Here is a 57671-nt window from a genome sequence, read left to right on the forward strand (position 1 = left end):
TGCTATGGAAGATGTGCTTCGCACAGCGTCCTAATCGCCTTGTCCGTTGCTATATCATTAATTAGAAATAAGAAAAGGCAATTTACAGCAATTTTCAGGTAAATAGACCACAGTGATTGAACCAAGCGAAGGCATCATCTTCAGTAATGTAATTGACAGCAAAAGCCATTGCTTGGTTGAGTGATTCGGTGGTGCGTGCCTCACAGGAACGGAGAAATTGCTTCAGTTTAGACCAACACAGTTCTATAGGAGATAAATCTGGAGAGTAGGGGGGCAAAAACTTGACTTTTGCACCGACGGACTCAATTGCAACTTTTACTCGTTCGGGGTGATGAATTTTCAGATTATCCATGACCACGATAGCCCCTTTCCACAACTGAGGTGCTAAGACTTGAGTCACATAAGTGAGAAAAGCTTCAGTATTTATACTTCCTGGCACAGTCATTGCTGCAATCAGTCCATCAAGGTTCAAAGCACCAACCAAAGAAACGTTTCCTCCCTTGTGTCCAGGGATACTATCAACTGCTCTTTCGCCATCAAAGGCTCTGGCAAACAACCCGCGCAGCGATTGATAAATTCAACCCCGCTTCATCCTCCAAATTAGGTTAACTGGTAAAGTTTTTCTTTCATTTGGGATGAAACTTGAGGATTGGGAACTCTGATGATTGAATATTGGCTACTGCTGCGATCGCTATTCGTAATATTATCTAGTTAGCTAGCTACGGTAGCCAAGATGTCGCAGCGAATCAAAGTGTACTCCTACTCGATATACCACTCGTCAAATTCATATATTGGTATTGCTCTTGCCGAAAAAGCTTTGCAGGGTTTACCTGTTAATATTGAACGACGACCAGTCTACATACCGAAGGAACGCGGGATAAAGGTAGCTGACCTGCAAGGACGAAGTGAAAAAACTTACTTGCTACTGAAGATGTAATAAACATTAGGGGCGCACAGCTAGCTATGCACCCCTATGAATCACCTAATATTTCACCTTGCGAAAGTTTTGGGTTCCGAAATCCACATTGCTTAGTAATGATTCAGGTTAATGCCAGCTTTTTTTGCCATTGCTTCTAACCCATTAATTTGTAGGGTTTTAATTGCTTTGGTAGACAGCTTTAATCTTACCCAGCGATTTCCACCTTCCCACCAAACCCGCTTGTCTTGAAGATTAGCGTGCTGAAGGCGTTTAGTACGGCGGTGGGAGTGGGAAACAGAAAAAGCGTTGTTTGCCTTCTTACCAGTTAGTTCACAGCGACGGGACATAGCTACTATCTCCAGATTGTTATTTTAATACAACCTTTCCATTTTAGGTCTAAGGCAGCAGAAGTGGGGAGATGAGGGAGATAGGGGAGCAGGGGGAGCAGGGGGAGCAGGGGGAGCAGGGGGAGCAGGGGAAGCAGGGGAAGCAGGGGAGAAAAAACTCCTAACTCCTAATTCCTAACTTCCCACTCAGCACTCAGCACTACTTACTTGCTTGTTCCGTCAGCTTGGTGAGTACCTCATTTGAACGCTCGACGAAGGATTTCATTCCCTCAGCGTCAAATCCTTTCTGAGACATCAGGGCCAAATCGTAGACGTGTTGGCAAATCAAGTTGACTAACTGAGCTGTAGGCGATTCACCGTCACCTTGAATGATACTACCTTGGTTCAGATTTGACAGATTTTGAATCAACGGATGAGCAGTATTCACCAGCAAAATGTGATCTTCAGGAAACTCTGCTGACTGCTGCTGCATCATGGCGTTCATTTCCCGCAGGCGGCGGAGAATTTCTGGTAAAAGCACGATCGCAGGCGGTGTACCTTGAGGATCGTCTGATTTTAAAGCTTCGGTACGGATGTTGAGTTTGGGTTTGTTGAGGGATTTCTCAAATAACTCTTTGATCGTCTCACTGCGAGTTTTGTTCGTCTTCGGATCGACAATTTCCGTAGCTTTGTCTTGTTCTAGCAGGGTATTATCTAAATCTGAGTCTACCCGCGTAAACTTGACATCCTGATATTCCCGCTCTAGGAAGTTGATAAAGTGGGTGTCGATGAAGGAGTCCATAAACAGGACTTCCAAGCCTTGATTTTTGTGCAATTCTATGTATGTAGATTGAGTTGCTTCATCGGTACTGTAGAAAACCCGGTTTTCGTGGCGTTCTTTGTTGCGTTCTAAATACTCTTTGAGCGTGGTATAGGGAGCGCCGGGTGCTGAATTCTCAGAACTGGGTGAAGGAGTGATATCTTGCCAAGCATCCCCCTCTGAAGACTGAACTTCAACCACTGGCGTTTCAGCCGCAACTTTTTCTGTCAGCTTGGCGGTGGTGCGGAAGACGATGATATCTTCGATTTGTTTTTTGAATTTCTCATCGTTGAGAGCGCCAAATTTTACAAAAGTACCGAGGTCTTTCCAGGCGCTAATGTATTGTTCACGATTATCGCGGAAAAGTTCTTTGAGGCGATCGCCTACTTTTTTGGCGATGTAGTCACCAATTCGCCGCACGGTGCGATCGCCTTGCAAGGCACTACGCGAAACGTTTAGGGGAATATCGGTACTATCAATCACACCCCGCATCGGCATCAGAAATTGCGGGATAATTTCTTCGCAGTTGTCGCTGACAAAAACTTGATTACAAAATAGCTTGATCTGCCCTTTGGTAACATCTACATCCGGTCTCATTTTCGGGAAATATAAAATCCCATTGATGATAAAGGGATAGTCGGTATTTAGATGTACCCACAATAGTGGTTCTTCTTGAAAAGGATACAGGTAGCGGTAAAACTCTAAATAATCTTCTTTAGTCAGATTACTCGGAGATTCTCGCCACGGTGCTTTTTGCTTATTTACTACTTCACCGTCCAGTTTAATTGGGACTGGCAAAAAGTCGCAATAGGTCTTGACAAGATTTTTAATCCGTGCTGATTCGAGAAATTCCTCTTCTTCTCCTTGCAGGCTGAGAGTAATAGTAGTACCGCGAGTTGTTCGCAGCGAGTCTTCTATGGTGAATGCTGGGGAACCATCGCAAGACCAGTGAACCGCCTGTGCCCCTTCTTGATAAGATAGGGTATCAATTTCTACCTTTTGCGCCACCATAAAGGAGGAGTAGAAACCAAGACCAAAGTGACCGATGATCGGTTGATCTGATTTGCCTTCATACTTATGAATAAATTCTTCAGCACTAGAGAAGGCAACCTGATTGATATATTTCTTAACTTCATCTGCGGTCATTCCGATACCGTTATCGGAGATGGATAGAGTTTTCTTATCTTTGTCAATGGCAAGTTCAATTTCTGGTTCGCCGATGTCTCCAGCATAATCTCCAGCGCGGGATACCATTTTCAGCTTTTGGATGGCGTCTACAGCGTTGGATACCAGTTCCCGCAAGAAGATTTGGTGATCTGAGTAAAGCGACTTCTTGATGATCGGGAAAATATTCTCAGTATGAATACTGATAGTGCCTTGTTCTAGCATAATTGGTAATTTTCGATGTTAGTATCTGAAATGATGATAGGGGCTAATATAGCCTATCCCTCTGTTTTCCAGGATAAACCCGGAGAAGATAGAAGGGTATGATACCAATTAGGATTTTAAAAGCATAACTTAGGCAATCGCACCTTTTTTGAGCATTGTTTGCCGCCATTTTCTGATTCGGATTCCCCTACTTCCAACTCCCCACTCCCCACAGATTGCTGTTTAAGTATTACTAAAATTCTTCTCCAACACCAAAAAATAGTGGTATGGATAACTAGGATCGATAAATTCTTGCTTAACAGTTAATCCAGCTTTGGCAACAGAGTTTAAAATCCGCTTTTTGGGATAACCTTTCAAACCCATTTCCCAGTAGTGTTCGTCACAGACGGGCGTTGTACTCCAGAATTTTGGGACATTGAATAGTAAATACCTTGGTCTACCTGAGAAAGAAGTTTTCACCTGAAACGAGAGGTATTGAGTGCAATAAGGAATTGAAATCACCAAAAATTTCTTAGTTGCTTCGGCAAGTTTTCTCAATGCTTTTTCTGACTGTTCATAGGGGAAATGTTCCAGCACTTGAAACAGAACAATCGCATCAAATTTATCTTTTGGTAATGAAAAATCTGTAGTCAAATCCAAAATTATTTCTGGTTTGAGGCTAGGGTCAACATCAGCAGTAGAGACGTTGTATCCATTATTCTTCAGAATGTCTGTTAACAGAGAATTAAAAATCCCAATTTCCAGAACGTTTTTTACCTGATTACCCAGCGAAAAAATTAGACGCAACTGATGATGGTAACTGATGAGGCGATTTTTGGATAAATATTCTGAATTTCTAATATCTAACGAGGTGATGAGTTGCATAAATAAGCCTACCTAAGCTGAGAGATTAACAAATTTGGTGGGTATACAACTACAGGATTCCCGGAAAAATCATGAAAGTAACAGTACCTTGTTTCGTTTGTATATAATACATCTCCTAGAAGGCAATACGCTTGGGTTTGTGAAAAATTGCTTTGTTGGGTTTCGTTCCTCAAACACCACTTGCTTCTCCCAAGGGGAGACGCTGCGCGAACAAGCCGGGGAACCCGTCCAACGCAGTGGCTCCCCAACCTACACTAACACCAAGCGTATTGGGTTACAGCAGTTTTCATGTATTTGAACCACATTTGTTGTAGGGGCGCAAGGGCTTGCGCCCCTACCGCGTGGTCTATTTACCTGAAAATAGGTGTAAGACGTAGGATTCTACGCGCTAAAGTATTTTGCTACCGGGTGATAGGTAATAATCGCAGTAGTAGACTGTTCTGGATAAAGTTGTTCGCTTTCATCCATATACAAGTTAATTCTGTCAGTCTGCAATAACTCCAGTTGTTTGTACTGATCCTGAATATTTGGACAAGCTGGATACCCAAAACTATACCGTGAGCCACGATAGCGTTGTGCTAATATATCCCGAATATTATCGGGTTCCTCAGCAGCAAAACCTAACTCTCGGCGAATTCTGGTGTGTGTCCATTCAGCTATAGCTTCTGCAACCTGCACCGCCATACCGTGGAAATATAGGTAATCAGTGTATTGGTTATCAGCAAACAGCTTTTGGGCGAACTCTGTGGCAATTTCCCCTACAGTCACCGCCTGCATCGGGAAGACATCAATAATTCCCGACTCCTTTGGTGCAAAGAAATCTGCTATGCACAGCCGTCTTAAAGATTTCTGTCTGGGAAACTCGAAAGTTGCAACCTGTTGTGATTGATTCTCTGAGTTATATATATGTAGAGAATTCCCCTCGGCTTGACAAGGGAAATACCCATAAATCACCTGGGGATGCAACAGATTCTCTTCAATAATTCGCTGTTTCCAAGTTTCTAAAACTGGGTAAACTTTCTCAGCTAAGAAAGCCTGATATTCTTCTTTAGATTGTTCCTTTGGTTTGCGGAATTGCCACTGTCCAGCAATCAAAGCTTGTAAATCCAAGTGCCAGAATATTTCCTGGATGGGAATATCACTAGGCTGCAACAACTTCGTTCCCCAGAAAGGTGGTGTGGGACGTTCAATATCTATCGCTACAGCATCAGAACGTCGCGTATCTACTTGTTTTGGTTCAGTAGATACTGTTTCTTTAGCAGCTGTAGTTACTGATTCTTTGTGACCATTAGTCGAAACTTCAGTCGTTTCTATTTCATTCAAAAATCCCTGCAAATCTTGCCAGTTACCAGCGGCTTTTGCTGGCATTAACTTATCCATGAAGTGCAAGTCAGAAAAGGCATCTTTGCCATAAACTACTTTGCCTTTGTAGGTGTTTTGGCAATCATCATGCACAAATTTGGGAGTTAGCGCCGCACCACCTAAAATCACAGGGACACTAATTCCCTTTTCGTTGAATACCTCCAAGTTCTCTTTCATGAAGGCAGTGGATTTTACCAGCAAACCACTCATGGCAATACAATCAGCTTTGTGCTGTTCGTAAGCGTTGATGATGTTTTCTACCGGCTGTTTAATTCCCAGGTTAATCACCTTATAGCCGTTGTTGGACAAGATGATATCCACCAAGTTTTTACCAATGTCGTGGACATCGCCTTTGACTGTGGCAATGATAAAGGTTCCCTTGGCATTATTACCTGATTCTGATTTTTCCATGAACGGTTCTAAAAACGCCACCGCCGCTTTCATGGTTTCCGCAGATTGCAAGACAAAAGGTAGCTGCATTTGTCCAGAACCGAATAATTCCCCGACAACTTTCATGCCATCTAGCAGAAAGGTGTTGATAATTTCCAAGGGGGGATATTCTTCTAAGGCTTTTTTGAGATGTTCTTCTAAGCCTATGCGTTCGCCGTCGATGATATGGCGTTTGAGACGTTCTGGGATAGGGAGACTTTCATCTAAGGAGCGATCGCGTTTTGTTGTCACCCCGGCAAACACTGTGGTAAGCTCTCCCAAGGGATCGTAAACGCAAGCATTACCCTCAAACTTCCGTTCGTCATAAATCAACTGCCGACAAATTTCTTGATGGCGTGACTCAATCTTCGAGAGCGGTAAAATCTTGTTAGCGCTGACAATGGCTGCATCCATTCCCGCCGTCGTCGCTTCGTGCAAAAACACTGAGTTCAACACCATCCGCGAGGCTGGACTCAAACCAAAGGAAATATTGGAAACACCCAAAATTACATGACATCCAGGCAATTCTTGACGAATGCGGCGGATGGATTCAATTGTGGCTTTACCGTTTTCTCGGTCTTCTTCAATCCCGGTGGAAATGGGTAACGCTAGGGTATCAAAGAATATTTCTGTGGGTGGTATGCCGTATTCTACAGCTTGACGGTATGCACGCTCTGCGATCGCAAACTTTTTGTCTGCTGTCCGCGCCATCCCATCTTCATCAATAGTACCAATGACTACACCAGCACCGTACTTTTTCGCCAACTCCAGCACTTTCAAAAAGCGCGGTTCCCCATCTTCGTAGTTGGTGGAGTTCAGCAAACACTTACCACCAGCAACCTTTAAACCCGCCTCCATCTTTTCCCATTCGGTGGAGTCAAGCATTAAAGGTAATGTCACATTATTAACAATGCGCGAAACTAGTTCGTGCATATCTCGCACGCCGTCACGTCCCACATAATCGACATTGACATCGAGGATGTGTGCGCCTTCTTTGACTTGCGCCCTCGCCATTGAAACGAGTCCATCCCAATCTTCAGCATTTAGTAAATCGCGGCACTTTTTGGAACCACTGGCGTTAAGACGTTCGCCAACAATCAAGAAAGAATTATCTTGGTCGTAAGGCTGAGTGGTGTAAATTGATGCTGCTGCTGGTTCTAAACTAGGTTGTCTAACTTTTGGCTTCAGACCTTTAGCAAGTTCTGCCAATTGTTGAATGTGTTCTGGACGTGTCCCACAGCAACCCCCGATCACTTGGACACCCAAATCTTCAACAAAATGCATTAGTGACATCCGTAATTCTAACGGTGTCAGGCGGTAGTGCGCTTGACCGCCGACGTTCTCAGGTAAACCCGCGTTGGGTATACAGGAAACGATGAAAGGTGAATGTTCTGCCAGATACTTGATATGTGGTTTCATCAAGTCTGGGCCTGTGGCACAGTTTAGACCGAGAATATCTATTGGGTAATGTTCCAGAATTGTCAGCACAGCACTGATTTCGGAACCAACCAACATTGTGCCCATGCTTTCCATTGTCACAGACACCATTAACGGCCGGCGATCGCCTTTTTTGGCAAACACTTCTTCAATGGCATTCAGCGCCGCCTTAATTTGCAGCACATCTTGGCAAGTTTCCACCAAAAATAAATCAACACCACCATCCCACAGCGCCTCTGCTTGTTCAGCAAAAGTAGCTTTCATGGTGTCAAAGTCAATATGTCCCAAGGTAGGGAGTTTCGTTGTCGGGCCGATGGAACCTGCCACAAACCGGGGTTTTTCTGGCGTGGAAAATTCCGCAGCGACACGCTTCGCCAATTCTGCGGCTGTCTTGCTGAGGTAATAGGCTTGGTCTGCCAAGTCATATTCTGCCAGCACCAGGGACGTACTGCCAAAGGTATCAGTTTCAATGACATCAGCACCAGCAGCGAGAAAGTCGCGGTGAACCTTAGCGACAGCTTCGGGGTTCGTGTGGACTAAGTATTCGTTACAACCTTCATACTGTGGGCCGCCGAAGTCTTCAGCAGTCAGGTTTTGGGTTTGTAAGTTGGTTCCCATCGCCCCGTCGAAGACGAGGACTGGGCTATTTGGACTACGCAGGCGTTCAAGGAAAGGATGAGTCATATTTTCCTAGAAGAAATGAGCAAATCAAGTGAGTCTTGTGATACTCTACTTACTTTAATTATTTTCCAAAATTTTGGGAGTTTCGGCAGTATTTAATCAAAATTTTTTGATTAAATACTGGAATTACTTATGTGTCTATAATATCACTGGATAGTGAGCTAGTTCATATAGAGGTTCTTCTATGGAAAAAAGGAAAATTTTGATTGCAACTAAAACATACCCTTCAATTAGCACCAAATATCAAGAAACAGTCTGTACAGCACGAGTTTTATTAGATGATGAGGAGAAACCAGTTCAGTGGATTCGCATTTATCCGATTCGTTTTCGTCAATTAGATTTTGATCAGCGTTATCCAAGATGGTCAATTATAAGTGCTAAAATAGAAAGAAATGACAAAGATTATAGAGAAGAAAGTTTTCGTATAGATGATTCTTCGATAGAAGTAATACGAAAAATTGATACCCGCAAGAATTGGGAAGAGCGAAAAGCCTTGGTTCTGCCACTAGAATTCAAATCTATTCGGGAGATTAAAGAGCAAGGTAAGTCTCTCGGTATTATTAAACCACAAATTATAAAAAAATACTTCTGTAAGAAGGAAATAGAACGGGAGTGGAAACCAAAACAGCAAGCAATATTAGCTCAAATGGACTTGTTTGAGCCTTCAGTACAATTAGATAAAATTCCTTACAAGTTTGGTTACGAATTTATTTCTCCAGATGGAGATAAGCATCGTTGTACAATAAATGATTGGGAAATTCAACAACTTTATAGAAATTGTAGAGATAGATCAAATGAGATAAGTATGGACAATAAAGAAAAGGAGGCTTTAGAAAAAGTACGCCAAAAACTAGAAGACGAATTTTTAAGCAAAAAAGATTTATACTTTATTATGGGAAACCTAAAAAACCACAAAAATAGCTTTATGATTATTGGGATATTTTACCCACCAATAATAAAAATATAATATTTAAACTTTATTGTTCCAGGAATGAAAAATGAAGATTAAAGATATTGCCAAAACAAGATGCATACTTACCTTCGGATATGGCAATCGCAAAGACTACGATGCCTTCTTGGAATATCTGCAAAAGTTTGATGTGGGATATGTTGTTGATGTGAGGATGGTTCCTCGTGCTTGGAGCCGGAAATGGTACGGCGACAAAATTAAAATATTCTGTGAATTAAATAATATTGAGTATATTTCTAAAACTGCTTTAGGTAACACATCTGGTAAAGAAAATTGGATTCCAGTAAATCAAGAAGAAGCAGATAAAGCTCTACATGAAATTGCACAAGTTGCTCAAACGGGTAATGTTTTACTCTTGTGTGCTGAAATGAACCCGAATCGCTGTCATCGGAAAGAAGTGGCTGATTGCTTGGGAAACTTAGTATCAATGCCTGTTAAGCATTTAGAGTAGTAAACTAAAATTTTATCGATACTTAGGGAAGAGTGTTTAGTAATCTCATTTCACAAGAAACGCTCGATCGCCTTTAACGTTGGTGGTGCCGCAGCTACGCCCGTCGTAGACATCGCTATTATCAGGTGGGCAATATTATAGATTTCTCGTAGAGGTATGGCATTGCCCATTGACAGAGGTAAGGTTTCACTGATTCTACACATAGTCAGATGAAATGTTTTCGCCAAGTTTCTTATCTTGGGATCACAGCTTAGAGTTGTTACTTTGTTCAGCTCAAAGATGGAAAAAACACCAGGAGTATAACTTGAGTCCTACTATGGATTTAAATTCTTTGTTTAATCTAAATACATTTATTGAATTATTACTGGGGATTAGTTTGAGCGCGGCGGCTGGCTTTCGAGTATTTGTACCCCTGCTAGCATTGAGTGTGGCTTCAGTTTTTGGACATTTAGATTTGCCGACTGACTTTGATTGGCTGGAAACACCTCAAGCTGTAATTGTATTTGCAGTCGCTTGTTTGCTAGAAATTATCGGTTATTACATTCCTTGGTTAGATCATCTGCTGGATATTGTTGCCACTCCTGCGGCATTTATCGCTGGTACAATTGTAACAGCATCTGTTGCTCCAGAGATGAATCCACTGGTGCAATGGACGTTAGCTTTAGTTGCAGGTGGTGGAACCGCAGGATTAACTCAGGGATTAACAAATTTATTGCGGATAAGTTCTACTGGCGTTTCAGGTGGATTAACCAATCCTGTTGTGTCAACCATTGAATTGGTCATCGCAATCGGACTGTCTGTGCTGGCGCTAGCTTTACCAGTGGTAGCAGGAACGATGGTGATTGGTTTTCTAATAATAGCTATTCAAAGAATCTGGAGTTTCTTCTTCAATAAACCATCTTCTCAAACTAACGAAACCGTCTCTCCATCAAGAGAATTGGGATAAGTACTTATGGATTTGTTTCTTGAAGGAGGCAGGAGGCAGGAAGAACCCCACTCAACCGAGAACTGCTATATTGTGACTAGGCGAAATCTGCTGCATGGTGGAGATATTATGCCAATAGAGTGCGATCGCTTTATCGATGGCTTGCTCGATCTGATTATTCATCCCAGCAAGAGCGTGAGATGCTGACTTCAGCACTCCTGAATGTTTGGTCATTTGATAGGGTATTGCGTTAAAATAAGCGATCGCTATCCTAGTTAAGTAATGCCCGGAAATTCCCGGAGGTGTGATTGACCAAGTTTATTTTAAAAATTCTCTGGTTAGACGAAAACGTTGCTCTAGCAGTAGACCAAGTTGTAGGCAAAGGCACCAGTCCTTTGACTAAGTACTTTTTTTGGCCCAGAAATGATGCCTGGGAAGAGTTAAAAAAGGAATTAGAGTCCAAACATTGGATTACTGACGTGGATCGTGTTGAGTTGCTTAACAAAGCGACAGAAGTGATTAACTACTGGCAAGAGGAAGGCAGAAACCGTCCAATGGCAGAAGCTCAGTTGAAATTTCCAGAAGTTGCCTTCACAGGTAGCGCCTGATATTACAAAATTAGCTGTTGTGCTGTTCTACAAGCTGCCACAGTTTGATAGTCTTGTCCCGGCTGCCGCTTGCAATTAATTGTGTAACTTTGCTCACAGCAACAGCAGATACTGAGTCTACGTGCCCAGAGAGAGTAACAATCTCTTCTGCTGTGCTTACCTTCCAAAGTTTAACTGTTTTGTCGCAACTTGCACTTAGGAGCGTTTCACCATCGGCACTAAAAGCCACAGCCACCACAGACCAAGAATGGCCTACAAGTGTGCAAATTAGCTGACCAGTGTTTACCTCCCACAATTTAATAGTGTTATCATCACTACCCGTCGCCAAAATTTGACCATCGGGACTAAAAGCGACTGTCAAAACCGCCCATGCATGACCTGAAAGGGTGCTTAACAAGCTATAGCATGGGCGGTTTTGAACAAGAGGCAAGGGGGCAGGGGGAATGTCCTTTGCCCCTTGTGAGTGGTCTTTTAACTCAGCACTATTTATATCCCCCTGCTCCCAGCTAAGAGCTCCCCTGCCTCTTGCTAATGTAGGTATCTGCCACAGGCGAATTGTTCTGTCATAACTAGCGCTAGCTAAAAGCTGTCCTTGGGGACTAAATGCTACTGAATTTACTTGTAATTGGTGTCCAGTTATGGTGCAAATTTCTGTGCCAGTATTTACATCCCAAAGTTTGACTGTCTTATCCCAGCTACCACTAGCGAGAATCTGCCCATCTGGACTAAAAGCAACTGATTTGACAGCGTGTGAGTGTCCCAAGAGGGTGCAGATTTCCTTTAATGTCTCAATCTCCCACAATTTAATAGTTTTATCATCGCTAGCAGTTGCCAGAATTTGACCATCAGGACTGAAGGTAACTGATTTTACAGCTTGGGAATGTCCTGATAAGCTAGCTAGAACTTTTTTGTTATTTAAATCCCACAACTTGATGTTTTTATCATCACTACCACTGGCTAAAGTGTAACCGTCAGGACTAATGGCAATGGTATTCACACTACTCAACACACCAGAATGTCCACTCAGGGTATGCAAACATCGCCAAGCAGGAGGTGGTAATTTAAAATTTTGAGTTTTACATTCCATACCCATTGCTTGCATAACTTCATCAGCCGATTGAAAGCGTTGGTTAACAGCATTTTGTAACAGCTTATTGAGGATTTGCGCCAAGCGTAGACTCTTTGAGTCTTGTCGCCAAACATCGCTTACCTTAGTAGTAAGATATTGTTGCCAAACCCAGCAATCATTTGCAATATCAAATAAATCAAAGGGAGAAATCTGGGTAAGTAAGTAAATACAAGTTACACCCAAGCTATATAAATCACTAGAAAAAACCGCTTTTCCTCTGGTTTGTTCTGGTGCAGCGTATTCTGGACTGCCGATACTGGTTTGTGATGTTAGCCGATCAATTTCTGTGAAGATTTTCGCAGTGGAAAAATCGACTATGACGAAATCCCCCTTCTTGGTTATTGGGGATCTACGGATGATATTTTGGGGTTTAATATCGCGGTGAATGATGTGGCGATCGCTAATCAACTGAAAAACTGGCAACACATCTTCTAAAAGTTGCCAAATCTGAGTTTCATTAAAAGCGCCTTCTTCTTCAACCACTTGAGCTAAATTAGTGCCTGCAATAAACTCCTGCACTAAATAAAAATGCCTGTTATGCTGAAAATAATTTAATAAGGTGGGAATTTGCGGGTGCTTTCCTAATTCTTCTAGCTGTTGCCCCTTCTGTTGAAAATTTTTAAATGTTTTGTCTTCTTGCGATAATTCTTGAACGACGCAAGGAACTGGCGGAAACTGACCTTCATCTACAGCGAGGAAGGTTTTGCAGAATCCCCCTTTACCAATCTGTTTGAGTAAACGATAACGTTCTTGTAACAGCAAAATTTTCCTGCCAAAGTTATCAACTGTTTATGGTGGGTGACAAACACACTCAGCTATTGTAATTGAGCCTTTGAATTCTCGTACTGGCGATCGCTTTGACAGTTATCAGTTAGAGACCGTTTATAAAATAATTGCAATGTAGACTGATTATCTATTAAGCTTGATTTTCTGCATCAAATATTTGTGATACTTTGAAATTGAGTTGACCCAATTGTGGAGATATAACTAAATTACTACCAGCAAAGTTACCTGTCTCAGTGTAAGTTTTGTCAGTAAGTTCTAAGATTAATATAGTTTTAGTTTCGGGGTCGATAATCCAATATTCAGGAATACCACAATCTTGATACTGCGATCGCTTGGCGATAAAATCTCTATTTCGTTGCAATTCTCCTGGACTAACCCTTACGGGTTCGTCAGTTGCTTCAACGCGGGGAACCCGCGCAACGCACTGACTCACCACTTCAATCACCAGTAGAGGAGGTAGCATCTCTAAGCGAATAGTATTACGTTTTGCTAACTGCTGAATATGCTCTTGGCGAATAATTGTCAAGTCAGGATAACGATTTCTGGGTTCTCCTCTGACTTCCAGTTCTAAACCATGTCCTCGAACTCGATCAATCCCTACAATCATCGCAAAAATCAGGAAAAGACGATTTGCAATCTGAACATTAGTTCCTGATTCTGGAGGCATCTCGATTAACTCTCCATTAAACAACTCATGAAGTTTATCTGAGCCATCATCATAAGATAGGTATTCTTCAAAGCTTTGAAATCTATGTTTAATTTGTACCATCGGGGTTGCTCCATGATCAGTCCGAATTCTTTTCAGCTAGGCATTCATTGTGCTGAAATTCGGTTTCAGACTACAGACGGCACAACGAAACATTATAGCTGGTCTTTTTCTATCAAATCTCCTTAATAACTAATTAAGCGGACATGATATGACCCACGCTTGTGCGTAAGTTCTAACCAATTTGAAATAAAAATGGGACAGATGTTATGGGTAGGGTAGCACAGCTGTGCTACCATACTGGATATTGCTAATGTTACTTATCCGCCGGAAAATTCACAATTATAGGTGGAAGACCGTTTTCTGCGGGAGATTGTGTTTGGGTAACTACCGGTTGTGGATGTAAAGGTGTTGGTTTCAATTCACCCTTACCAGTTTGATTCCATAAAATCATCGATAGTAGCCCATCTACTAAGCCGTTATTACTGCCGTTACTGCCAACTAAGACATCTGGAATCAAACGGACATTGCGATCGCCGATAATCTGCATTAGTTGCATTGCTGTATAACCTTGTGGCCCCAAAGCTTCTACACCAGCGCGGTAGGTTTCAGCTTTGGCGTTACCTGTGGCCCGAATACCTTCAGCCTCAGCAATTGACCGGAGTTTTGTTCCCTCAGCTTCACCAGTGGCCTGCTTAATTTGGGCTTGGGCTTTCAGGTCAGCAATATGTACACTCTGCTCCGATTTCACCATTTCTTGCTGAATATCAGCCAGTGCCGTTTCCCGGACAAGCTGCTGCCGTTGGGTTTGTGCCATCTGCTGGACTTCATAAGTCTTGCGTTCTTCTTCGGCAATTTTCCGGTCTGTCTGTGTCTGCATCAACGACGCCGGTGGCTGAATATTGCCAATGAGGGTATCAATTGCTTGCACGTCATAAGCCCGTAGCGCCGTTCTAATATACTCAGATGCTTCTGTTTGACGCTCACTCCGAGCGTTCAAAAAGTCTAGGACAGTACAGTTTTGGGCTGAGTTGCGGAAATAATTACCGATGCTTGGCTCTAGAACATTATCAACCAAATTTTGCATCGAGCCAACACGAGAAATTACCTTCGGAGCATCCAAAGCCCCAACATGAATAATTTGTGATACTTCCAAATTAAAAGCAAACCCATCTTTAGAACGTACAGTCAATGCTTCTAACTCGGCATCATATTTATGTCGCTCAGTCCAATCAGCCCAGTTCAGAACTATGTTAATGGTTGGTACTAGCTCTATTTTCATGACGCGTGTGTTCAACGGGTGCTTACCAGGATATAGGGGTTCAACCCACACGCCTTTATGTCCAGAATTAACTAAGTTCCCGTGGGTGAAAGCTGCGCCGCTAACATCTTCATGGGCTTTACCCACAAAGGAAATAACCACGCCTACGTACCCAATCGGAATTTCGGTCATCGGTACTGGCTCAATGCTGACAAACCAAGGATTTAGATTCCAAGAACCAGAAAGCAGAATCTGCTCTTGTAAGCCACGTCGCCCACCGCCCTCGATGAATTTTTGACCATTCTGGAAGTTGTTGTGTCCGCCAATTATGGGGCCAGCAATTTCACCACCAGGAATTGGCATACCATCCAAGGTTGTAATAATACCAACTTTGTCAGATGGTAGACTGTACACTCGTAACTGTTCTGGAGTCATGCCATGAGCGCTGGCGTTTGATCCCAAGATGACTTTAAACAGGGCAGTGTTGATGCGGTACGTACCAGCTGTCAGAAAACCCATTTGCCGCCCTTTTTCCCCGCCTTGGGTGAGGAATTTCCGAGCATCTTGGAAATTGTCACAATCGACGATTTTACCCAGGATGCGCTCTGGTGGATTGGATGCGCCGTCAGCTGCCACAATCAAGGCGATTTCACCTTGGGGGACAACAACTACCGACTCTTTACGAACCGAGTACTGCCAAGGCCAATAACCCCAGTGCCATCCAGGAGCCAGAGTATCTGCCTGTAAACCGGCTTCTCCGTTAAGGGCAATCAGCCCTCCGGCTGGAATTCCGCGCCCGGAAAGGGTAAATTTTCGGACGATAATGCCGACTTCACGTTCGCCAATGACTACAAGTCCGCCAAAGAATAGGGGGACGAATATGACGAAACCACCGACAAGGACGATGGGGATTAGTACAAAAGGATCAATCCCAGCAGCTTGATATTGAGTCTTGCTAGTTTGTAACTGGGCAATATTTACTTTAGTTTGACTCAGCTGGACTGATGGCGAAGTGATTTCTTTTGCAGTAGTTATTTTTACGGTAGTAGCATTGGCAGAATGAATACTACCAGCAAGCGCCAACGTTGCTATGGCTGATGCTGCAAAATGAGCTACCTTATTTTGTTTACGTGTACCAAGGCAAGATTGAAAACTTTTCATAATTTGTGCCCATTTGGACAACTAATTAGTTAAGTTAACACTCCACCAAGGCAAGCCTTGATTTCTTAAACTTGGCGTAATTTTTTAAAAAAATTCAGGACTTACGCAAGATGTGCCTGAAAACCTGATTATTCCGTAGCGGTAATTCATGAATTACCGCTACTTTCGTTATGTTTTGCGTAAGTCCTAAAATTAATAAATATTTTGTAGGTTGGATATTGCCCAACCTACAAAGTGGAAATAGAAAGTTAAATTAGACCGAACCGCCAGCAGCTTGAAACCGAGCGCGGGCCCGTTTGAAGGCTTGGTTCGCCTTGATTTGGGCTTGGCGATCGTCTGCGGAAACTTGATTCAAACCCGCTTCTGCTTGGTTGTAAGCAGTACGAGCTTCATCAAGGTTAATTTTGTCACCACGTTCAGCGCCGTTAACCAGAATTGTCACTTCATTTTCTTCGACTTCGGCAAAGCCACCCAAAAGAGCGATCGCTTCCCAATTCTGATTTTTTGCACCACGGACTCGCATGACACCAGTATCCAGGGCGGTTAAAAGTGGTGCGTGTCCAGTTAGGATACCTAGTTGACCAGTAGTACTGGGCAAAACGACTTCTTCAGCTGGAGCATCCCAGACTGTTTTGTCTGGGGAAATTACACGAACGGTTAATGTCATTTGTCCTTTGTCCTTTGTCCTTTGTCCTTTGTCTTTTGTCTTTTGTCCTTTGTCCTTTGTCATTTGTAATTGCCATTAGTCATTAGCCTTGAACTAATGACTAATGACTAATGACTAATGACCAGTGACCAATGACCAGTGACCAATGACTAATGACTAACCTTTGATTTTTTCAGCTTTGGCGATCGCTTCGTTAATGTCGCCAACCAAATAGAAAGCCTGTTCTGGTAGAGCATCCAACTCACCAGACAGAATCTTTTGGAAGCCTTTAATGGTATCTTCCAACTTCACATACTTACCAGGAGAACCGGTAAATACTTCTGCGACAAAGAACGGTTGTGACAAGAAGCGCTCAACCTTCCGCGCCCGCGCTACGATTAGACGGTCTTCTTCAGACAATTCATCCAAACCGAGAATGGCGATAATGTCTTGGAGTTCTTTATAACGTTGCAGAGTTGATTGCACCGCCCGGGCAGTATTGTAGTGTTCGTCACCGACAATGCTGGGCTGGAGCATGGTGGAAGTTGAACCAAGGGGGTCAACTGCGGGATAAATTCCCTTAGCTGCCAAACCACGAGACAGCAATGTTGTACCGTCCAAGTGGGCAAAGGTGGTAGCAGGTGCGGGGTCGGTGAAGTCATCCGCAGGTACGTAAACTGCCTGAATGGATGTAATGGAACCCTCTGTAGTTGAGGTAATCCGCTCTTGCAGTTCACCTACGTCGGTTCCCAAGGTAGGCTGATATCCTACTGCTGAAGGCATCCGACCCAGGAGCGCGGATACTTCCGAACCTGCTTGGATAAACCGGAAGATGTTGTCAATAAACAGCAGCACATCCTGCTTGTTCACATCCCGGAAGTACTCTGCTACTGTCAACCCCGAAAGACCAACCCGCATTCTCGCTCCGGGTGGCTCGTTCATTTGACCGTAAACTAAAGCAATTTTTGATTCGTTGAGGTTGTCTTTGTTGATCACCCCAGACTCAATCATTTCGTTGTAGAGGTCATTGCCTTCACGGGTGCGCTCACCCACGCCAGCAAATACGGATACTCCACCGTGCTGGGTAGCAATGTTGTTGATCAACTCCATCATGATCACGGTCTTACCAACACCAGCACCGCCGAACAGACCAATCTTACCGCCGCGTCGATAGGGAGTCATCAGGTCAACAACTTTAATCCCAGTCTCAAACACGGAAGGTTTGGTTTCCAGGTCGGTGAATTTGGGAGCAGAGCGGTGGATAGGTAAAGTTGCTTCAGCATTTACTGGGCCCCTGTTGTCCACAGGTTCGCCAAGGACGTTGAAAATTCGACCCAAGGTGGCTTTACCAACTGGTACGCTAATGGGAGCGCCTGTATCGGTGACTTCCAAACCGCGCACTAAGCCTTCAGTGGAACTCATCGCAACAGTCCGCACCTGATTGTCGCCTAGCAGTTGCTGTACTTCAACGGTGAGGTTGATTTCCTGTCCAGCTTCGTTGGTGCCAATAATTTTCAAAGCGTTGAAGATTTGTGGCAATTTCCCGCCGGGAAATTTAACGTCTACAACTGGGCCAATGATTTGGGTAATGTAACCAATGTTTGTTTTTTCTGCGGTTGTTACCATGCTGCGCCTAATGAGTGAAGCTAGATTTCAGATTAAGGTCAAAGAAGACATAAGAATAAGAAATGTCACCTTTCACTCTAGCATCGGACGGGGACATAACTCTCTTAGTAATTCCTTAAAAAAGAGTTTGGCAGTTAGTGGTTGTAGTCCTCATCCTGACCAGATTGACAGAATATGCTCAAGTTTATCCTAATTTCATTTTTCAGATGCGATCGCCTTAGTTATCCCGTGATATCATGTCCGGCAAAATACCTGTGATATGTAATTGCGAGTGGAACGGAGTGAAACCTTAGCCCAAGGCGTTCCCGAACGCGAGTGCGTCTTTGTCAGGAGAAGGGTAGCAATCGCTTGAGTCTGGGATTGCTTCTCAACTCTTGGAGAGGCTGCGCCAACGAGACGCAACTCTTAAAGAGGCAACTCTTGGAGACGCTCTTGCTAGCTTGCTTAAGAGCAGGGGTACGCTAACGCGAACACTCCGCTATCGCTGCGTACCCTTCCCTTCGGGACGCTGCGCGAACAAGAAGGCTTCGCCTACGCAATGACAACTATTGAAGCGGACATGAATATGATGTAGCGAAAGAGACCACTTTGTTCAATTTCCTAATTATTTACACTTACAAAAAAAAAGCTATATATCGAATTTTGATAATTTGATACCCAACTGAACGCAAATTTTGTTTAAAGTTTGGCTAGTTTTTGGGATTTTCTTGATTGATTGTGATGTAGTTTACCAACTTTTGCCAATATATATAAACTAAAGTTGGTAAATTAGGGATTAGTTGAGCTAATTCTTTCCCAGACAACTATGCCATTGGATCTATCGCCTCTTTGGATATCACTCAAAACTTCATTACTTGCCACATTTATCACCTTCTTTTTGGGTATCGCTGCTGCCTACTGGATGCTGGGATATCGTGGCAAAGGTAAATCGTTGATTGAGGGTATCTTTATTGCGCCCCTGATTTTACCGCCCACAGTTGTCGGGTTTTTGTTGCTACTATTTTTTGGCAAAAATGGCCCTGTAGGAAAATTCATGCAGACTTTTGACTTCAGCATCGTCTTTACTTGGTATGGTGCTGCGATCGCAGCCACAGTAGTTTCTTTCCCTTTAATGTATAAAACTGCACTAGGAGCTTTTGAACAAATAGATAGTAATCTGCTGCGAGTAGCTAGAACCCTTGGTGCAACTGAAACTACAATCTTTTGGCGCATCAGTTTACCCCTAGCACTACCCGGCATTGTCGCTGCCACAATGTTAGCTTTTGCCCGTGCTTTGGGAGAATTCGGCGCGACGTTGATGTTGGCTGGTAACATTCCTGGACAAACGCAGACAATCCCAATGGCGATTTATTTTGCGGTGGAAGCAGGAGCAATGAACGAGGCTTGGTTTTGGGCGATCGCAATTATGGTGATTTCTCTATCTGGAATTATTGCAGTCAACTTCTGGCAAGAATTGAGGGAAAGGAAGAGAGGAGCAGGGGGAGCAGGGGAAGCAGGGGAAGCAGGGGGAGAAATTCTTTATAGTCCGCACTCTAGCTTTGAATCTGGTGGATTGTTAGTCAATTTTGAAAAAATCCTTCCTAGCTTTGATTTAAAAGTTGCTTTCACTGCTGATGAGCAACCCTTGGGGTTGTTAGGGGGTTCTGGTGCAGGTAAGAGCATGATTTTGCGCTGCCTTGCGGGGATAGAAACGCCGACAAGAGGGCGGATAGTTTTAAATGGCAGAGTTTTGTTTGACTCGGAACAAGGGATTAATTTACCCAGTCGCGATCGCCGCATCGGTTTTTTAGTGCAGAATTACGCCCTGTTTCCCCATATCAGTGTGGCGCAAAATATCGCTTTTGGCTTGCCCAAAGGACTTTCTGCTGGTAGTATTCGGGTGAAGGTGGAGGAGCAACTAATAGCGATGCAGTTGCAGGGATTAGGCGATCGCTATCCGCACCAACTCTCAGGGGGCCAACAACAACGGGTAGCTTTGGCAAGAGCATTAGCAAGTCAACCGGAAGCGCTGCTTTTAGATGAGCCGTTTTCCGCACTTGATACCCATCTACGGAGTCAATTAGAGCAGCAAATGACAGAAACTCTGGCTGGCTATCAAGGTGTGACTTTATTTGTCACCCATAATATGGAAGAAGCTTATCGGATATGCCCGAATCTGTTGGTATTGGAGCATGGTAGAGCCGTTCATTATGGCAGCAAACATGATATTTTCCAGCATCCTGCTACTGTGAGTGTCGCCCAACTCACTGGATGCAAGAACTTCTCCCGTGCTGTTCACCAGTCATCGCAACAGGTGGAAGCGATTGATTGGGGTTGTACTCTTCAAGTAATTGAACCAGTCAAGAGCGAATTATCCCACATCGGCATTCGTGCCCATCAGTTCATTTTTACCAATGACTTATCACAGGAAAATACCTTTCCCTGCTGGGTAGTCCGAACAAGTGAAACGCCTCATCGAATGACATTGTTTCTCAAACTACATTCGGCTGGCAAGAACTCTCAAGATTACCATCTGCAAGCTGAAGTCTTTAAAGAAAAATGGGCAACGATGAAAGATCAACCTTTTCCTTGGTATGTGCGTTTAGATCCTCTGCGGTTGATTTTGATGGAATGAACGCAGAGATGCACGGGACGCAACGAAGCTGTAATAATGGAAAACTTGGCGGCAGTGATAGATTAGTTAAGCTGTTACGCATTTAATTTGTATATTTAGTCGTGAGAGTTGTCATTGGTCATTGGTCATTAGTCATTTGTATTTCAAAGGACAGATGACTAATGACAAAGGACAGTCTGAATGCAAAAATGTACAATCTAGACGCGCATCAGCTTATTTGACCATACATAGGATGATTATGGCAAGCAATAGCTTCAAACCCGCAGAGGCGGGTTTTGTCTTTATACCTGCAACTTCCAGTCGTCTGGTGCAAAATGTGAGTTAGCTGGCTTCCAAGACATTACAGTTGATGAGTCTACCCTGGAGTTTTTAATGTCCCGAACGGAAAAAGTAAGAAAACTTGCTGGTTTTATTTGGAGTATTGCTGAACTTTTACGCGGTGATTATAAGCAAGCTGACTACGGTAAAGTTATATTACCGTTTACAGTGTTGCGCCGTTTGGACTGTGTTCTAGAGCCAACAAAAGCAGTAGTCATGGAATTTTACGAAACCAAACTAAAGTCCATGAATCTGAAAAATCCAGAGCCGTTACTAAATCAGAAAGCTGGCGTAACTTTTCACAACATTAGCCAGTTTACCTTTCAAAAACTCAAGGCAGACCCAGATAATGTAGCTGCTAATCTCAGAAACTTTATTAATGGCTTCTCTATTGCTGGAAGAGAAATTATTGAATATTTTAACTTTACTGACCAAATTAATCGTTTAGATGAAGCAAATCTACTATTTTTAATTGTCAAAAACTTTGCTGAAATCAATCTTCATCCAGATGAAGTAAACAGCATGGAGATGGGCTATGTTTTTGAAGAATTGATTCGCAAATTTTCGGAATTATCTAATGAAACCGCAGGGGAACATTTTACACCCCGTGAAGTTATCAGGCTGATGGTCAACTTACTGTTTCTCAATGACAGAAATATTCTAACTCAAGAAGGTATTGTGACAACTATCTATGACCCTGCCTGTGGAACAGACCTCGTTGATAAAAGCAGTACTTATTGCGAGTTAATTTTATTAATTGAGTGACTAAATCTTTACATGGTTCCATAAAATTAACCCAAGTTTGACCATATAATCCAATATAAAAACTACTGTGTCGCCTTTGTGTACGCCCGTATTCCTTAACTCGACCAACATATTTTTGTACTCCTTGACGTTTAATTTTTTGTCCAGTAATCGTGGCAGATGTATATGCGATCGCTATTAATAAAATTAAAGTAATTAACCGTTCACCAGAGACATTAGTATCTTCCAAATTATAGCCACCTTTCTTAAAGTCACGAAACATCTCTTCAATATCGAATCTTCTTTTATAGGCTGCGATCGCTAATTCAAGAGTCTCTAAGTTTGTTAAAATAAACCATCCTTCTTTAGGAGCAATGCCTAATCTTTTACGTTTCCACTTGCAAGCAACGTTAAAGCTAAAAAAACCTTGGGTTTTTGTAACTTTTACCCCTTGAAAAAATAAGGAGGCTCCAGGTGATAATCCTACCTGTTTTAGTTCTAGCCAAATATCTTTCTTTACCTCTACGAAATGATTCTTTTTCAGTCGTAAACAAAAGTATATATTATTCTGTGTGAGCCAATTTGCTAGTTTAATAGAACAAAACTCTCTATCTCCCAATACACAGATTTTATAATTTTCAAAAAGCGGCAAGACCTTTGAGAGAATCTTTGTTTGTTCATCAAGATTACTATTACCTAACTTTGGTAGCAATGAAAAATATACTGGAAATGCTCTCTTGTCCCAAACTACACTAACCATAAAAAGATTTATCCGACTCCAATTTGTCCTATCTATCACTATATAAATTATTTTTTCTCTTTCAAAATATATAGATAACCAAGTTATGACAATCGGAAACCAAACTTTTTCAATTGAAAGGTTTGGTAATAATAAAAATCTTTGTATTTTTTTTCTTCTACTTTCAAAAAAAATAGGAATTGGCAAAGAAGTAGCTAGGGTTTCTAAACTAACTTTTTTAATTGATTGTAGAAGATTAATGAGAATTTGGAGCAACAAATATTCTGCAAGGTTTAGATTTTTTTGCAGGTATGTTTGGTAAAATATAGGCAACATTTTCAATAAGTAGGTCTTCTTGACAAAACTAGACCTACTTTTTTTACCATAAATTGCTATGCTCTTTACCTTACAAACGTTTCAGGCTACTTTGTCGCCCCGTCAGTAAAAAACTAGACATAGTAAAATTTTTACATAACGATGAAATCAGTTTTGTCAACCTTTGCTACAACGAAGTAGACAATTTAAAGGTAGACTTAAATGAATTCCAACGCGGCAAATTACACGAAATTCTCCGTCAGGTTGCTTATGAGCAATTTTTAACCGCCGTGAAAATCATTGAACAGACTGAGGCACAACCATGATTGCAACTGTTCAGACAACTGAAAAAGCTTTTGAAAATGCAATTATTCACGCTTTAGTGAGTAATGGTGGCTATGAAGAAGGCAATGCTAGCAACTTTAGTCAAGAATTAGCACTTGATAAAGTCATCCTGCTACGGTTTATTCAGACTTCTCAACCAGAAGCATGGCAAAACCTGACAGACATTCATGGTGCTGAGGTTGAACCTAAGTTCATCCAACGGCTGTGTCAAGAATTGGAAAATCGCGGGATGTTAGACGTGCTGCGCTATGGGATTATTGACTACGGTGTACGCTTCAAATTGGCATTCTTCAAACCTGCCAGCAGTCTAAACCCCGATACTTTAGCACTTTACAAGCAAAACATCCTGACTGTAACTCGTCAAGTGCATTACAGTGCTAATCATCAAAACTCCGTAGATTTGCTGCTGAGTATTAATGGCTTACCAGTTGCCACAGTAGAACTAAAAAACCAGTTCACTGGACAAAATGTAGAAAAAGCCAAGCACCAGTATATTCAAGACCGGGATAACCGAGATTTGTTATTTCAATTCAAGCGGCGTTGTTTGGTGCATTTTGCCGTAGACCCCGATGAAATCTGGATGACTACGCGCATTGATGGCAGTAACACACGTTTTCTACCCTTCAACAAAGGCTATAACAAAGGTGCAGGCAACCCACCCAACCCAAAGGGTTACAAAACTGCTTACCTTTGGGATGATATCTGGGCAAAAGACAGTTGGTTAGATATTATATGTCGTTTTTTGCACTTAGAGCAAGAAAACATTAAACTAAACCACAAATCTGCCAAAAAAGAAAGCCTCATCTTTCCTCGGTTTCACCAATTAGATGTAGTTCGCAAGCTAACCGCAGATGCCAAAATTAAAGGGACAGGACAAAATTACCTAATTCAGCATTCTGCTGGTAGTGGCAAAAGTAATTCTATTGCCTGGTTAGCATATCAACTTGCTAGCTTATATAATGATCAAAATGAGCGAGTTTTCGATTTAGTTATCGTTATCACTGATAGAAAAGTATTAGACCAGCAACTTCAAAATACGATTTACCAGTTTGAGCATAAGCAAGGAGTTGTGCAAAAAATTGATAAAAACTCTGGACAACTAGCTGAAGCGTTGGTTTCTGGCACTAACATCATTATTACTACCTTACAGAAATTTCCTTTTGTCTTAGATAAGATTCGAGAAATCTTAGAAAAAAACAAGATTGGCGAACTACCTAAACGTAATTACGCCCTAATTGTGGACGAAGCCCACAGTTCTCAAAGTGGCGAAGCGTCCAAGAAAATGAAAGAAGTGCTTTCTATCAATGATTTAAGTCTTTCAGCCAAGCAAGAAAGCATGGCTGATGAGGAAGATGATATTGAAGATAACATCCGCAAGTCGATGCGTGCCCGTGGTAAACAACCAAATTTGAGCTTTTTTGCCTTCACAGCCACACCCAAGCCAAAAACCTTAGAAGACTTTGGCCAAATGAACGCCCAAGGGCAAACAGAACCCTTTCATCTGTATTCCATGCGGCAGGCAATTGAAGAAGGTTTTATCATGGATGTATTGCAAAATTATACAACCTACAGAACTTTCTTCAAAATCAGTAAGGCGATCGCAGACGATCCTAACATTTCTAAAAAGAAAACGAGTCGAGCGATCGCTAAATTTTTATCACTCCATCCACACAACCTAGCCCAAAAAACTCAAGTTATTATCGAGCATTTTCGCCAATGTGTGATGCATAAAATTGGCGGTAAAGCTAAAGCAATGGTGGTTACAGCTTCTCGACCTCATGTAATCCGCTATAAAGAAGAATTCGACAACTATTTACAGAAACAAGGTTATGCAGACATCAAAGCATTAGTAGCTTTTACTGCTTTTACCGATAGAGAAACTTATATCGAGTACACTGAATCTGATATCAACGGCTTTGGTGAAAAAGAATTACCCGAAAAATTTGAAACGGTTGAATATCAACTCCTGATTGTAGCAGACAAGTATCAAACTGGTTTCGATCAGCCATTATTGCACACGATGTATATAGATAAAAAACTTTCTGGTGTCAAAGCTGTACAAACCCTCTCTCGCTTGAATCGCACTTGTCCAGGTAAGGAAGACACTTTTGTTTTAGATTTTGCTAATGATGAGCAGGAAATTATTGATGCTTTCCAGCCTTATTACGAACAAACAACACTAATAGCAACAACAGATCCTAACAGATTGTATGATTTAAAAAATAGGTTAGATAGCTACCAGATTATCTGGTATAGTGAGGTAGATGCTTTTGCCAAGATATTTTTTAAGTCTCAGGAAAAGGTAAATAATCTAGATCAAAGTAGACTGCATTCCTTTATTGATCCTGCTGTAGACCGTTTTAAAGGTTTAAGTGAAGAACAGCAAGATGAGTTTAAAAATAGTCTAACCGCTTTTATCCGGTTATATGCATTCTTGGCACAGATTATGCCATTTGCAGATGGAGAGCTAGAAAAATTTTATGCTTTTACTCGTATTTTGCAAACAAAATTACCAAAACTTAGCCAAAGTGAAGCTTTTAAACTTATTGACGAAGTTGCACTAGAATATTATCGACTACAAAAAATCCGAGAAGATCAGATAGTCTTAGAAAAAAATACAGAGTTAGCTCTACAACCTATAACCGAAGCTGGCATACCAAGAGATAAAGAAGAACAGGCTAAACTTTCAGAGATTATCGATATTCTCAACAAAAGATTTAGAACTGATTTTACTGAAGCAGACAAATATTTTTTCAGCCAAATTGAAGAAGCACTAGTTCAAGATAAGACATTATCACAACAAGCCAAAAGTAACTCAATTCAGAACTTTAAATATGGCTTTGAGGATGTATTTCTGACAAAGCTGATTGAGCGAATGGATTTAAATCAAGATATTTTTACCAAAATCATAGATTTCAAAGATTTTGGTGAAGTAGTAAAGGACTGGATGCTGAGGAAAGTGTATACAAGATTGACAAATGATTAAATTACTTCAAGCGCCCAGACTTGAAGAATCTGAGCGCTTGAATATTAGGTTGCAGAGAAACATCTGCTAGTTAGGGAAATTAAGCAGGCATCATATGCATACTTCTGCACGATTCTGCACACTTGCGACAAGCAGCAGCACATTCCATCATTTTCGCATCATCGCTCATCATCTCACACGCCATTGCAGTGCGATCGCACATTTCAGCACAAAGCATACAAGTGCGTTCCATGAACTCAGAACCGCTCATCATCATGTTCATACACATCATGCACATTTCAGAGCAATCACGCATCATGCTCATCATGCTCATCATGCTCTTGTCCATCTGCTGACCACCTTTGCTCATGCAATGAGTCATGGTTTCCATGCACATTTTATGACAGTCCATACAAACATCCATGCAAGTTTGCATTTCTGGAGTCATGGTTTCAGTCATCATCATCATCATCGGAAATTCCTCCTGATTTTTTGATGCATAAAATAGTGTCCTTGAAAGGACTACTGATCACATTAGTCTTATCCTTTTAAAGAGTCAATGGGGTTTTTAATCCAGAATTTTTAAGCCTACTATCCCGATATAATTACCGGTAAATTGAAGGAATTCTACACTAGTTTGGTGTTGTTTTTCTGGGAAATACTACACATTAAGGCTTAGAAACCCTCGTTCACAAGTGTGGTTTACTTTGGCAAGTCAACTTTACGTCAGGGATCAAAAGTTAGAGTTAAATTTAACTCGAAAATAATGTTATTGTTTTTAACAAATGAATGCCTAAACTAAGCATTTGTAAATTTATATTAACCTGTGTTTTATTAACTTATATTAACTTGAAGATATATGTCCTGAAAAATTCGTAATTCATAATGAAATTTCAACTGCACTTAAAACAAAACTTCCTCAAAAAAAGTAATTTTCACAACTTAACATAAGATATGATGTCGGTTATATATTTGATTGCAATTTGAGTAAGCGATCGCTCGCTGCCTGTAATGTCTCAGGTCTTTTGCTGAAGCAAAATCTGATCAATGAATGTCCTTTTTCTGGTTGGCTAAAAAAGCTAGAACCGGGAACGACAGCAACACCGATATCTTTAATCAGATGGTAAGTGAATTCAACATCTGTTTTATAGCCAAATTTGGAAATATCTGCAAGAACATAATAGGCTCCTTTAGGAACGAAATAGGGAATCCCAACTTGGTCTAGAATTTGTAAAATGCTATCCCGCTTCTGGTGATAAAGTTTGGCTAGTTCTTCATAATAGGATGCTGGCAATTGCATAGCAGCAACTCCGGCTCGTTGCAATGGTGCAGGTGCACCAACGGTGAGAAAATCATGGACTTTCCGAATCGCCCCTGTCAATTCAGGGTTTGCCAGAATGTAGCCGACTCGCCATCCAGTGACGCTATAAGTTTTGGATAAACCGTTAATAGTAACGGTGCGTTCTTTCATACCGGGAAGGGTCGCTAAGGCAATATGTTGAGTGCCGTCATAGAGAATATGTTCATAGATTTCGTCTGTGAACGCTAACACATCCCATTTTTGACAAAGTTCAGCAATTAGGGTGAGTTCTTCACGGGTGAAGACTTTACCTGTAGGATTATGAGGTGTGTTGATAATAATCGCTTTGGTATGGGCATTGAAAGCTTGACGCAACTGTGCTTCATCAAATGTCCAATCAGGAGGATGCAGTGTCACGTAGCGGGGTATAGCACCAGCTAAAATCGCATCGGGGCCGTAGTTTTCATAATATGGCTCAAATACAATTACTTCGTCACCGGGATCGACTGTCGCCAGCATCACAGATGCCATTGCTTCTGTAGAACCGCAGGTAACGGTGATTTGGGTTTCGGGATCGATATCTAAGCCGAGATACCAACGGACTTTGTTAGCGATCGCATGACGAAATGGGCGATCGCCCCAAGTAATGGCATACTGATTAACATCTGCCTCTATGGCCTGATATGCTGCCTGTTTCAACTCCAAGGGACAAGGAAAATCAGGGAATCCCTGCGCCAGATTTACTGCATCATGTTGCAGTGCCACCCTGGTCATTTCTCGAATCACTGACTCTGTAAACTGTTCTGCCTTCGCTGATATTTTTTGCCGCCCAATCTTACTCACCCCTATACCTCCGTTGATCGTTATTGCCGTTATCCGGGAATTTCTGTAAGCCAGACAAAAGCCATAATATTGATAGATTTATCGTAGTATACTCAAATTTCAGATCCAGAGGGAAGGAGCCGGGGCAGTAAAGATGGGGGACTGGGGAGCAGGGGTGCAGGGGAGACAAGGGGACAAGGGGACAAGGGGGAATTATTGAACAAGTTTCTCCCTTGTCTCCCGCCTCTTCCTTGTCTACCTTGTCTCTTCTCCATGCCCAATCCCCAATCCCCAATCCCCAATCCCCAATCCCCAATCCCCAATGCCCTTATTATCTATATACTTAATTATTGAGATTAATAGTCAATTATTGAAGTACTGATCCAGAATCATCATGAAATCTTTGCACCGTCCCGATCTGTATAGCTGGTCTAATTTCAATCCGGCAAGAAATATTGATTTCAATGGGATTGCCTGGATTCGCCCAGATGGCAACATCTTGATTGACCCAGTAGCCCTATCAAACCATGATTGGAATCATTTGCAATCCCTCGGTGGTGTGGGTTGGATTGTGTTGACGAATTCTGAACATGTCAGGGCAAGTAAAGAAATTGCCGATCAAACTTATGCTAAGGTAGCCGGTCCTGTGGCGGAAAAAGACACTTTTCCTATACATTGCGATCGCTGGCTGTCTGATGGTGAAGAATTTGTACCTGGACTAAAGGTAATTGAACTCCAAGGTTCTAAAACGCCAGGTGAACTGGCTCTATTATTGGAGGAAACGACGTTGATTACAGGAGATTTAGTACGGGCACGTAAAGCTGGTAGTTTGACGATATTACCTGATGACAAGCTGCTGAATAGAGAGCAGGCTATTGCTTCTGTACAGAGGTTAGCAGAACTCAGTCGGGTGGAAGCTGTGTTAGTGGGGGATGGTTGGCCTGTGTTCCGCGATGGACGCGATCGCTTAAAGGAACTTGTGGCGACGTTATAAATGGGTGCTAGTAATTACACCTGGAAAAGTAATTTTGTAGATTTATCTATCAACTTACAAACTGTTGATATGGAAATCCCATTTAATTTGTAAGAATTTAAAGTTAGAGATTCCCGGTTTTTTCAACACAAAAGCCGGGAATTTTATAGGAATAGTTGTTTTCTGTACTTCCCCTGTCAGTTTACCTTAGTGTCATTATCATCAATAGACTTCTTGCAGAAGTGGGGAAAAGGGTAAGGGGTAAAGGGGAAAGGGCTAATAAAAACCCTTTTCCCTTTAACCTTTTCCCTTTCCCCCCTCTTGCAAAAGTAACTTTTGCAAGAGGTCTAATATATTGACAGTTAATAACTTGAGTGACTTGCTAAGTAAATCAAGAGGGGAAGGATGAACAGTCGCCGCGTTGTCATTGTTGGCGCTGGATTCAGTGGGTTGCAAACTGCCCAATCTTTAGCTGATTCTGGTGTAGATGTATTATTAATTGATCGCCATAACTATCACACTTTTGTACCGTTGTTGTATCAGGTTGCCACAGGTCAATTAGAACCAGAGTACATTGCTTACCCAATCCGCACGACTTTACGGCGATTCTCTTTGTTACGGAATAAGCCGAAAGTTCAGTTTTTGATGGCTGAGGTTGAGCATATTGATTTTTCAGGGCAAACTGTTGAGACAGATAGTTGTGTAATTACCTATGACTTTCTGGTGCTAGCAACTGGAAGCCGAACCCAGTTTTTGGGAGTTCCTGGAGCTTCAGAATATGCTTTCTCCATGAGAACTTTAGAACAAGCAATAGCTATCCGCAATCACATTTTCTCTTGTTTTGAGCAAGCTATCCAAGAATCTGATTCCTTACGACGCCAACAACTGCTGACGTTTACGATTGTCGGCGGTGGCGCAACCGGTGTTGAGGTGGCGGGTGCTTTGGTGGAAATGCTTCGAGGTCACTTGCGTCGGGACTATTCCACACTTTTACAGGAAGTGAGGTTGATTCTGGTGCAATCTGGCGATCGCTTGTTGGCTGAACTGCCAAAAAAGTTGGGAGCCTACGCCCATAAACGATTACATCAGCTAGGAGTTGAGGTTTATCTGCTTTCCAAAGTTACTCTAGTAACTTTGGAATCTGTACATCTGCAAAACGATGAGGTAATTCCAACTGCAACCGTCATTTGGACTGCGGGGTTAGAAGCAAATTATCCCACAACATCAAAGGAGGTATCTTCAGCAAATAAGGGAAAGTTACTTGTTCATCCCACCCTACAATTGCTTGAGCAACCCAATATTTATGCAATTGGAGATCTGGCATATATGGAACAGAACGGTAAACCATTAACTGGGGTTGCACCAGAGGCACTTCAGCAGGGTGTTGCTGTAGCCCGAAATATTCAGCGGCAATTTCGAGGTAAATCACCAGAGCATTTTAGCTATTTCAACAAGGGAAGATTAGCGATTATTGGCTGTTATTCAGGTGTGGGAAAAATTGGTGCATTTGCCTTTACAGGATGCTTGGCTTGGCTGATGTGGCTAGGAGTTCATTTAGTATATCTTCCTGGCTATCGCAGTCGTTTCCTAGTATTACTTACTTGGCTTCACACTTACTTCTTCAGTGATCGCTCAGTTCGCTTAATTCTGTCTATGAAAGAACGTTAGCTCTCAAAACCGCTAAGTGCTTCCCAATTTCTGCTATTGAAATCAATTACAGTCGGCGTACCATAGTTGGAGTTCAGGCAATGACTGAAAATAGAAACTACATTAGTCTCAAATCAAAGGATGTTGCGATCGCCTATTTGTTGCTGCGAATTCTCATCGGTGTAAATTACTTTAATCACGGATTCACTCGCATTTTCAACATCCCTGGATTCGTTGAAAATACTGTTAAAGAACTAGCAGATTCTTATTTCCCAGAATTTCTGGTGAGAATCAATTCTTACCTAGTGCCCCCTGTAGAGTTAATTGTAGGCGTGTTGATTACACTTGGGTTAGCTACCAGAAGCGCTTTGATTGTCACCTTTGTCCTGATGATCGTTTTGAAGTTGGGAGTGACATCGATACAAAACTGGGGTGCAGCTACTTCCATGCTTTCTTACGGGATTGTGCTGTTTATCTTGCTTGCAGGTAGCAGCTTTAATATTTACTCCCTCGATCGCTGGAGAAAAAAGAGACAAAACCTTGTAGACTCAGAAGCGAATCGTGAACAAGGTAGGGTCAATTTCTTTAGGAATAACTTTTGGATAAAACGTCGGTTATAGCATCGTTTACCCAATCATAGTCCTTTGAAATAAAGAAATATTCGTAAAGTGGAATGTAACTTACTTAAGCAAAAGTTATTACTGAGGGGATAGTTGGCCCGTCTTCCGTGATGGAAGCGATCGCTTACACGAACTTGCAGCGACACTGTAAATGTGTGGGGTGATCGCTATCAGCAAAGTCAAGAGTTTGGAGCTTGAAAAGTAGAGGTTAAAAGGCGATCGCTACCCAGTAATGAAATCATAAAGATAAATAATCATTAAATGACATTTCCACGACGCAATAGAGCATGGTTGACCAGTCTTTCGCAATGGACGTGATCGCTTGCAGGATCTAGTAGCAACGCTGTAAATAATTAGGGTAGCACAGCTAGCTATGCTACCCTAAAATCTGATGATTTAGGTTATGTGTGCGATGTCACCACGGGCTACGCCTACGCAACTTATCAAGCAGGATCAAACTTCAGCGAAACACCGTTCATGCAGTAGCGCTTACCAGTGGGTGCAGGGCCATCATCAAAAACATGACCCAGATGACCACCACAGCGACTACAATGCACTTCAGTTCTGATCATAAACAACGACTTGTCTACAGTCGTGGCGATCGCACCTTCAATTGGATTAAAGAAGCTAGGCCAGCCAGTACCACTATTAAATTTGGTATCAGATGTAAACAGTGGTAGTTCACAGGCGGCACAATAATAAGTGCCTTGGTCGTATTCCTTATCTAAGGAACTGGTGTAAGGGCGTTCAGTTCCATGTTTACGCAATACATTAAACTGTTCTGGCGTTAAAATTGTGCGCCATTCTGACTCTGGTTTGGTAACTTCAAATCCACTCTGAGAAGTTGTCATTGCTTGTGACCCCCAATTGATATACCTTGATAACAACGCTGTGCCGACTATGACTGCACTAGCCTGTAAAAAATAGCGTTTGTCCATATATCTATTATTTTCTATTTTCCGGTTCACTGGGCAATCGATTCCAGTGCGGAATTCCCTACATGAATAGACCTCTTGCAAAAGTCCCCTAACACCCCACCCCCAACCCCTAAGAGCCTGCTCTTAGGGGAGAATTTGACGTAATATCATGTCCGCTAAATTACCCTTAATTCCCTCGGAACCCCAAAGAGCCAACGCTACGCTTTGTCTCCCCTCCCCGCAAGCCTACCGTGTATACACAAATATAGGCCGCAAGGGTTTCAACTCTTTAGTTCCTGATAAATCCCGAAATATTGGGCAACTTGAAACTCCATTTATCCCCCTAATTTTAGAGCTAGGGCGACGTAACCAAGTTTCAGGTAGGATTTCTCGACTTGTGTATACACCGTAGCCCCACAAGCTCTTAGCAGGGTGGTTTCATACAAAGAAGGAAAAAACTTTGTGCAGTTGGTTGGAGAGGACACGTTGTGCTTGAGGAATAGTTCGGAAACAGAGTTTGCGGGCGATCGCTGTTCCTTTTCGATCTAATACTATCTAATGCGGCAATCAACTAAATATCAGCCTGGTTCCATCCCAAATTGTCCACCCAAAGACAGTAGATGAAGTTTTGTCTGAATAACTATAAGGGATGAAATAGCTCTGCTTTCCAAAAAGTGAAAAAGGAACAGATTTTATGACGTTTGATTATGATTTGTTTGTCATTGGTGCTGGGTCTGGGGGATTGGCAGCAGCTAAAAAAGCAGCTAGTTATGGGGTACGTGTCGCCATTGCCGAACAAGAAGCCATTGGTGGAACCTGTGTAAATCGTGGCTGTGTTCCAAAAAAGCTGATTGTCTACGCTGCTGACTTCGCCCTAAAATATCAAATAGCGCACAGTTATGGGTGGAGTGACTGTCAAACATCTTTTGACTGGACATTATTTATTAAGTCAGTACATCAGCATATTGACAGCGTTAACCAATCCTATTTTCAGCAATTGCAAAAAGCTGGAATTGAATTAATTTGCCAACATACCACTTTCATCGATGCCCATACTATCAATATTGATGGACGCAAAGTTACAGCCGACAAAATTTTAATTGCTGTGGGAGGGCAACCCCTCAAGCCCAATATCCCAGGTATAGAATACGCCATCACATCCCGCGAGATGTTTCAGCTACCCTATCTGCCGAAACGTTTAGCAATTATTGGCGGCGGCTACATTGGCATAGAGTTTTCTAGCATGATGCACGCTTTCGGTTGTGAGGTGACGGTGATTGAAAAAGGCGAGATGATTTTATCGGGGTTTGATGATAACATTCGCTCTGCGGTACAACAGGGTTTGAGCAAACGGGGAATTAAGTTTTTCACCAACAGCACTGTTCAAGAAATCAAATACTCAGATGAGAGTTTGTTGTTAACTATTACTGGTGAGAGCCAAGAAATAATTACAGCAGATACCATCTTAGTTGCCACAGGTTATGCTCCAAATACCAAGAATCTTGGTTTGGAAAATGCCCATGTTGAACTTGGTGAAGATGGTGCAATCAAAGTAGATGAAGAAAGCCGCACCAGCCAAAACAATATTTTTGCTGTGGGTGACTGCACCAGCCGCGTGCAATTGACTCCAGTGGCTAAGGCAGAAGGTATTGCCTTTGCCGATACAGTTTTTGGGAACAAGCCGCAAAAACTAAATTATGATTATGTGCCCACTGCTGTTTTTTGCCGTCCAGAAGCGGCTAGTGTAGGGATGACGGAGGCGAAAGCACGGGAAAAATTTGGTGAATCTGTAGAATGCTACTGTACCCAATTCCAACCACTGTTGTATCAGATGATCGAACAAAATGAACCAACCACCATGAAGTTAGTGCTTAATGCTGATTCTGGACAAGTTTTGGGCGCTCATATGGTGGGTGAACACGCAGCAGATATCATTCAAAGCCTCGGCGTGGCAATTCGCAAAGGCATTACCAAGCAAGATTTCGATCAAACCATAGGCATTCATCCCACAACAGGTGAAGAATTTCTGTCGTTATAGCAAGGGACTGGGGACTGGGTGAAAAGTCTTTTTGTGTCTAAGTTTTATCATCTGTTGATGTCCTGATCACCAAGGCTTGTGCTATAAATTAAAATCATGTGCAGGGCTGAGTGAAAAAGGCACAAACAGAGAAGGGGGAAATCCTTCTTCTCAGCTCCCTATTCTCGTGCCCAATTATCAATCAGAATTCAGGAGTCAGGAGTCAGAAAACAGGTATTCTGACCGAAAAAGCGGATAGCGCAGCGTTAGCGAGTCCGCGAGCGTCTGAATAAGTGGGTTTAAGAAAAGAAGAGCTAAATCTTCTCTTTCAGAGACGCTCTTGCTAGCTTGCTTAAGAGCAGGGGTACGATTTAGCGGTCAACTTTCGTAGTGGCGGGTCTGAATTCCCCACTAATTGATTCTGATTTCTGTTAGCGGTAGCGGGGCGTTTAGCCCATTCTGACTTCTGGATTCTTCTTCAATTGGAAGTCTCTTGTCCTTCTGAGCAAGATTTTGTGGGAATGCCTAAATCGTCTAAAGTATTCATTAATAAGTCATCTTGTGGGCGATGGTATCTGTGTTGGGAATTTACCAAATCATCAAGATCCTTAAGAGCTTCAAGATCCTTAAGAGCTTCTGATGCAGACTGATATCGCTGTTTGAAGTCATCCAGCACCATTTTACTGAGAATCTGAGCTAGGGAGTGACTTACCTGAGTGCGTAGTTTACCGCCGTAGGCATCGCTCCATTTGATTTCCCCATTAACATCTCTATCTAACTCACGGGGGGCTACACCAGTTAAGGCTTTAATCCCAACCATACCAACTGCATAGATATCACTACTGTAGTGTGGACGCCCAAAACATTGTTCGCTTGGTGCATAACCCTGAGTACCAATACCAATGGTGAAAGCGGTTGACTCTTGACGATCGAGCTGTTTGATGCCGACTTCCTTAACGGCTCCAAAGTCAATCAATACCAGTTTTCCGTCTGAGTGTCGCCGGATGATATTACTGGGTTTAATATCCCGATGAATCACGTGGTTTTCATGGACAAATGTTAATGTTTGCAATAAGTCCCTGATAATTTTAATCGCGGCAATTTCTTCAATTGCTCTACCTACTAAAAGTTCTTGATTTAAAGGATGACCAATTATTTCTTCTTGCACTAAATAAAATTCTTCATCTTCTTCAAAATAGGCCAAAAGTTGAGGAATTTGAGCGTGCCTTCCCAATTTTTCTAGTGTTTGTGCCTCTGAGTTAAATAAACGTCTGGCAAGTTGCAATCCTTCTGGTTTGGTGTTGGCTGGTTTGAGTTGTTTGACAACACATCGCGGATTTCCAGGACGTTGGGTATCTTCGGCAATGTAGGTTTCACTAAATCCACCGGAACCGAGAACTTTGACAATTTTGTAGCGTCTAGCCAAAACTTTCCCTGATAAGGCTAAATCTCGTTGCTGGATTAGGTGTTGGAAGTCATCTTGTTGGCTGATAATCTCTTGGACAACGGGTGAAGTTTTATACTTCTGAAAAATGTCTACTAATTGGCGTTTTCTGATGCTTTCCCTGATGACTGAGGTTGCCAAATAGCAAACTCCGGTCATTGCGATCGCGATCATTGGTACACTAGTGGGAAAAATTAACTGACCATAGACAAATAACCCATAACTAATTCCTCCCCAAGCGCCAGACAGGGCAAGGCTATAGAAAAATCTATGGATGCTACGTTTGCGTCTGCTAATCATCAAGGCTGAACTGCCCACTAGCATTAGCACAAACAAACCCTGCAATGAGGGACTATTAATTCCTGGGGCGATCGCTTTTCCTGTCATCAAAGTTGCGATCGCATTAGCGTGAATTTCCACGCCCGACATCAGTTCACTACTTTTACTTCCAGCAACTGGATAATAATCATTATGTAACTTATCTGTTGCACCAATCAGCACGATCTTGTCTTTGAACACCTTTCCTTGCTGCAAATAGCTGTTCCAGTTTTGCGGGTCGAGTACGTGCCAAAAAGGTTTTTGCTCAAATGTACCCGCAGGCCCCCAAAAATAAATGCGATCCCCTTTTGGTTGAGGATAATTTACTTGTGCTGCCTTCAGCGCTGCTTCATCAAAAGAGAGTCGCTTTTTGCTAAATAGATTATCTTTACCTAAGAACTTGGGAAACTCACTCGCTAATCGATGAACTTTTCCATCTACTTCTAAAGGAAAATTAACTGAGCCAATGGATACTGACCCTGTACGAAACATTTGTTGTGGGTCTGTTAGTTGCGTAAAAGACCCTTGGTGCGTCAAGGAATTTTCGTAGACGGCTGCTAAGGTAACTTTATTACCATATTTTTGTAATACTGCCTGAAATTGGCGATCGTCTGTAACTCCATAGCTACTAGATGTATCAAAAACTACATCTAACGCCACAGCGCGGGCACCTGCTTCGATTAATTTTGTGATCACCTGTGAGTATGCAGCACGTTTATAAGGATAAGATTTTAGTGTTTCTAAGTAGGCATACTGTTTCGGATCTGTTTTATAGTACTGTTCGGGAACCGATATTGACTGATCGTCTATTGCTAAAATTACAATGTCTTCTGGAGGCGCGATCGGCCCACGCAGTTGAAAAAAGCCAGAAACCACCTGATTTTCGCTCAATTGAACCAATTCCCCACCAGAAGCGCTCAATAGTGCGCTCCCAATTGCCCAAGTACCTGCTAGTAGATGACCTAAGCGAACCATCCATCGGGAGTGGCGAGCAGATGTTGTCGAAGTCACTTTTGTTGGTTTACTTGACAGTCTATTGGCAGTAGAGACATAGTTTTTAGTTAAAGTAGATGTAGGTTCTTCTGCCATATCGTGTTACTGATTGATTTAAGTCCAACACTTTTATTTATTCAGACGACGTTTTAGTGTAAGCACATAGAAATAAGACTTAAATGATAATCTTATACATTTGTAAAGTATCTTCTATTCATCAACAAACTTTTATTGGCAGAGCCAGCCCCCAAGAAATTCTTACTCAACCACTACTTAATTTATTCTTTTTTTGTTGAATAAGTTACAAGTAGTGATTGTCTCATAGATCGGAGCCAGATATACTCTACCTGTGCATTTGGTTGTGGCCAGATTTTACCCTCACCTAACCAAGAAGTACGTTACTAACTGGATGCTATACCAGAAGCAGTCCCAAGACTGTCTTCTGTCTCTGGTGCAATGTTGGTAATCTCCAGAAAGCATGTCCTAAGACTGACAGCTTTACCAAAAGATAGGCATTAATTTATATCTTACCTTAAGCCTATGTTATACCTCTTTCGGAGTAAACTTTAGGGTTATGCAGCGATGAATGCTGTTACTGGGTCAATTTTATGGGTAGATTTTGATTGCCAGGTGGCTGTTGCAGTGCTGGAGGTGAATCAGGTTAACACCCAGGATCTTAACTTCAATATTGCAGGCGTTTTTATGTCTTGAAAGAGGTAGGATAAAAGCTATAGATAAAGAACTATGTTATAGATATTAGCAAACAAGGCATTTGAAAATTGCTATAATCTATTGTTCCATCTAAATTCATATATATTATTAGGTGTAAATTTGTATGGGTTCTCCAATGAATCGTCTGTCTATTTTTGTAGATGGAAACAATATGTTCTATGCTCAACAAAAAAATGGCTGGTTTTTTGACCCGCGACGAGTCTTAGAATACTTCAAACATGAGCAATCAGAAACAACATTAATTAATGCCTTCTGGTACACTGGCTTAAAAGATCCACAAGACCAGCGAGGTTTCAGAGACGCTCTAATTAGTCTAGGATATACAGTACGAACTAAAATTCTCAAAGAATATTATGATGATACGTCAGGTCGTTACTCGCAAAAAGCGAATTTAGATATTGAAATTGTTGTAGATATGTTTAATACAGTAGACCAGTATGACCGAGTAGTATTATTCAGTGGTGATGGAGATTTTGAAAGAGCAATCGAACTATTACGCTCAAAAAATACACATATTACGGTAGTATCAACAGAAGGAATGATTGCTAGAGAACTACGCAATGCTACTGATAGATATATAGATTTAAATGATATCAGAGATCAAATAGAGAAAACTGAAGCTTAGTAGCTTTAACAATTATTTACAAAAATCAGAGTAAAAGAAAAACTAGAGTTGAAGATATATTAAGCCACAAGTAAACACTAAACACTAAACAACAAACGGCAAATGGCAAACAAAACAGATCGGATCATCATTTTTGATACAACATTGCGAGATGGAGAGCAGTGTCCGGGAGCAACTTTGAATATAGACGAAAAGCTAGTTATTGCCAAGCAATTAGCGCGTCTAGGTGTAGATGTAATTGAAGCAGGCTTTGCCTTTGCCAGTCCCGGAGATTTTGAAGCAGTCAAGAAGATTGCTCAAATTGTCGGGACAGAAAATGGCCCGATAGTTTGTAGTTTGGCAAGAGCAATTAAAGCAGATATTGAAGCGGCTGCTGAAGCATTAAAACCAGCAGTTAATGCCAGAATTCACACATTCATCTCGACTTCTGATATTCATTTAGAGTATCAATTGCGAAAGTCACGGGCAGAAGTGTTAGCGATCGCCGAAGAAATGGTAGCTTATGCCAAATCTTTCATGACAGATGTGGAATTTTCGCCGATGGATGCGGCTCGTTCCGATCCAGAGTTTCTATACCAAGTGTTAGAGCGAACGATTGCAGCTGGTGCAACAACAGTTAACATTCCTGATACTGTAGGTTACACAACTCCTAGCGAATTTGGGGCAATAATTAAGGGGATTATCGAAAATGTCCCTAACATCGACCAAGCGATTATTTCCGTACATGGTCATAATGATTTAGGCTTGGCAGTTGCTAACTTTTTAGAAGCTGTAAAAAATGGCGCACGGCAACTAGAATGTACGATCAATGGCATTGGCGAACGCGCTGGCAATGCATCACTAGAAGAATTGGTAATGGCCTTGCACGTGCGGCGGCAATATTTTAATCCTTATCTTGGCAGACCAGAAAATTCTCAAGAATCCCTGACAAATATCGACACCCGACAAATTTACAAAACCTCACGCTTAGTTTCCAATTTGACGGGAATGTTGGTACAACCAAATAAAGCGATCGTCGGGGCGAATGCCTTTGCCCATGAGTCTGGAATTCACCAAGATGGTGTATTAAAGAATAAGTTAACTTACGAAATTATGGATGCCCAATTGATTGGCTTAACAGACAATCAAATAGTTTTGGGCAAACATTCAGGTAGAAATGCTTTTCGTAGTCGGTTGAAAGAATTGGGCTTTGAACTGTCAGATACTGAATTAAATAAAGCCTTCGTCAGATTCAAAGAAGTGGCAGATAAAAAGAAAGAAATTTCTGATTGGGATTTGGAAGCGATCGTTAACGATGAAATCCAACAAGCACCCGATTTGTTCCGGGTAGAGTTAGTGCAAGTTTCCTGTGGTAGCAACGCCCGTCCTACTGCTACAGTTACTCTGCGTACCCCAGAAGGTGAAGAATTAACTGATGCTGCGATCGGTACTGGGCCAGTGGATGCAGTTTACAAAGCCATCAACCGTGTGGTGAATGTACCCAACGAGTTAATTGAGTTTTCTGTGCAGTCAGTAACAGCCGGTATTGATGCCATTGGCGAAGTAACGATTCGTTTACGTTATAAATCTAAAGTGTTTTCTGGTCATGCAGCCAACACAGATATCATTGTGGCATCCGCGCAAGCTTATGTAAATGCATTGAATAGGTTGTATGCATCTTTGCAAACTCAAGAAAAACCAGAGGAAGTAACCGCACAGAAAGTCTGAGATCGGATCTGTCAAACTGTCTGTTTTTAGCTGATGCTAACAAACTCCTCTCCAACTTTGGGGAGGAGTTATTTATGAGTTTCAAAAATTTGTTGGGAATTATGCTGACAGAAAAACATATAACTATCAGAGAAGCCACCAGCAAAGAAGATTCACTGATTGCAAAACACTTTTACCAAATGTGGCTAGATATTGGTGTTGATGAGAGTAATATTCTTCTGGGATGGCAGAATATTACCCTCAAATTCATAGAAGAAGCGCGTCGGGATTTGTTTTATAAAGCTTTTGTTGCAGAGGTTGATAATACAGTCGTGGGTTCTGTAAGTTGTCAACTGTTTGCAGGCTTATACCCGAATGTTTTCAAAGATGAATACCGCAAATTTGGATATATTTGGGGCGTTTACGTTGAACAATCTTATCGCAGACAAGGAATTGCCAAATTCTTAACTAATAGAGCAATTGAATATTTAAAAGCGATGGGTTGCACGCGAGTGATTCTTAACGCCTCACCATCAGGTAAACCAGTTTATTCGAGCCTCGGTTTTTCTGAAAGCAATGCAATGCAATTAGATTTGATTTAACAAAACAGATTCTGTGCAACTAGCGGATGAATAAACCTAAATTTGATAGGATAAGTTTCTAGCTCAAGAAGCATCCCTGTTTGCTCATATTCGGATTTGTACAACAAGTCAAGTTTATTGAGTTAATTATGAATATTGTTTACTTTTTTAGATTTTTCGATTTACTTGTATGCATAAAACTTTATTCTGAGAAATGATGTTTATAGTCAGTCAGCTTGTATGAGTAGCGAAAAAACAACAGAATTGCCACTCTGGGTACAAGATAGAGATATAGTCATTGCTCATGATGAAGAAGTACAGTGGCGAGAAGGAAAACGCCCAGATTATTCTTACACCAATGAATTTCTTCATCAAGAGAGAAAATTTCAGCATCCTGAAGGTTCTTTAGAAGCGATCGCCCAAAACTTAGTCCGCACTTTTGAGATGGAAGCTTCTAATAAATCTAATCCTCAACAGTGGCTTTCGATTGTTACTGATAAGTTTAAGATGAGTACCAATGGCGGACAACAATTCACTGCTGAAGATGTTGCAGCCGAAGGTACTTATAACCTCTTTTTGGGTGAAACTGAGCAATACAGTTCTGAAACAGAAACCTTTGAATCTTCATTTCAAGTTTTTTATAAAGCCTTTCCTAATGGCTTCCTTTGGGAATTAACAGAAGTACTTTCGGGGCCGCCTAATGTTACCTTTAAGTGGCGACATTGGGGAACATTTAATGGTTCCTACAAAGACTATGCACCCACAGGTGAAACAGTAGAGATGGTAGGAGTTAGTATTGCTCGTGTCACTGATGATTTGAAGATTGAGTCTTTAGAGCATTATTTTGATAATAATGTCTTTCTTCAGAAATTAACGGCAGGTGGTTGTCCTTTCCATTCCCAAAATCAGAATAATCACTAATTTTGATTTAGTTATAGTCTATCGAATAGCACACTCGATCGGCGCTCACTGCTGTTTACTATAGCGGTTCTCGGTTGAGTAGGTACTGAACCCCATCCCCAACCCTCTCCCCGCAGGCCTATGCATTAGTCACATCTTTCTTAACATTTGTAGAAGTTAGAAGACTAGACTTCTTACATAAATCAAAAAAAGAACCCCACCCCGCCTTTGACTTACGTCAAATTCTCCCCTAAGAGCCTGCTCTTAGGGGTTGGGAGTGGGGTGTTAGGGGACTTTTGCAAGAGGTCTACTGTTCGGTTTTGCAACCTACCAAGCTATCCAACTCAGTTTGATGTTCGGAGATTGTCGCCTTCCTCGCTGGTTTAGGTTTGGACTCCTTGGTGTACGCTCGATAAATTCCCACTTACTTTTACCCATTGCTGAAATAGAAAAACGACCATTCAAAAATTAAATCGCTTTCTTCTTTGCGTAAGGAAAAAATCAAACAAAGGCGGGTGCGGGGATTGAACCCGCTAATCCCCACAATGGTGGAGACGTAACCGATAATCCTAAATTCTGCGGCCCCAAAAAGCAAGTTGCGAACAAGGATAACCCGCCATGAAGCATGAAGGATAAAGTGTTTCATCCTTTACCCTTCAGCAATATCTACAACTCATCCGTAGCTAGCATTTGGATAATGCGAGGCGTACCTGGGTCAAACCCTGCCAAATCCCAAGACAGCGAATCTTCAGGATCTACCAAGGTAATTTGGTAAGGTGTCAAGGTGACATACACCGCCTTGACGTTAGGATTTACTTTTTTGCGGTACTCCTTCAGCGCTTGACTTGGATGCTTATACCCAGCCCAGCTTTCCGAGTCAGTCCAAAAGCAGACTACATCAGCTTTGAACTTATTCTTAATCATCCAGTCATAAGCTACAGACGCATCCGTTCCACCGAAGTTTTGATTGCTAGCTTTGCGAACCGCCGAACTAAAACTATCTTTGGCAGTGATACTTAATTCCCGGAATTCGGTAGCAAAACCACGAATCATATAGTTTTTCTCTGCTTTTGCTGTCACCAGTGCCATTGTGGTGGCAATTTCACAGCAAGTCAGTCCCATATCTGCAACCATACTACCCATAGAACCAGAAACGTCTACGGCGTGCATGAACACTTTACCTGTGGGTTGCACAACATCAAAAGACAGTTCAACCGCCTTTTCTAAAATGTCTACAATCCGAGGAACTGGGTTCCAAGTTTTCTTACTGCGTCCTAATGTTCCACCAGATTGATATGTTTTGAGTGCTTTCAAAACATCAATCGGATGGATGCGACCTTTACGGAGATGTTCTTTGTTGTTAAGAACTGCTTCCACTCGCAGCAAGTTGGCATTTTCATCTGTTCGCAACACACCCAGTTCAGTCAAAGAACCCAAGTTACGCAACATTGCACCTATTGGCATTTCCTGAAATAGTAGCTGCCAAGCAAGTTGATCCATTTTGCCCACTGGTGCAGCCATTTCGTGGGTTAAGCGTCCTTGGGAAATAGCTTCATGAGTTTGAGTTGGATTCCGCTTGAGCCACTCATACCACCAAATCTGCGCCAATGCCTCTGAGGGGATATCTGCTGGCAATTCTTCCCACCCTCTAACTACCCACTCAAATAGTTGACGGTGATTTTCTGTAGGCGGTTTGACATGGAACAACCGCAATGCATCTCGGTGGGTAAAGCCTTGGCGCTGTTGGTATTTCAACAGTTGATAAGCTAAGCCTTTGACATCTTCCCGTGAGAGCCAAGTTTTACCAGCTTCTCGCACCACTTTGCCAAATCCCCGCAGAGATTTGGTGTAGTTCAGCCATTCGTAGAAGTGGCTACCAGTGCGGACAACTTGCGGGAAGATTTCACCAAACGCCTGTTTTGCTTCTGGTGCTTCACCCATTGATAGCAACACTAAAGCTAAGATAGGCGCGCTGTTATTGATGGCGCGTCCATCGCTAGCATACAAAATTTCTTCTGCAACACGGCCAGGATTTTCGGCAATAGCTTGTCTGACAACTGTTACAAAATCCTCAGTTAATTCCTGTTTACCAGCGTAGTAAGTGCTTTTTGCTGTACCAACCAACAAACAACGGCGTAGCATCTTCCAAATGCCAGCGTCAAACATCCAACCGCCGGAACGTCCCTGAACCATTTCTGCTTCTTGTCCGGGGATAGGTTGATTTTGGGGTGTAGTTGTCTTCTTTTTAGTGAAAAAATTGTAATTCATCGCTTCATCTCCCGGCCCTTGCGGGCAAAAATGAAAGGTGGCGGAGCAGGACTTGAACCTGCGACATCCGGCTTAACAGGCGATAACCCTAATTCTTCGGCCTTTTCAGGCAAGGTGTGAACAAGGATGTTTTTCGGCGCTCTACCAACTGAGCTATCTGCCACATATAAAGTTAGGAGTTAGGAGTTAGGAGTTAGGAGTTAAAAATTTTTGAATTCAAAACTTCTAACTCCTCACTTTAAACTCCTAACTTAAGTTTGGTGTAGTGGAGCGGGAATTGAACCCGCGACCTCCCGCTTGGCAGGCGATAACCCTCAATTCGTCGGCCTTTTCAGGCAAGGTGTGAATAAGGATATTTAGGCGCTCTATCCACTGAGCTACCCACCACATATAAATTCAAAACTCAGCATTAAATTTGCTGTAACGAAGTAGGATTTTTACCTACACCTCCAGAAGTTTGATCGGGGGTGTTTTAGTTATATGCGATAACCCTCGATACGTCGGCCCTTGCGGGCAAGGTGGGCGCTCTGCCATTTGAGCTATTCGCTACTGGTGAAAGCTAACTCCTAGTGAAAGTTGACTTGTATTATTACTGTAGTATATGTAGTATTTATTGTCAAGGGTCTGGCAAGCCAATTTAGAATTATTGCTTTGAAAAGAAAAGTCTGAGCGGTATAAGCAAGCCGTCGCTGAGAATTTCCAGGGATATTATCTGAGATGTATGGCGATCGCTCTGATCACAACCCCCTTATTTTCTCTGGTAAAAAATTTTGCGCGTAGTTTACCGCCGTAGGCATCGCAGATCAATCTTAGATAAGTAGAAAAGTAATAACCCTAGAACACCTACTTAAGATAGATTTTGCCGACAAATTTGCCGCAACTTTGCCAAAAGATACAAAAAAGTGTCCCAATTTTTGCCAAAATAATAATATTATTTCCCAAAATTCACTTGGCAAAAATCGGCATGAGTGAGAAATCCATAGAAGATAACGGTAAGGCTTTTCTCGTTCTACTTTTGCCCATCTCGTTTTTGATTATTTTCCTAGTTGCCACTTGGAGAATTTTACTGGCGGTAATTGTGCTGGTAATTGCCTTCAAGCTTTGGCAGGAATATCAATGGCAACAGTGGACTGTGCGAGTTAACCCAATTTTTCATCAATTGGTTCGTGAAAATCAGGGCAGACTGACGCCAATGGACTTGGCAATCAGGGGCAATTTTCCTGGAACAACGGCAAAACGCTACTTGGATAGTAAAGCCTCGGAATTTGGTGCCAGTATAGTCAACTCTGAAGAGGCAGGGCAGTCTTATTACTTTATAACTGCCAGCATTCTCGGCAATATTCTTGATAGTAGTGAGCCAGTTAAAGAACTTCCGGCTCAACCAGTTACTAAAACAGCGCGATCGCTCCTAGCACCACCACCAACCACACAGGAGGAAGAACCAGAAACCGAATCACTCCCACAGCAAACCCATGAGGAAGCTAAACTATCGCTGGAAAAACAGTTAATTTTTGGCTCTCTCATTCAATCTGAACTTGCTAAACGGCTAAATGTCTATTCCAGCACGGTTTATAAACGGCGAAACGATCCAGAGTTTCCTGAGTGGAGTCGCAGCAGAGACCCTGATGGTATTGCCTGGTCATACTCGGAAAAAACTAAAGAGTTTTTCCCAGTGGAAGAAGAAGAACAAGGCAAAAGTTAAAAGGTAAAAGGAAAAAGAAAGAACTTTAAAGCTTTATTTTTTACTTTTTACTTGTAAACCCACAGCTTCGTTGATGGAATTTAATCCGCTTTGTTCTAGCTGGGAAAGTAAACCTGCTAGAATTCGGCGTACCATCATTGGCCCTTCGTAAATCCAGCCTGTATAAACCTGGATCAAACTAGCACCAGCAGTAATTTTCTCCCAAGCATCTTCAGCAGAAAAGATGCCACCAACGCCAATAATCGGCATTTGTCCTTGAGTTTGCTGCCAAATAAAACGAATTACCTCAGTGGAGCGGGAGCGCAATGGTTCACCACTAATTCCGCCGGCTTCTTCTTGGGGTGATTTGCCAGTTTGGTCAATCACTTGGGTTTTCAGTCCATCACGGCTGATCGTGGTGTTAGTGGCGATAATTCCCGCGAGTTGGTAGGTTTTAGCAAGAGTTATAATGTCAGCGATCGCTTCCCATGATAAATCTGGTGCTATCTTGACAAAAATTGGTTTTTGTGCGTTATTTTCTTGTTGTAATAAATCTAAGATGGCACTGAGCATAGAAGCATCTTGGAGCGATCGTAACCCTGGTGTATTGGGAGAAGAGACATTAACAACAAAATAGTCTCCCAAATCCTTGAGTAAACGAAAACTATCGAGATAATCCTGTGCGGCTGCTTCTAGGGCAGTTACCTTAGATTTACCCAAATTTATCCCTATGGGTATTGATCGGGTTAATTCATGCTTTTCTTGTGCCAAACGTGCCGCCATTACTGCTGCACCGCTGTTATTAAAGCCCATTCGATTGAGAGCAGCTTTATCCAACGGCAAGCGAAACAAACGAGGAGGTGGATTTCCTGGCTGTGCGTGAAAAGTTACAGTTCCTAGTTCCGCAAAGCCAAAACCCAGGTTAGACCAAATATTAGCAGCAACACCATCCTTGTCGAACCCAGCTGCCAACCCTACGGGATTTGGGAAGTTTAGCCCAAACAAATTTTGTTCTAAGCGTGAATCGTACAGACATAAAGACTGCTTTAAGCGTTGGTTTATCCAGCTAGCAGGGGTTTGCGATAGCCAATTAAAACTGCGAATCGTCTGCTGGTGTAACCACTCTGAATCGGTTTTTACCACATTAAACAAAAGCGGGCGAATGGCAAATTTATAAATATCCATTAGCTTTTATTTTTGGAGCTATTGCAGATTATCGTCAATTAAAGGGTTTAAATCCCCATCTGAAACACGTAGCATATTTTCAGTTGGGGTTTAAATCGCCATCTGAAAATATCTAAAATGTTTGAATTTTGAATTTTGAATTGTTAATCCGCTTGGGATTGCTTGATTTTCTCGCGGACTAGCTGCTCAAATTGCTCCATTGAAGTGATCTCAATGCCAGGTTCATCTTGTAGTCTGTCCATATATGCTTGGAATGCAGCCTGGTCTTGTGGATGGTTTTTTACGTAGTCTCTCAATTGCTCTCTGCTCATTGCGGCAAGATTGATATCGGTCATAAAAACCTCACTTTCCCGTTTGGGTAAATCAACACTTCTATTTCCTCACCAGCCAAGACATAGATTTGGTTGGTTCTCTCATCTAGTCTGACTGCATTAATGGGCAGAAGTACATTACTTAATCTGACGCAAACTAAGAAAAATTCAAAGGTTTGTTTTGCTGTAGGTACTAGTGGGTACATAACCCTCTATTAAGCTGTCCAGGTTCAATATTAAACACTTGTGGCAATATTACTCAGGGTGCTTTTCTGGGCATCTTATATATTACAAGTTATGTTAACCAAGAAATCAGATGGGGCAGCCACAAAAACCTATAGCCGCCGAACAGCAGATCCTCTCTTTGGGGCGCGTCCTCCAGAGCCTCAGAGAAGAAGATGATGTTGACGTTCTGATTGAAACTACTATTTCTTATCTCAAGGAAGAGTTTGACTACAAACTGATTTGGATTGCTCTTTACGATCGCCTGAATCACATATTATTTGGCAAAGGAGGCATCACACCCGATCGTGACATGAGCTTTTTACGCCAAAGAGTTGTTCTCAGTCCTGGGGATTTATTAGAGCAAGTAGTAATTGAACAGCGTCCTTTAGGCGTAGCTGATTTGCAAACTGAAATCCGCGCCGCCGAATGGCGAAAAATTGCCGAGAAATTCCACATCCAAGGAACGATTATTTTACCAATTCGCTACAAAGACCGTTGCTTGGGCTTGCTGTTATTGGGTTCAGAACGCTGGGGCTACCTACTGACAGGAGAAACAAAAGCACGTTTGATGATGGTTTTAGGTGAACTAGGGGCAGTGCTTTATCAAAATGAAATGTATAAGCACCAACAGCAAACCAGGCGAACCGACGAGCCATTATTAGAATTGCTAGCAAATTTACGCACCCTCAGTAACCTGAATCAAAGACTCGAAGTAGCGGTGCAAGCAACTCATAAATTTGTCTCCCCCAACCGGACAAATGTTTACTGGTTTGAGCGCGAAGGGCGCTACTTTTGGTGTCGAATGAGCAATCAGCTGGTCAAAATGGATCGCAATTCTAGCAGTCAGCAAGCAGCAGGAATGACTGTACAGGAGTTAAGCGACTTTTATTATGCTTTGGCAGTTAACCAAATAGTCTCAATTGGTGATGCCCGCAGTTCTTTAAAAAGCCATTTTACGGCAAAATTGTTGCAACGGCTGAAGGTGCGATCGCTCCTGGCAGCTCCGATTATCTGGCAAAAAAACTTAGTCGGTTTTCTGGCGGTGGAAAGCAATGAACCTCGCATCTGGACGGACACAGACAAAAATTTCGTCCAAGGTGTTGCTGGTTTAATTTCCCTAGTTGTACCAACCGAAAGCATGGAAAGTACTATCAAACAGATTCAAGAGGATGCCCAACTGACTAGCCAAGTTGCCCAAGGTATCTATAACGAACATGACATTCAGGTAACTTTACACAGTTGTGCTAAAAAAGTTTTAGCTCGATTAGGTGCTACCCGCTTTTTGCTGTTGCAGTATGACCCTGAAGAGAAGAATTATCAATTTACTTACCAAAGTCAGCCTCATAATCGCCGACCGTTGATATTTACCCTGCATACCCTCAAAGAATTAGATGGGCAGCTTTTGCAAAGTTCAACTGAAGCGGTGGAAATTGAGAACTTAGATGAAGATTTACGCTTTTTTAACTGGCGACCCTCGTTGTTAGAGAATAATGTGCGATCGCTACTTGTTTGTAAATGCACTCACGAACATATACCAGCAGCACTTTTGGTGATTACTCATGAAAGCCATCGTTCTTGGACAACTCTAGAAAAAGAATTGCTGTGGGCTGTCAGTCAACAGATTGGTGTAATGGTTCGTCAGTGGCAATTACATAACCGCACCACCCAGCAGCAAAAAACTTCTCAGGCATTTGAGCAATGCTTACGCATCCTGACACAATCCCAGAACAGCATTGAGGTCGAAAAAAAGCATTTAGAATCTACAGCCCTCGAACAAATAGCATCAATTTTGGGTTGTCCCTTAGCGCTAATGCTATCCTGGGCACCTGGCGAAAGTTGGGCAGAAATTATTCCTGGAGTGATTGACAATAGCCAATTTAGGATTTTTTCTGATGTATCTATTTCTATCAAGACTGAAGCCTTAATTCAGTGGGCACTTGCTACAGAGAGTTACCTGACTTTGAAGGTGGATAATTTACCTTCAGAAACCCGGAAATGGTTGAATGTTCCAGACAAAAGTCAAATTTTGGTCATGGCATTACGTACAACTGCTGTTTATGAAACCACTGGTGTAGTGTTGCTTGTAGACTATCAAGAGCGTCGCTGGTCAGAACAAAGCCTCAGTGCGACAGCAACTCTGATTTCTCAATTAGCCTGGTGGCGTCGTGAAAAGCAAATTATCCGACTTTTAGAATCCACAACCGAAGAATTACGACAACTTAACTGGTACAAACATCGTCGTCTAGAGGAAATTCAAAGAATAACGGCGCACTCCCTTAAACAAATACATGATTTGGGCATTCCAGCTAATGAACTGACTCAGATGCGCTACCAGCTATTGCTGCGGCAGTTAGACCATACAGCCACCTCCATGAGTGGAATGCTAAAACTTGAGAACTGGCAGCTACATATCAGTTGGGAAACTATGCCCATAGCCAGTTTACTAAAGCGATCGCTCGAACGGATTGAAAATTTACTCAAACAACAAAAGCTGTGGATTGGTGTACATGGCTTGGGACAACCAATTGACGAGCAAGAAGCGCCCAAGAATTCTTCATTAGTTAGAGGCGTTCCTACCTCCAGCGCTCAATCTGCAATGGCGATCGCTGGTGATATTGTCAAAATTGAATTAGTGATCCATGAATTATTGGTTACTGCCTGTAACCGTTCTCAAACCGGCAGCAGAATTGATATTTGGTGTCGCCGTTTAGATGCGTCAAAACCCTTAGATATAAAATATTCTTCTACAACTGGAGGGGCTGAACATCAGACATCGCTAGAACTATCGATTACATATAACGGTGCGATCGAACCACAGCTACTCACAGAATTACATCAAAATATACCTAAAGATGTGCTTACTCCTTCCTACCTCGACCAACCACCAGCTTTACATCTGGTGATCTGCCAAAACCTCATGCAGGAACTAGGAGGAGAGTTGAATTTCTATCAATTACCAGATAATCGAGTAGTCAGCCGCTTGTTGTTGCTGTTAGCTGTTCATGATTCTTAGTACAGCTTTGGGAGTAATGTTTTACCTCCTGCCCCTTGCCTTTTGCTATAAGAGGCACTAAAGGTGATCTTTAGACTATGCACCTTAATCGAACCCGATTGCTACCAATTTTGACTTCGACAATTGGTAGAGGCGATCGCTGCTTGATTTTAGACTGACTTCCTTGTTCATCAAAGGATGCTTTGGCAACAACATCACTTATGTCAACTCCTCCCTACCTGAATCCTTACGTAAATACCAATAAAAAAACTCTTCGTTTCACTCAAACTTTACAAGAAACAAATCGATCACGGCTAGTATAGGTATGTAATTAATTATCTACTGCGCCGGATTAATGACTAACTTACTGATGCGGTTATTACTGAATTTACGGTGCAATAACGGTAAATAAAGATTCGTTCTTAGAATAGAAGATTTCTTCTGCATAAGACAAAAACGGCTTGAGAATTTCTTAAGTTGTCCATCATGCTTGCCTATATTTTACTCCTGCTCATTAGCAAGGAGTCAGTAAGCATGAAAAATTTCCAATCCTAGCATTCTAAAAGTACAAATGAGCAATTGTATGAAACAATACATCAAAGTTGTAAAGCGTTTTTTGACACTAGCTACTCCAGCGATCGCTACTTCGATATTGGCAACCTTACCGAGCCAAGCTGCTACTATTGCATCTTCTGAGTCAAAATTCAACATCAACAACTTTAGTAGCAACCCTTTAAATGTTAAGATTTTGACTGATACTGTCACTAAAACAAATAGCACAGGTGGTCAAGTAACTGCTGATGCTAACGCTGAGGCTAAGTTTAATATCGATGCAAACAACTCTGCTTCCAATTTGTCCTTCAGCCAAGCTAAAGGCCAGGGTGATGGCTATACAGGGTCGGCGGAAAGCTTGGCTGCAATTATCGGTTATGATTTTATAGTAGACAAAGAGTTTTCTTTTGATTTCAGTGGCTTATTTAAGCTTAAAACATCCATTGATGATGCACTGACTGAACGTGCAAATGCTGGTGGAGAGTTCTTATATGAGTTATACGACAGCGATACTGGTAATCTTTTAGACTTTTTCAAGATTTCTGGAAATTTATCAACTATAGGTAACAATGATGCTTTTGTATTTAAACCGAGTAGCAACATAACTCTTGATTCAAGTCAAACTTCTATTGATAAATCTTTTGGCGGAACAAAGGAATCTGCTTCGACTAGCTTTAAGGGTAAATATTCCCGTACTTTCGATAAGTCAACTCGTTTATTATTAATAGAATCTAAAAGTAATCAGGTGAGCGTCTATACTGTCCCAGAACCCTCAACAATTCTAGGTTCGCTGTTTAGTTGCACTGTGTTTGGTGCTGCTTCGATACGCAAGCATAAAAGAGCCTCTTCGGCTGCGTTGTTGGTTAATAAGGATTTAAAATCTGTTTAGTATGTTTGCACTGAGGAAAGTTCAGGTGATGGATAGCGAAAGCAAAGTCACATTAATCCATCATAAAAGTGAACTGGGTAAAAGAGACTGATAAGCCAGACCAAAACTACTCTATTCTCTGTACTTTTGGCTAATGCCGCTCTGCACGGTCTAGAAACCATAATATAGCGGTTCCCATTCAGATGCGTTACACAACTTTATATCACAAGTGTAGGGGTATGGCAAGCCATACCACTACGGGTGTAACTCATATAAACGAGAACTGCTATAAAAAGCGTCTTCCCTGAAAAATAAAAATTAAGGGGAAATGGCATTTATGGAAACCTCAAGTCATTAGGTATGCAAATGATTTTGTGATTTTGCACCCTGACAGACAAGCATTAAAGAAATGCTAATAAATAGCTATAACAATGAATTTGTCATCTCCAAGGGATTAAAGTGCAAACTTAATCCTCATCGATTAACCTGTAGAAGCCAGTCATCTACTGATTATTTGTTTGGTTTCGACTGAATGAATCGCACTTTCTAGCTGCGTTTTCGTCCCTATTAATTACACAAACACACTTACAAACGTGTAGTCTAGTGGATAGTGTAATCTTGACAACTTCACTGCTACTATGAGTATTTCTGGCTTGTCTTTTATGGGTTTAACGCAACCATGACTTAAAAAACTTTCCCAAAATACTCAACTCAAGTATGGAACTGATATCAAGATACTGTGGATATCGTTTTAAACCCAAAGTAACCTTTTTGCAGTTGTCATAAAACTGAGAGATAGAAGACCATGCTCATTTTGTACTGGCAAGTCTTGCCATTGAGTTAAATTCATTAGCAAAAGAAAAGTTAGCTACAAATACAGCAAAATCAATTCAATATTGATGCAAATCATTTTTAGCTGTATTTTTAACATTCATTTATAGCAAAATAAAGCTATTTCAAATGAATTTTACAGTCAAAATTGCATTTTCTACTGCTGTTATCTAGGCTGACTTTTCAGAAGCTTTGAACTCAAAAACAAGCATGGTCAGTGAGCGACGTTGAAGTGTCGCTTTTACCTACTGTCTTATACTGCTATATGTGGTATAAGATAGAGGTATAGAAATATTCGTAAGAAGCTTTTATGGAGATCGCCCATAAAACCTGACCTACGATACGGTTATACAAGCTTTAGGAAGCTGTTGTAAATGTAGAGGTCAATAAAATAATCTTACCATCTCCAACAGCAACACCAGCAGCAAGAGCGCCAGCAACAGCGCCACTAATGCTACCTCCAACATTAGAGCCTGATTGAAATTTGCTAGTCATAGCACTAGAAAAACTAGTTACGAAACCAGATGCAAATCCCCCTTGTACTTGACTAAGATCGGAAACTTCATCTTCACAAAAACTGAGATCGGAAATTCTTAATCGTTCCATAAATAAAGCTCTCCTTGAAAAACAAATGCATTGCTGAAAGTTTTTGACAACTTTCAGCAATTTTTCTATCTAAAATGCAATGTAGTACACCGTAGTACTAAAGCATATTTAGGCTGAAGCAGAACTAGATTGAGAAGTACCACCAGCTGCGCTGTATTTGCCGGAGTAAGTATAGCTTTCAGTGCTAGTGAATATGCCAGCGAAGTTTTTACCAAGAGCTTTAGCTTTTGCATAAGCATCTGCAATTGCTAATCCACCTTGAACATTCTCATTTTCAAGAACTGTTTCTACATGAGAAAGATCGTTGATAATCATGATTTTACTTTCCTAAGAACTAGTAAGGTCAACTTGTTTATTGTCGTGCCACTACAACTTGTTTTTTAGTGACATACAAACAATAGCACTATTACAATTGGATGAATAGTAGTTTTACGTAAATTTTTTGTAAAAAAAGAAAAAACATTATATTATCAAGTTAGTTACATTATTTAGTATTTACAAATTCTTTAAAAATCACATTGCTATGTATTATCAAGTTACTTTCAACATCTAGTTTTAGAGGTTATTTAAAAAGTATTTTGAGATGAGTTTAGGCACTTTTAATCTCCCTAACCTCCAAGGCTGTTTCACTCAATCTATTAAGGATATTGTCAACAACATAGCCAATAAATTTGGGGAAGTTAGTAATTAAAAAATTACTATCTCCAAGAGTCAATTTCAGTGCGTTGGCGAAACCTTGCTGGAGGCATCACAATTTTCTTGTGCAATCAGATTTTTTATTCACCTGATTTTTTTTGCTTGAAACGCTTGTAAACCAGCACCTTTTAGGCAATGAAACAGCCTTGCCCTAACCCGTCAGGGGTGTTTCATGGCCATTCATTGGTATCAGCCAACTTAAGCTAAAACTCCTTTAAAATCTCGTTTCCAGTCTCTGGCTGGAAATGCTGCTTCCCATTAGGCATTCCCAGCCTCCGATGGAGAGCGAGATAATCTGCTAAAAGCTTTTTCTAAACTGGCTTTAACCTGAAGTTGACACCAGTGCAAGTCCTTGCACCTCTACAAATCTAGAAATAATTTGGGGTAATTTATTTTTTGCAAGTCCCTAAAAAAGAAAGATAGTAAGATTCAAAGCCTCTCTTCTTTTAGGAGAGATGTTGCAAATAGGTCTAAGGATAGATTGACAATATATTTGTTCGTCGAATTTATCCTGCCTTCGTAGCAAACTGGTTATAATTATCTTCCATCTCCTTCGGAAATGAAATTCTCATTTACACAGTATTTATTTATATGGGACGTGTTCGTTCTAAATCTGACTTACCTACAAAAATCTGTCCGGTATGTCAACGTCCTTTCACATGGCGTAAAAAGTGGCAAGATTGCTGGGACGATGTGAAATATTGCTCAGAACGTTGTCGTCGTCGCCGTTCTGAAGCTCAAAATGAAACCAACCGGAATACAGACGCAAATAGCGCAAGAGATTAATGGAGTTACAGGTGCAACCTAAATTAATTATTCATGGAGGGGCTGGTAGTTCTCTTCACGGTAAAGGCGGATTAGAGGCGGTGCGCCGATCGCTGCATACAGTAATAGAAGAAGTTTATTCTCTGCTATTGTCAGGAGCAACTGCCTCTGAGGCGGTGGTGCAGGGTTGCCTAATGCTTGAAGACAACCCCCGCTTTAATGCTGGTACTGGTTCAGTATTGCAATCTGATGGACAAATCCGCATGAGTGCTTCCCTAATGGATGGTGCATCAGGGCGGTTTAGTGGTGTGATTAATATTTCGCGGGTAAAAAATCCTATTGATTTAGCGCAATTTTTACAAAGCTCGCCAGACCGAGTGCTATCAGATTTCGGTTCGGCTGAGTTGGCGCGGGAAATGCAAATTCCCAGCTATAACGCTTTAACTGATTTGCGGTTACAAGAGTGGATACAAGAGCGCCAGGATAATTTTAAAAGCACAATGGCTGGTGTGGTAGCAGAACCAGAACTGCTAGAAACCAGCAATGCCGGACGCGGTACTATCGGTGTAGTAGCTTTAGATGCATCTGGTAAGCTAGCTGCTGGCACTTCTACTGGTGGTAAGGGATTTGAGCGGATTGGCAGGGTAAGCGATTCGGCGATGCCAGCAGGTAATTATGCTACTAGTAATGCTGGTGTTAGCTGTACTGGCATTGGCGAAGATATCATCGATGAGTGTTTAGCTGCACGGATTGTAGTGCGTGTCACTGATGGGATGTCACTGAAGGAAGCCATGCAGCGATCCTTTGGGGAAGCCGACGAGAATAAACGCGATTTAGGAGCGATCGCTTTAGATGCTAGTGGAGCGATCGCCTGGGGAAAAACTAGCGAAATCTTACTCGCCGCCTACCACGACGGCGAAAAAATTGGTGACACTTTGGAATGGACTGGCAACGAACTGATCGGCTATTGTTGAATCAGTTTCAGCGCTTCGGCTAAAGTTTCTTGCTGGTCAACCATTGCAGCTAGTTCTTGGGCTTCATAACGCCCCTCAAAAGCTTCTAGCGCCGCTCGTTTCAGTGCCACTTGATATCCTTGTTCCAGAATATCGATTAATTCTGCCTGATTCAAGTAAAAACCACCGGATTTGCGGCGCTTATTTATATCGGATTGCTATAGATTAAACATCTTGCAAAAATCCTGGTTTATTGTCTAAAATCACGGAGCAACTGCGATTAACACTGATGAATTATTTGTGTTGATCTGTGGTTTCATTTTCAACACCTTTCCTACGCCAAGCAGGTTTCACCACCTGACGACTACGGGCAATTACTAGAGAATCATCAGGTACATCTTCTGTCACAGTAGAACCAGCTGCGATATAGACATCATCTCCCAAAGTGAGTGGAGCCACTAAAACGCTATTGGCCCCAGTTTTTGTCCGATCGCCGATTTTGGTGCGATGTTTCTTCACGCCGTCATAGTTGGCAGTAATTGTACCGGCACCAATATTTACCTGATTGCCGACAACAGTATCGCCTATATATGACAAATGTGCTGCATTGGTGCGATCGCCTAATTGCGTATTTTTCAATTCCACAAAATTCCCCACACGGCAACCAGCACCCACCTGTACCTGACCGCGCAAATGAGTATAAGGGCCAATTCGGCTTCCGGCCTGCACGGTGCTATTTATGACTACTGAATATTGCACTATGACATTTTCACTTAACTGACTATTTTCAATTAAACTCCCTGGCCCGATGTGACTTCCTGTTTGAATTACCGTATTTCCCCGCAGGTGAGTTTGCGGTTCAATAATTACATCCGGCTGTAATTCCACTGTTTCATCAATGGTGATGCTTGTCGGGTCGATGAGGGTGACACCCGCCAGCATCCATTTTTCCTTGACTCGTTTTTGCAAAATTTCGGATGCTGTTGCTAGTTGCTGGCGATCGTTGATGCCGAGAATTTCTTGGTAATCTTCTACATCCACTGCCATTACTTGGCCCACCTGAGTCACGGCATCGGTAAGATAGTATTCTTTTTGGGCATTGTTTGTCTGGAGGTGGGGAAGCACCTTTGCCAAATCTGGCCAGCAAAAGCAGTAAACTCCAGCGTTAATCCGCTGATTTTGTTTTTGAGCAGCCGTACAATCCTTGTGTTCGACCATTTGCTGCACAATATTTTTATCGTTACAAAAAACCCGCCCGTAGCCTGTGGGATCAGGTAGGTGCGAGGTGAGAATAGTGGCAGCGTTTTGATTTCGGATGTGAGTTTGTAACATCTGCTTAAGAGTTTCGCTGCGTATTAACGGTAAATCGCCGTTAAGTACCAGCAAATCTCCAGTGTAATTTTCCAAGTGAGGAAGTAATTGCTGGATAGCATGACCTGTCCCCAATTGCACAGTCTGTTCGACAAACTCCAAACTGGGAATTGAATGCATGGCGACTTGCACTTCCTCGGATTGATATCCCACAATCACGATTCGCCGTGAGGGCGAAAGTGGTTCTACACTTTCGAGAACTCTCTCTACTAGCGATCGCCCACCCAAAGAATGTAAAACCTTGGGTAAGCGTGAT

The 57671-nt window shown here is 41.9% G+C and carries 51 protein-coding genes and 2 tRNA genes (1 of these 53 running past the window's edge); 25 read left to right on the top strand and 28 right to left on the bottom strand.

Annotated features, from left to right (window positions below; genetic code table 11):
- Window positions 1–94 precede the first annotated feature (94 nt).
- Window positions 95–556 carry a transposase gene (locus tag RMY63_RS01805; RefSeq protein ID WP_322727051.1) on the bottom strand — a complete coding sequence of 154 codons (462 nt, stop codon included), beginning with the start codon at window positions 554–556 and terminating at the stop codon, window positions 95–97.
- Between the two features lie 177 nt (window positions 557–733).
- Here RMY63_RS01805 and RMY63_RS01810 point away from each other — a divergent pair, with 177 nt between their 5' ends.
- Window positions 734–937 (top strand): hypothetical protein, encoded by a 204-nt coding sequence (locus tag RMY63_RS01810; RefSeq protein ID WP_322727052.1) that lies wholly within the window; start codon window positions 734–736, stop codon window positions 935–937.
- A gap of 92 nt (window positions 938–1029) precedes the next feature.
- Here the strand turns inward: RMY63_RS01810 and rpmB are convergent, their stop codons facing one another.
- The 4 genes from rpmB to metH form a co-directional block, all read right to left on the bottom strand.
- Window positions 1030–1266 carry a 50S ribosomal protein L28 gene (rpmB, locus tag RMY63_RS01815; protein WP_322727053.1) on the bottom strand — a complete coding sequence of 79 codons (237 nt, stop codon included), beginning with the start codon at window positions 1264–1266 and terminating at the stop codon, window positions 1030–1032.
- 199 nt (window positions 1267–1465) lie between these two features.
- A complete protein-coding gene (gene htpG, locus RMY63_RS01820) occupies window positions 1466–3454 on the bottom strand; it encodes a molecular chaperone HtpG (RefSeq protein ID WP_322727054.1) in 1989 nt (662 codons plus the stop codon).
- Between the two features lie 222 nt (window positions 3455–3676).
- Window positions 3677–4318 carry a class I SAM-dependent methyltransferase gene (locus RMY63_RS01825; RefSeq protein WP_322727055.1) on the bottom strand — a complete coding sequence of 214 codons (642 nt, stop codon included), beginning with the start codon at window positions 4316–4318 and terminating at the stop codon, window positions 3677–3679.
- Window positions 4319–4699: 381 nt separating this feature from the next.
- Entirely contained in the window at window positions 4700–8230 is a 3531-nt protein-coding gene (gene metH / locus RMY63_RS01830) for a methionine synthase (RefSeq protein ID WP_322727056.1), read from the bottom strand.
- A 181-nt stretch (window positions 8231–8411) separates the two neighbouring features.
- Here metH and RMY63_RS01835 point away from each other — a divergent pair, with 181 nt between their 5' ends.
- Window positions 8412–9194, top strand: coding sequence for a hypothetical protein (locus RMY63_RS01835; RefSeq protein ID WP_322727057.1), 783 nt, complete (start codon window positions 8412–8414; stop codon window positions 9192–9194).
- A 31-nt stretch (window positions 9195–9225) separates the two neighbouring features.
- Window positions 9226–9648, top strand: coding sequence for a DUF488 domain-containing protein (locus RMY63_RS01840; protein ID WP_322727058.1), 423 nt, complete (start codon window positions 9226–9228; stop codon window positions 9646–9648).
- Between the two features lie 50 nt (window positions 9649–9698).
- On the opposite strand, the gene RMY63_RS01845 is transcribed toward RMY63_RS01840, so the two are convergent.
- Window positions 9699–9851 (bottom strand): hypothetical protein, encoded by a 153-nt coding sequence (locus tag RMY63_RS01845; RefSeq protein ID WP_322727059.1) that lies wholly within the window; start codon window positions 9849–9851, stop codon window positions 9699–9701.
- Between the two features lie 113 nt (window positions 9852–9964).
- On the opposite strand from RMY63_RS01845, the gene RMY63_RS01850 reads away from it, so the two are divergent.
- Window positions 9965–10594, top strand: coding sequence for a DUF4126 domain-containing protein (locus RMY63_RS01850; protein WP_322727060.1), 630 nt, complete (start codon window positions 9965–9967; stop codon window positions 10592–10594).
- Window positions 10595–10645: 51 nt separating this feature from the next.
- On the opposite strand, the gene RMY63_RS01855 is transcribed toward RMY63_RS01850, so the two are convergent.
- The gene (locus RMY63_RS01855) at window positions 10646–10807 is read right to left on the bottom strand and encodes a hypothetical protein (protein ID WP_322727061.1); all 162 of its coding nucleotides are present in this window, start codon (window positions 10805–10807) and stop codon (window positions 10646–10648) included.
- A gap of 74 nt (window positions 10808–10881) precedes the next feature.
- Between RMY63_RS01855 and RMY63_RS01860 the strand changes: the two genes are divergently transcribed.
- Window positions 10882–11181, top strand: coding sequence for a 30S ribosomal protein PSRP-3 (locus RMY63_RS01860; RefSeq protein WP_013190996.1), 300 nt, complete (start codon window positions 10882–10884; stop codon window positions 11179–11181).
- A gap of 10 nt (window positions 11182–11191) precedes the next feature.
- Here RMY63_RS01860 and RMY63_RS01865 read toward each other — a convergent pair whose 3' ends face one another.
- The 5 genes from RMY63_RS01865 to atpD form a co-directional block, all read right to left on the bottom strand.
- A complete protein-coding gene (locus tag RMY63_RS01865) occupies window positions 11192–13072 on the bottom strand; it encodes a serine/threonine-protein kinase (RefSeq protein WP_322727062.1) in 1881 nt (626 codons plus the stop codon).
- 154 nt (window positions 13073–13226) lie between these two features.
- On the bottom strand, window positions 13227–13865 hold the full coding sequence (locus RMY63_RS01870; protein WP_322727063.1) for a Uma2 family endonuclease: 639 nt from the start codon (window positions 13863–13865) through the stop codon (window positions 13227–13229).
- A gap of 253 nt (window positions 13866–14118) precedes the next feature.
- On the bottom strand, window positions 14119–16224 hold the full coding sequence (locus RMY63_RS01875) for a flotillin family protein (protein ID WP_322727064.1): 2106 nt from the start codon (window positions 16222–16224) through the stop codon (window positions 14119–14121).
- A gap of 253 nt (window positions 16225–16477) precedes the next feature.
- Entirely contained in the window at window positions 16478–16891 is a 414-nt protein-coding gene (gene atpC / locus RMY63_RS01880) for an ATP synthase F1 subunit epsilon (protein ID WP_322727065.1), read from the bottom strand.
- Between the two features lie 156 nt (window positions 16892–17047).
- Window positions 17048–18496, bottom strand: a complete 1449-nt coding sequence (gene atpD / locus RMY63_RS01885) for a F0F1 ATP synthase subunit beta (RefSeq protein WP_322727066.1) — start codon at window positions 18494–18496, stop codon at window positions 17048–17050.
- Between the two features lie 805 nt (window positions 18497–19301).
- On the opposite strand from atpD, the gene modB reads away from it, so the two are divergent.
- From modB to RMY63_RS01900, 3 genes are all read left to right on the top strand, one after another.
- Entirely contained in the window at window positions 19302–21110 is a 1809-nt protein-coding gene (gene modB, locus RMY63_RS01890) for a molybdate ABC transporter permease subunit (protein WP_322727067.1), read from the top strand.
- A gap of 154 nt (window positions 21111–21264) precedes the next feature.
- Window positions 21265–21435: a hypothetical protein gene (locus RMY63_RS01895; RefSeq protein ID WP_322727068.1), complete on the top strand. Its 171-nt coding sequence runs from the start codon at window positions 21265–21267 to the stop codon at window positions 21433–21435.
- A 47-nt stretch (window positions 21436–21482) separates the two neighbouring features.
- Complete coding sequence (locus tag RMY63_RS01900; protein ID WP_322727069.1) at window positions 21483–22193, top strand: type I restriction-modification system subunit M N-terminal domain-containing protein; 711 nt, start codon at window positions 21483–21485, stop codon at window positions 22191–22193.
- Here the strand turns inward: RMY63_RS01900 and RMY63_RS01905 are convergent.
- Window positions 22114–23247 carry an IS4 family transposase gene (locus RMY63_RS01905; protein ID WP_322727070.1) on the bottom strand — a complete coding sequence of 378 codons (1134 nt, stop codon included), beginning with the start codon at window positions 23245–23247 and terminating at the stop codon, window positions 22114–22116. The genes RMY63_RS01900 and RMY63_RS01905 overlap by 80 nt on opposite strands.
- Before the next feature lie 53 nt (window positions 23248–23300).
- Between RMY63_RS01905 and RMY63_RS01910 the strand changes: the two genes are divergently transcribed.
- Together RMY63_RS01910 and RMY63_RS01915 are read left to right on the top strand one after the other, a co-directional pair.
- Window positions 23301–23552 (top strand): hypothetical protein, encoded by a 252-nt coding sequence (locus RMY63_RS01910; RefSeq protein ID WP_322727071.1) that lies wholly within the window; start codon window positions 23301–23303, stop codon window positions 23550–23552.
- Window positions 23549–26557 (top strand): type I restriction endonuclease subunit R, encoded by a 3009-nt coding sequence (locus RMY63_RS01915; protein WP_322727072.1) that lies wholly within the window; start codon window positions 23549–23551, stop codon window positions 26555–26557. The genes RMY63_RS01910 and RMY63_RS01915 overlap by 4 nt, the downstream gene beginning before the upstream one ends.
- Before the next feature lie 79 nt (window positions 26558–26636).
- On the opposite strand, the gene RMY63_RS01920 is transcribed toward RMY63_RS01915, so the two are convergent.
- Complete coding sequence (locus RMY63_RS01920) at window positions 26637–27008, bottom strand: four-helix bundle copper-binding protein (RefSeq protein WP_322727073.1); 372 nt, start codon at window positions 27006–27008, stop codon at window positions 26637–26639.
- Window positions 27009–27500: 492 nt separating this feature from the next.
- Entirely contained in the window at window positions 27501–28679 is a 1179-nt protein-coding gene (locus RMY63_RS01925; RefSeq protein WP_322727074.1) for a pyridoxal phosphate-dependent aminotransferase, read from the bottom strand.
- Between the two features lie 373 nt (window positions 28680–29052).
- Between RMY63_RS01925 and RMY63_RS01930 the strand changes: the two genes are divergently transcribed.
- From RMY63_RS01930 to RMY63_RS01940, 3 genes are all read left to right on the top strand, one after another.
- Window positions 29053–29652, top strand: a complete 600-nt coding sequence (locus RMY63_RS01930; RefSeq protein ID WP_322727075.1) for an MBL fold metallo-hydrolase — start codon at window positions 29053–29055, stop codon at window positions 29650–29652.
- A 384-nt stretch (window positions 29653–30036) separates the two neighbouring features.
- On the top strand, window positions 30037–31299 hold the full coding sequence (locus RMY63_RS01935; protein WP_322727076.1) for an NAD(P)/FAD-dependent oxidoreductase: 1263 nt from the start codon (window positions 30037–30039) through the stop codon (window positions 31297–31299).
- 80 nt (window positions 31300–31379) lie between these two features.
- Window positions 31380–31898: a DoxX family protein gene (locus RMY63_RS01940; RefSeq protein ID WP_322727077.1), complete on the top strand. Its 519-nt coding sequence runs from the start codon at window positions 31380–31382 to the stop codon at window positions 31896–31898.
- A gap of 443 nt (window positions 31899–32341) precedes the next feature.
- Here the strand turns inward: RMY63_RS01940 and msrB are convergent, their stop codons facing one another.
- The gene (gene msrB / locus RMY63_RS01945) at window positions 32342–32836 is read right to left on the bottom strand and encodes a peptide-methionine (R)-S-oxide reductase MsrB (protein ID WP_322727078.1); all 495 of its coding nucleotides are present in this window, start codon (window positions 32834–32836) and stop codon (window positions 32342–32344) included.
- Between the two features lie 148 nt (window positions 32837–32984).
- Between msrB and RMY63_RS01950 the strand changes: the two genes are divergently transcribed.
- A complete protein-coding gene (locus RMY63_RS01950; protein ID WP_322727079.1) occupies window positions 32985–33227 on the top strand; it encodes a hypothetical protein in 243 nt (80 codons plus the stop codon).
- A gap of 282 nt (window positions 33228–33509) precedes the next feature.
- On the top strand, window positions 33510–34853 hold the full coding sequence (gene gorA, locus RMY63_RS01955) for a glutathione-disulfide reductase (RefSeq protein WP_322727080.1): 1344 nt from the start codon (window positions 33510–33512) through the stop codon (window positions 34851–34853).
- Window positions 34854–35310: 457 nt separating this feature from the next.
- Here the strand turns inward: gorA and RMY63_RS01960 are convergent, their stop codons facing one another.
- Complete coding sequence (locus RMY63_RS01960) at window positions 35311–37683, bottom strand: CHASE2 domain-containing serine/threonine-protein kinase (protein WP_322727081.1); 2373 nt, start codon at window positions 37681–37683, stop codon at window positions 35311–35313.
- A 486-nt stretch (window positions 37684–38169) separates the two neighbouring features.
- Between RMY63_RS01960 and RMY63_RS01965 the strand changes: the two genes are divergently transcribed.
- The 5 genes from RMY63_RS01965 (at window position 38170) to RMY63_RS01985 (ending at window position 42132) form a co-directional block, all read left to right on the top strand.
- Complete coding sequence (locus tag RMY63_RS01965) at window positions 38170–38298, top strand: hypothetical protein (RefSeq protein ID WP_322727082.1); 129 nt, start codon at window positions 38170–38172, stop codon at window positions 38296–38298.
- Between the two features lie 124 nt (window positions 38299–38422).
- On the top strand, window positions 38423–38944 hold the full coding sequence (locus RMY63_RS01970) for an NYN domain-containing protein (protein WP_322727083.1): 522 nt from the start codon (window positions 38423–38425) through the stop codon (window positions 38942–38944).
- A gap of 102 nt (window positions 38945–39046) precedes the next feature.
- A complete protein-coding gene (locus RMY63_RS01975; RefSeq protein WP_322727084.1) occupies window positions 39047–40651 on the top strand; it encodes a 2-isopropylmalate synthase in 1605 nt (534 codons plus the stop codon).
- 74 nt (window positions 40652–40725) lie between these two features.
- Window positions 40726–41232, top strand: a complete 507-nt coding sequence (locus RMY63_RS01980) for a GNAT family N-acetyltransferase (RefSeq protein ID WP_322727085.1) — start codon at window positions 40726–40728, stop codon at window positions 41230–41232.
- Between the two features lie 219 nt (window positions 41233–41451).
- Window positions 41452–42132, top strand: coding sequence for an ester cyclase (locus tag RMY63_RS01985; protein WP_322727086.1), 681 nt, complete (start codon window positions 41452–41454; stop codon window positions 42130–42132).
- Between the two features lie 409 nt (window positions 42133–42541).
- Here RMY63_RS01985 and RMY63_RS01990 read toward each other — a convergent pair whose 3' ends face one another.
- The 4 genes from RMY63_RS01990 to RMY63_RS02005 form a co-directional block, all read right to left on the bottom strand.
- The gene (locus tag RMY63_RS01990) at window positions 42542–42757 is read right to left on the bottom strand and encodes a hypothetical protein (RefSeq protein WP_322727087.1); all 216 of its coding nucleotides are present in this window, start codon (window positions 42755–42757) and stop codon (window positions 42542–42544) included.
- 20 nt (window positions 42758–42777) lie between these two features.
- On the bottom strand, window positions 42778–44379 hold the full coding sequence (locus RMY63_RS01995; protein ID WP_322727088.1) for a TROVE domain-containing protein: 1602 nt from the start codon (window positions 44377–44379) through the stop codon (window positions 42778–42780).
- Window positions 44380–44416: 37 nt separating this feature from the next.
- A tRNA-OTHER gene (locus RMY63_RS02000) sits at window positions 44417–44542 on the bottom strand.
- Between the two features lie 95 nt (window positions 44543–44637).
- Window positions 44638–44767, bottom strand: a tRNA-OTHER gene (locus RMY63_RS02005).
- A 576-nt stretch (window positions 44768–45343) separates the two neighbouring features.
- Here RMY63_RS02005 and RMY63_RS02010 point away from each other — a divergent pair.
- The gene (locus RMY63_RS02010; protein WP_322727089.1) at window positions 45344–46081 is read left to right on the top strand and encodes a hypothetical protein; all 738 of its coding nucleotides are present in this window, start codon (window positions 45344–45346) and stop codon (window positions 46079–46081) included.
- 33 nt (window positions 46082–46114) lie between these two features.
- Here RMY63_RS02010 and RMY63_RS02015 read toward each other — a convergent pair whose 3' ends face one another.
- The 3 genes from RMY63_RS02015 to RMY63_RS41680 form a co-directional block, all read right to left on the bottom strand.
- Entirely contained in the window at window positions 46115–47245 is a 1131-nt protein-coding gene (locus tag RMY63_RS02015) for a quinone-dependent dihydroorotate dehydrogenase (RefSeq protein ID WP_322727090.1), read from the bottom strand.
- Window positions 47246–47388: 143 nt separating this feature from the next.
- Window positions 47389–47580 carry a DUF6887 family protein gene (locus RMY63_RS02020; RefSeq protein ID WP_322727091.1) on the bottom strand — a complete coding sequence of 64 codons (192 nt, stop codon included), beginning with the start codon at window positions 47578–47580 and terminating at the stop codon, window positions 47389–47391.
- Complete coding sequence (locus RMY63_RS41680; RefSeq protein ID WP_416212480.1) at window positions 47577–47762, bottom strand: DUF6888 family protein; 186 nt, start codon at window positions 47760–47762, stop codon at window positions 47577–47579. The genes RMY63_RS02020 and RMY63_RS41680 overlap by 4 nt, the downstream gene beginning before the upstream one ends.
- Before the next feature lie 110 nt (window positions 47763–47872).
- On the opposite strand from RMY63_RS41680, the gene RMY63_RS02025 reads away from it, so the two are divergent.
- Both RMY63_RS02025 and RMY63_RS02030 read left to right on the top strand, forming a co-directional pair.
- The gene (locus RMY63_RS02025; protein ID WP_322727092.1) at window positions 47873–50794 is read left to right on the top strand and encodes a GAF domain-containing protein; all 2922 of its coding nucleotides are present in this window, start codon (window positions 47873–47875) and stop codon (window positions 50792–50794) included.
- 562 nt (window positions 50795–51356) lie between these two features.
- On the top strand, window positions 51357–52214 hold the full coding sequence (locus RMY63_RS02030) for a PEP-CTERM sorting domain-containing protein (RefSeq protein WP_322727093.1): 858 nt from the start codon (window positions 51357–51359) through the stop codon (window positions 52212–52214).
- A 1167-nt stretch (window positions 52215–53381) separates the two neighbouring features.
- On the opposite strand, the gene RMY63_RS02035 is transcribed toward RMY63_RS02030, so the two are convergent.
- A complete protein-coding gene (locus tag RMY63_RS02035) occupies window positions 53382–53630 on the bottom strand; it encodes a hypothetical protein (protein WP_322727094.1) in 249 nt (82 codons plus the stop codon).
- A 108-nt stretch (window positions 53631–53738) separates the two neighbouring features.
- The gene (locus RMY63_RS02040) at window positions 53739–53945 is read right to left on the bottom strand and encodes a hypothetical protein (protein ID WP_322727095.1); all 207 of its coding nucleotides are present in this window, start codon (window positions 53943–53945) and stop codon (window positions 53739–53741) included.
- A 972-nt stretch (window positions 53946–54917) separates the two neighbouring features.
- Between RMY63_RS02040 and RMY63_RS02045 the strand changes: the two genes are divergently transcribed.
- Window positions 54918–55112 (top strand): DUF2256 domain-containing protein, encoded by a 195-nt coding sequence (locus RMY63_RS02045; protein WP_094350216.1) that lies wholly within the window; start codon window positions 54918–54920, stop codon window positions 55110–55112.
- A complete protein-coding gene (locus RMY63_RS02050; protein WP_322727096.1) occupies window positions 55112–56065 on the top strand; it encodes an isoaspartyl peptidase/L-asparaginase in 954 nt (317 codons plus the stop codon). The genes RMY63_RS02045 and RMY63_RS02050 overlap by 1 nt, the downstream gene beginning before the upstream one ends.
- On the opposite strand, the gene RMY63_RS02055 is transcribed toward RMY63_RS02050, so the two are convergent.
- Both RMY63_RS02055 and glmU read right to left on the bottom strand, forming a co-directional pair.
- Complete coding sequence (locus RMY63_RS02055; RefSeq protein WP_322727097.1) at window positions 56056–56220, bottom strand: hypothetical protein; 165 nt, start codon at window positions 56218–56220, stop codon at window positions 56056–56058. The genes RMY63_RS02050 and RMY63_RS02055 overlap by 10 nt on opposite strands.
- Window positions 56221–56338: 118 nt before the next feature.
- Window positions 56339–57671 carry the 3' portion of a bifunctional UDP-N-acetylglucosamine diphosphorylase/glucosamine-1-phosphate N-acetyltransferase GlmU gene (gene glmU, locus RMY63_RS02060; protein WP_322727098.1) on the bottom strand. It continues 47 nt past the right edge of the window, so the window shows 1333 of its 1380 coding nt (coding positions 48–1380); its start codon lies beyond the right edge, outside the window; the stop codon is at window positions 56339–56341.

The sequence above is a fragment of the Nostoc sp. ChiQUE01b genome (assembly GCF_034531255.1).
Taxonomy (GTDB): Bacteria; Cyanobacteriota; Cyanobacteriia; order Cyanobacteriales; family Nostocaceae; genus Nostoc.

What these genes read in the sequence shown, in the direction of transcription:
- RMY63_RS01810 (WP_322727052.1), top strand. Translation starts at nt 734, where the DNA reads ATGTCGCAGCGAATCAAAGTGTACTCCTACTCGATATACCACTCGTCA.
- rpmB (WP_322727053.1), bottom strand. Translation starts at nt 1,266, where the DNA reads ATGTCCCGTCGCTGTGAACTAACTGGTAAGAAGGCAAACAACGCTTTT.
- htpG (WP_322727054.1), bottom strand. Translation starts at nt 3,454, where the DNA reads ATGCTAGAACAAGGCACTATCAGTATTCATACTGAGAATATTTTCCCG.
- RMY63_RS01825 (WP_322727055.1), bottom strand. Translation starts at nt 4,318, where the DNA reads ATGCAACTCATCACCTCGTTAGATATTAGAAATTCAGAATATTTATCC.
- metH (WP_322727056.1), bottom strand. Translation starts at nt 8,230, where the DNA reads ATGACTCATCCTTTCCTTGAACGCCTGCGTAGTCCAAATAGCCCAGTC.
- RMY63_RS01835 (WP_322727057.1), top strand. Translation starts at nt 8,412, where the DNA reads ATGGAAAAAAGGAAAATTTTGATTGCAACTAAAACATACCCTTCAATT.
- RMY63_RS01840 (WP_322727058.1), top strand. Translation starts at nt 9,226, where the DNA reads ATGAAGATTAAAGATATTGCCAAAACAAGATGCATACTTACCTTCGGA.
- RMY63_RS01845 (WP_322727059.1), bottom strand. Translation starts at nt 9,851, where the DNA reads ATGTGTAGAATCAGTGAAACCTTACCTCTGTCAATGGGCAATGCCATA.
- RMY63_RS01850 (WP_322727060.1), top strand. Translation starts at nt 9,965, where the DNA reads ATGGATTTAAATTCTTTGTTTAATCTAAATACATTTATTGAATTATTA.
- RMY63_RS01855 (WP_322727061.1), bottom strand. Translation starts at nt 10,807, where the DNA reads ATGACCAAACATTCAGGAGTGCTGAAGTCAGCATCTCACGCTCTTGCT.
- RMY63_RS01870 (WP_322727063.1), bottom strand. Translation starts at nt 13,865, where the DNA reads ATGGTACAAATTAAACATAGATTTCAAAGCTTTGAAGAATACCTATCT.
- RMY63_RS01875 (WP_322727064.1), bottom strand. Translation starts at nt 16,224, where the DNA reads ATGAAAAGTTTTCAATCTTGCCTTGGTACACGTAAACAAAATAAGGTA.
- atpC (WP_322727065.1), bottom strand. Translation starts at nt 16,891, where the DNA reads ATGACATTAACCGTTCGTGTAATTTCCCCAGACAAAACAGTCTGGGAT.
- atpD (WP_322727066.1), bottom strand. Translation starts at nt 18,496, where the DNA reads ATGGTAACAACCGCAGAAAAAACAAACATTGGTTACATTACCCAAATC.
- modB (WP_322727067.1), top strand. Translation starts at nt 19,302, where the DNA reads ATGCCATTGGATCTATCGCCTCTTTGGATATCACTCAAAACTTCATTA.
- RMY63_RS01895 (WP_322727068.1), top strand. Translation starts at nt 21,265, where the DNA reads ATGACTAATGACAAAGGACAGTCTGAATGCAAAAATGTACAATCTAGA.
- RMY63_RS01900 (WP_322727069.1), top strand. Translation starts at nt 21,483, where the DNA reads ATGTCCCGAACGGAAAAAGTAAGAAAACTTGCTGGTTTTATTTGGAGT.
- RMY63_RS01905 (WP_322727070.1), bottom strand. Translation starts at nt 23,247, where the DNA reads ATGTTGCCTATATTTTACCAAACATACCTGCAAAAAAATCTAAACCTT.
- RMY63_RS01915 (WP_322727072.1), top strand. Translation starts at nt 23,549, where the DNA reads ATGATTGCAACTGTTCAGACAACTGAAAAAGCTTTTGAAAATGCAATT.
- RMY63_RS01920 (WP_322727073.1), bottom strand. Translation starts at nt 27,008, where the DNA reads ATGATGATGATGATGACTGAAACCATGACTCCAGAAATGCAAACTTGC.
- RMY63_RS01930 (WP_322727075.1), top strand. Translation starts at nt 29,053, where the DNA reads ATGAAATCTTTGCACCGTCCCGATCTGTATAGCTGGTCTAATTTCAAT.
- RMY63_RS01935 (WP_322727076.1), top strand. Translation starts at nt 30,037, where the DNA reads ATGAACAGTCGCCGCGTTGTCATTGTTGGCGCTGGATTCAGTGGGTTG.
- RMY63_RS01940 (WP_322727077.1), top strand. Translation starts at nt 31,380, where the DNA reads ATGACTGAAAATAGAAACTACATTAGTCTCAAATCAAAGGATGTTGCG.
- msrB (WP_322727078.1), bottom strand. Translation starts at nt 32,836, where the DNA reads ATGGACAAACGCTATTTTTTACAGGCTAGTGCAGTCATAGTCGGCACA.
- RMY63_RS01950 (WP_322727079.1), top strand. Translation starts at nt 32,985, where the DNA reads ATGTCCGCTAAATTACCCTTAATTCCCTCGGAACCCCAAAGAGCCAAC.
- gorA (WP_322727080.1), top strand. Translation starts at nt 33,510, where the DNA reads ATGACGTTTGATTATGATTTGTTTGTCATTGGTGCTGGGTCTGGGGGA.
- RMY63_RS01960 (WP_322727081.1), bottom strand. Translation starts at nt 37,683, where the DNA reads ATGGCAGAAGAACCTACATCTACTTTAACTAAAAACTATGTCTCTACT.
- RMY63_RS01965 (WP_322727082.1), top strand. Translation starts at nt 38,170, where the DNA reads ATGAATGCTGTTACTGGGTCAATTTTATGGGTAGATTTTGATTGCCAG.
- RMY63_RS01970 (WP_322727083.1), top strand. Translation starts at nt 38,423, where the DNA reads ATGGGTTCTCCAATGAATCGTCTGTCTATTTTTGTAGATGGAAACAAT.
- RMY63_RS01975 (WP_322727084.1), top strand. Translation starts at nt 39,047, where the DNA reads ATGGCAAACAAAACAGATCGGATCATCATTTTTGATACAACATTGCGA.
- RMY63_RS01980 (WP_322727085.1), top strand. Translation starts at nt 40,726, where the DNA reads ATGAGTTTCAAAAATTTGTTGGGAATTATGCTGACAGAAAAACATATA.
- RMY63_RS01985 (WP_322727086.1), top strand. Translation starts at nt 41,452, where the DNA reads ATGAGTAGCGAAAAAACAACAGAATTGCCACTCTGGGTACAAGATAGA.
- RMY63_RS01990 (WP_322727087.1), bottom strand. Translation starts at nt 42,757, where the DNA reads ATGAAACACTTTATCCTTCATGCTTCATGGCGGGTTATCCTTGTTCGC.
- RMY63_RS01995 (WP_322727088.1), bottom strand. Translation starts at nt 44,379, where the DNA reads ATGAATTACAATTTTTTCACTAAAAAGAAGACAACTACACCCCAAAAT.
- RMY63_RS02010 (WP_322727089.1), top strand. Translation starts at nt 45,344, where the DNA reads ATGAGTGAGAAATCCATAGAAGATAACGGTAAGGCTTTTCTCGTTCTA.
- RMY63_RS02015 (WP_322727090.1), bottom strand. Translation starts at nt 47,245, where the DNA reads ATGGATATTTATAAATTTGCCATTCGCCCGCTTTTGTTTAATGTGGTA.
- RMY63_RS02020 (WP_322727091.1), bottom strand. Translation starts at nt 47,580, where the DNA reads ATGACCGATATCAATCTTGCCGCAATGAGCAGAGAGCAATTGAGAGAC.
- RMY63_RS41680 (WP_416212480.1), bottom strand. Translation starts at nt 47,762, where the DNA reads ATGTACCCACTAGTACCTACAGCAAAACAAACCTTTGAATTTTTCTTA.
- RMY63_RS02025 (WP_322727092.1), top strand. Translation starts at nt 47,873, where the DNA reads ATGGGGCAGCCACAAAAACCTATAGCCGCCGAACAGCAGATCCTCTCT.
- RMY63_RS02030 (WP_322727093.1), top strand. Translation starts at nt 51,357, where the DNA reads ATGAAACAATACATCAAAGTTGTAAAGCGTTTTTTGACACTAGCTACT.
- RMY63_RS02035 (WP_322727094.1), bottom strand. Translation starts at nt 53,630, where the DNA reads ATGGAACGATTAAGAATTTCCGATCTCAGTTTTTGTGAAGATGAAGTT.
- RMY63_RS02040 (WP_322727095.1), bottom strand. Translation starts at nt 53,945, where the DNA reads ATGATTATCAACGATCTTTCTCATGTAGAAACAGTTCTTGAAAATGAG.
- RMY63_RS02045 (WP_094350216.1), top strand. Translation starts at nt 54,918, where the DNA reads ATGGGACGTGTTCGTTCTAAATCTGACTTACCTACAAAAATCTGTCCG.
- RMY63_RS02050 (WP_322727096.1), top strand. Translation starts at nt 55,112, where the DNA reads ATGGAGTTACAGGTGCAACCTAAATTAATTATTCATGGAGGGGCTGGT.